This is a genomic window from Arcobacter arenosus, from assembly GCF_005771535.1.
GTDB lineage: Bacteria > Campylobacterota > Campylobacteria > Campylobacterales > Arcobacteraceae > Halarcobacter > Halarcobacter arenosus.
Genome location: NZ_VANU01000005.1, coordinates 54213 through 111883 on the forward strand (window position 1 = coordinate 54213; position 57671 = coordinate 111883).

At 28.7% G+C, this 57671-nt stretch carries 61 protein-coding genes (1 of these 61 only partly in view); 13 read left to right on the plus strand and 48 right to left on the minus strand.

Annotated elements, in window-relative coordinates; all coding sequences use genetic code 11:
* Nucleotides 1-2581, minus strand: a 2581-nt coding sequence (locus tag FDK22_RS11370) for a VCBS domain-containing protein (RefSeq protein WP_138153371.1), incomplete at its 3' end; no start/stop codon positions are given.
* Between the two features lie 113 nt (nt 2582-2694).
* Between FDK22_RS11370 and FDK22_RS11375 the strand changes: the two genes are divergently transcribed.
* The gene (locus tag FDK22_RS11375) at nt 2695-3387 is read left to right on the plus strand and encodes a response regulator transcription factor (protein WP_138153098.1); all 693 of its coding nucleotides are present in this window, start codon (nt 2695-2697) and stop codon (nt 3385-3387) included.
* Between the two features lie 5 nt (nt 3388-3392).
* Here the strand turns inward: FDK22_RS11375 and FDK22_RS11380 are convergent, their stop codons facing one another.
* The 27 genes from FDK22_RS11380 to dnaG all read right to left on the minus strand — a co-directional run bounded on the left by FDK22_RS11380 (nt 3393) and on the right by dnaG (nt 25788).
* Complete coding sequence (locus tag FDK22_RS11380) at nt 3393-4088, minus strand: 5'-methylthioadenosine/adenosylhomocysteine nucleosidase (RefSeq protein ID WP_138153099.1); 696 nt, start codon at nt 4086-4088, stop codon at nt 3393-3395.
* Nucleotides 4081-5013, minus strand: coding sequence for an ACP S-malonyltransferase (gene fabD, locus FDK22_RS11385; RefSeq protein ID WP_138153100.1), 933 nt, complete (start codon nt 5011-5013; stop codon nt 4081-4083). Before fabD ends, FDK22_RS11380 begins: the two co-directional genes overlap by 8 nt.
* A 148-nt stretch (nt 5014-5161) precedes the next feature.
* The gene (locus FDK22_RS11390; RefSeq protein WP_138153101.1) at nt 5162-5740 is read right to left on the minus strand and encodes an FKBP-type peptidyl-prolyl cis-trans isomerase; all 579 of its coding nucleotides are present in this window, start codon (nt 5738-5740) and stop codon (nt 5162-5164) included.
* Nucleotides 5741-5755: 15 nt separating this feature from the next.
* Nucleotides 5756-6703 carry a tetratricopeptide repeat protein gene (locus FDK22_RS11395; RefSeq protein WP_138153102.1) on the minus strand — a complete coding sequence of 316 codons (948 nt, stop codon included), beginning with the start codon at nt 6701-6703 and terminating at the stop codon, nt 5756-5758.
* Between the two features lie 3 nt (nt 6704-6706).
* A complete protein-coding gene (locus FDK22_RS11400) occupies nt 6707-7255 on the minus strand; it encodes an OmpA family protein (protein ID WP_138153103.1) in 549 nt (182 codons plus the stop codon).
* 131 nt (nt 7256-7386) lie between these two features.
* A complete protein-coding gene (gene tolB / locus FDK22_RS11405) occupies nt 7387-8661 on the minus strand; it encodes a Tol-Pal system protein TolB (protein WP_138153104.1) in 1275 nt (424 codons plus the stop codon).
* Nucleotides 8662-8665: 4 nt separating this feature from the next.
* On the minus strand, nt 8666-9400 hold the full coding sequence (locus tag FDK22_RS11410; protein ID WP_138153105.1) for a TonB C-terminal domain-containing protein: 735 nt from the start codon (nt 9398-9400) through the stop codon (nt 8666-8668).
* Between the two features lie 2 nt (nt 9401-9402).
* Nucleotides 9403-9792: a biopolymer transporter ExbD gene (locus tag FDK22_RS11415; RefSeq protein WP_138153106.1), complete on the minus strand. Its 390-nt coding sequence runs from the start codon at nt 9790-9792 to the stop codon at nt 9403-9405.
* Nucleotides 9793-9795: 3 nt separating this feature from the next.
* Nucleotides 9796-10356 (minus strand): MotA/TolQ/ExbB proton channel family protein, encoded by a 561-nt coding sequence (locus FDK22_RS11420; RefSeq protein ID WP_138153107.1) that lies wholly within the window; start codon nt 10354-10356, stop codon nt 9796-9798.
* A 7-nt stretch (nt 10357-10363) separates the two neighbouring features.
* Nucleotides 10364-10741, minus strand: coding sequence for an ATP synthase F1 subunit epsilon (gene atpC / locus FDK22_RS11425; protein WP_138153108.1), 378 nt, complete (start codon nt 10739-10741; stop codon nt 10364-10366).
* Nucleotides 10742-10755: 14 nt separating this feature from the next.
* Complete coding sequence (atpD, locus tag FDK22_RS11430; RefSeq protein ID WP_138153109.1) at nt 10756-12150, minus strand: F0F1 ATP synthase subunit beta; 1395 nt, start codon at nt 12148-12150, stop codon at nt 10756-10758.
* Between the two features lie 18 nt (nt 12151-12168).
* Nucleotides 12169-13056: an ATP synthase F1 subunit gamma gene (gene atpG / locus FDK22_RS11435; RefSeq protein ID WP_138153110.1), complete on the minus strand. Its 888-nt coding sequence runs from the start codon at nt 13054-13056 to the stop codon at nt 12169-12171.
* Nucleotides 13057-13065: 9 nt separating this feature from the next.
* Complete coding sequence (gene atpA, locus FDK22_RS11440) at nt 13066-14583, minus strand: F0F1 ATP synthase subunit alpha (protein ID WP_138153111.1); 1518 nt, start codon at nt 14581-14583, stop codon at nt 13066-13068.
* A gap of 21 nt (nt 14584-14604) precedes the next feature.
* Entirely contained in the window at nt 14605-15135 is a 531-nt protein-coding gene (locus FDK22_RS11445; protein WP_138153112.1) for a F0F1 ATP synthase subunit delta, read from the minus strand.
* Nucleotides 15135-15653 carry a F0F1 ATP synthase subunit B gene (locus FDK22_RS11450; protein WP_138153113.1) on the minus strand — a complete coding sequence of 173 codons (519 nt, stop codon included), beginning with the start codon at nt 15651-15653 and terminating at the stop codon, nt 15135-15137. Before FDK22_RS11450 ends, FDK22_RS11445 begins: the two co-directional genes overlap by 1 nt.
* Nucleotides 15654-15667: 14 nt before the next feature.
* Nucleotides 15668-16090, minus strand: coding sequence for a F0F1 ATP synthase subunit B family protein (locus FDK22_RS11455; RefSeq protein WP_138153114.1), 423 nt, complete (start codon nt 16088-16090; stop codon nt 15668-15670).
* 104 nt (nt 16091-16194) lie between these two features.
* The gene (locus FDK22_RS11460) at nt 16195-17070 is read right to left on the minus strand and encodes a ParB/RepB/Spo0J family partition protein (RefSeq protein ID WP_138153115.1); all 876 of its coding nucleotides are present in this window, start codon (nt 17068-17070) and stop codon (nt 16195-16197) included.
* A 20-nt stretch (nt 17071-17090) separates the two neighbouring features.
* Nucleotides 17091-17867, minus strand: a complete 777-nt coding sequence (locus FDK22_RS11465) for a ParA family protein (RefSeq protein WP_138153116.1) — start codon at nt 17865-17867, stop codon at nt 17091-17093.
* A complete protein-coding gene (locus FDK22_RS11470; RefSeq protein WP_138153117.1) occupies nt 17864-18499 on the minus strand; it encodes a biotin--[acetyl-CoA-carboxylase] ligase in 636 nt (211 codons plus the stop codon). Before FDK22_RS11470 ends, FDK22_RS11465 begins: the two co-directional genes overlap by 4 nt.
* Nucleotides 18500-18556: 57 nt before the next feature.
* A complete protein-coding gene (locus FDK22_RS11475) occupies nt 18557-19921 on the minus strand; it encodes a GAF domain-containing sensor histidine kinase (protein ID WP_138153118.1) in 1365 nt (454 codons plus the stop codon).
* Between the two features lie 38 nt (nt 19922-19959).
* Nucleotides 19960-20880: a methionyl-tRNA formyltransferase gene (gene fmt / locus FDK22_RS11480; protein WP_138153119.1), complete on the minus strand. Its 921-nt coding sequence runs from the start codon at nt 20878-20880 to the stop codon at nt 19960-19962.
* Nucleotides 20881-20882: 2 nt separating this feature from the next.
* Nucleotides 20883-21656, minus strand: a complete 774-nt coding sequence (gene proB, locus FDK22_RS11485; RefSeq protein WP_138153372.1) for a glutamate 5-kinase — start codon at nt 21654-21656, stop codon at nt 20883-20885.
* Nucleotides 21656-22747 (minus strand): GTPase ObgE, encoded by a 1092-nt coding sequence (gene obgE / locus FDK22_RS11490; RefSeq protein WP_138153120.1) that lies wholly within the window; start codon nt 22745-22747, stop codon nt 21656-21658. Before obgE ends, proB begins: the two co-directional genes overlap by 1 nt.
* Before the next feature lie 228 nt (nt 22748-22975).
* On the minus strand, nt 22976-23230 hold the full coding sequence (gene rpmA, locus FDK22_RS11495) for a 50S ribosomal protein L27 (protein ID WP_138153121.1): 255 nt from the start codon (nt 23228-23230) through the stop codon (nt 22976-22978).
* Between the two features lie 17 nt (nt 23231-23247).
* Nucleotides 23248-23565, minus strand: a complete 318-nt coding sequence (rplU, locus tag FDK22_RS11500) for a 50S ribosomal protein L21 (RefSeq protein WP_138153122.1) — start codon at nt 23563-23565, stop codon at nt 23248-23250.
* A 117-nt stretch (nt 23566-23682) separates the two neighbouring features.
* Nucleotides 23683-24066, minus strand: coding sequence for a Rid family detoxifying hydrolase (locus tag FDK22_RS11505; RefSeq protein WP_138153123.1), 384 nt, complete (start codon nt 24064-24066; stop codon nt 23683-23685).
* A gap of 84 nt (nt 24067-24150) precedes the next feature.
* Nucleotides 24151-25788, minus strand: coding sequence for a DNA primase (gene dnaG / locus FDK22_RS11510; RefSeq protein ID WP_138153124.1), 1638 nt, complete (start codon nt 25786-25788; stop codon nt 24151-24153).
* A 76-nt stretch (nt 25789-25864) separates the two neighbouring features.
* On the opposite strand from dnaG, the gene FDK22_RS11515 reads away from it, so the two are divergent.
* From FDK22_RS11515 to aroC, 4 genes are read left to right on the plus strand one after another with little or no spacing between them, the layout of a single operon-like run.
* Nucleotides 25865-26914: a tetratricopeptide repeat protein gene (locus FDK22_RS11515; protein ID WP_138153125.1), complete on the plus strand. Its 1050-nt coding sequence runs from the start codon at nt 25865-25867 to the stop codon at nt 26912-26914.
* Nucleotides 26889-27329 carry a ribonuclease HI gene (gene rnhA, locus FDK22_RS11520; protein WP_138153126.1) on the plus strand — a complete coding sequence of 147 codons (441 nt, stop codon included), beginning with the start codon at nt 26889-26891 and terminating at the stop codon, nt 27327-27329. Before FDK22_RS11515 ends, rnhA begins: the two co-directional genes overlap by 26 nt.
* A 4-nt stretch (nt 27330-27333) precedes the next feature.
* Nucleotides 27334-28005, plus strand: a complete 672-nt coding sequence (gene rnc / locus FDK22_RS11525) for a ribonuclease III (RefSeq protein WP_138153127.1) — start codon at nt 27334-27336, stop codon at nt 28003-28005.
* Between the two features lie 15 nt (nt 28006-28020).
* Nucleotides 28021-29094 (plus strand): chorismate synthase, encoded by a 1074-nt coding sequence (gene aroC / locus FDK22_RS11530; RefSeq protein ID WP_138153128.1) that lies wholly within the window; start codon nt 28021-28023, stop codon nt 29092-29094.
* Between the two features lie 85 nt (nt 29095-29179).
* On the opposite strand, the gene FDK22_RS11535 is transcribed toward aroC, so the two are convergent.
* Nucleotides 29180-29518 carry a hypothetical protein gene (locus FDK22_RS11535; protein ID WP_138153129.1) on the minus strand — a complete coding sequence of 113 codons (339 nt, stop codon included), beginning with the start codon at nt 29516-29518 and terminating at the stop codon, nt 29180-29182.
* A gap of 382 nt (nt 29519-29900) precedes the next feature.
* On the opposite strand from FDK22_RS11535, the gene FDK22_RS11540 reads away from it, so the two are divergent.
* The gene (locus tag FDK22_RS11540; protein ID WP_138153130.1) at nt 29901-30491 is read left to right on the plus strand and encodes a DUF134 domain-containing protein; all 591 of its coding nucleotides are present in this window, start codon (nt 29901-29903) and stop codon (nt 30489-30491) included.
* A gap of 24 nt (nt 30492-30515) precedes the next feature.
* Here the strand turns inward: FDK22_RS11540 and htpX are convergent, their stop codons facing one another.
* Nucleotides 30516-31367 carry a zinc metalloprotease HtpX gene (gene htpX, locus FDK22_RS11545; RefSeq protein WP_138153131.1) on the minus strand — a complete coding sequence of 284 codons (852 nt, stop codon included), beginning with the start codon at nt 31365-31367 and terminating at the stop codon, nt 30516-30518.
* Between the two features lie 102 nt (nt 31368-31469).
* Here htpX and FDK22_RS11550 point away from each other — a divergent pair, with 102 nt between their 5' ends.
* Both FDK22_RS11550 and FDK22_RS11555 read left to right on the plus strand, forming a co-directional pair.
* Nucleotides 31470-31970, plus strand: a complete 501-nt coding sequence (locus FDK22_RS11550; protein ID WP_138153132.1) for a SixA phosphatase family protein — start codon at nt 31470-31472, stop codon at nt 31968-31970.
* Between the two features lie 74 nt (nt 31971-32044).
* On the plus strand, nt 32045-32521 hold the full coding sequence (locus FDK22_RS11555; RefSeq protein WP_138153133.1) for a SixA phosphatase family protein: 477 nt from the start codon (nt 32045-32047) through the stop codon (nt 32519-32521).
* Nucleotides 32522-32523: 2 nt separating this feature from the next.
* Here the strand turns inward: FDK22_RS11555 and FDK22_RS11560 are convergent, their stop codons facing one another.
* A complete protein-coding gene (locus FDK22_RS11560; protein WP_138153134.1) occupies nt 32524-33753 on the minus strand; it encodes a BaiN/RdsA family NAD(P)/FAD-dependent oxidoreductase in 1230 nt (409 codons plus the stop codon).
* Between the two features lie 106 nt (nt 33754-33859).
* On the opposite strand from FDK22_RS11560, the gene FDK22_RS11565 reads away from it, so the two are divergent.
* Both FDK22_RS11565 and FDK22_RS11570 read left to right on the plus strand, forming a co-directional pair.
* Nucleotides 33860-34732, plus strand: a complete 873-nt coding sequence (locus FDK22_RS11565; protein WP_138153135.1) for a hypothetical protein — start codon at nt 33860-33862, stop codon at nt 34730-34732.
* An 88-nt stretch (nt 34733-34820) separates the two neighbouring features.
* Nucleotides 34821-35831 (plus strand): hypothetical protein, encoded by a 1011-nt coding sequence (locus FDK22_RS11570; protein ID WP_138153136.1) that lies wholly within the window; start codon nt 34821-34823, stop codon nt 35829-35831.
* Nucleotides 35832-35893: 62 nt separating this feature from the next.
* On the opposite strand, the gene mnmE is transcribed toward FDK22_RS11570, so the two are convergent.
* The 8 genes from mnmE to FDK22_RS11610 form a co-directional block, all read right to left on the minus strand.
* Complete coding sequence (mnmE, locus tag FDK22_RS11575) at nt 35894-37237, minus strand: tRNA uridine-5-carboxymethylaminomethyl(34) synthesis GTPase MnmE (RefSeq protein WP_138153137.1); 1344 nt, start codon at nt 37235-37237, stop codon at nt 35894-35896.
* Nucleotides 37238-37239: 2 nt separating this feature from the next.
* Nucleotides 37240-38142: a Jag N-terminal domain-containing protein gene (locus tag FDK22_RS11580; RefSeq protein WP_138153138.1), complete on the minus strand. Its 903-nt coding sequence runs from the start codon at nt 38140-38142 to the stop codon at nt 37240-37242.
* Between the two features lie 12 nt (nt 38143-38154).
* Nucleotides 38155-39759, minus strand: coding sequence for a membrane protein insertase YidC (yidC, locus tag FDK22_RS11585; RefSeq protein WP_138153373.1), 1605 nt, complete (start codon nt 39757-39759; stop codon nt 38155-38157).
* Entirely contained in the window at nt 39743-40087 is a 345-nt protein-coding gene (gene yidD / locus FDK22_RS11590) for a membrane protein insertion efficiency factor YidD (protein WP_138153139.1), read from the minus strand. Before yidD ends, yidC begins: the two co-directional genes overlap by 17 nt.
* The gene (gene rnpA / locus FDK22_RS15975) at nt 40084-40422 is read right to left on the minus strand and encodes a ribonuclease P protein component (RefSeq protein ID WP_138153374.1); all 339 of its coding nucleotides are present in this window, start codon (nt 40420-40422) and stop codon (nt 40084-40086) included. The genes yidD and rnpA overlap by 4 nt, the downstream gene beginning before the upstream one ends.
* Nucleotides 40410-40544, minus strand: a complete 135-nt coding sequence (gene rpmH, locus FDK22_RS11600; protein ID WP_044417745.1) for a 50S ribosomal protein L34 — start codon at nt 40542-40544, stop codon at nt 40410-40412. The genes rnpA and rpmH overlap by 13 nt, the downstream gene beginning before the upstream one ends.
* Before the next feature lie 75 nt (nt 40545-40619).
* Nucleotides 40620-41522: a uroporphyrinogen-III synthase gene (locus FDK22_RS11605; RefSeq protein ID WP_138153140.1), complete on the minus strand. Its 903-nt coding sequence runs from the start codon at nt 41520-41522 to the stop codon at nt 40620-40622.
* Between the two features lie 46 nt (nt 41523-41568).
* A complete protein-coding gene (locus tag FDK22_RS11610) occupies nt 41569-44148 on the minus strand; it encodes an ATP-dependent Clp protease ATP-binding subunit (protein ID WP_138153141.1) in 2580 nt (859 codons plus the stop codon).
* Between the two features lie 146 nt (nt 44149-44294).
* On the opposite strand from FDK22_RS11610, the gene FDK22_RS11615 reads away from it, so the two are divergent.
* The gene (locus FDK22_RS11615; RefSeq protein WP_138153142.1) at nt 44295-44876 is read left to right on the plus strand and encodes a ribonuclease HII; all 582 of its coding nucleotides are present in this window, start codon (nt 44295-44297) and stop codon (nt 44874-44876) included.
* On the opposite strand, the gene FDK22_RS11620 is transcribed toward FDK22_RS11615, so the two are convergent.
* Complete coding sequence (locus FDK22_RS11620) at nt 44868-45182, minus strand: thiamine-binding protein (protein WP_138153143.1); 315 nt, start codon at nt 45180-45182, stop codon at nt 44868-44870. The genes FDK22_RS11615 and FDK22_RS11620 overlap by 9 nt on opposite strands.
* Nucleotides 45183-45196: 14 nt before the next feature.
* Nucleotides 45197-46831: a GGDEF domain-containing protein gene (locus FDK22_RS11625; RefSeq protein ID WP_138153144.1), complete on the minus strand. Its 1635-nt coding sequence runs from the start codon at nt 46829-46831 to the stop codon at nt 45197-45199.
* Nucleotides 46832-47046: 215 nt separating this feature from the next.
* Between FDK22_RS11625 and FDK22_RS11630 the strand changes: the two genes are divergently transcribed.
* Nucleotides 47047-47385 carry a hypothetical protein gene (locus tag FDK22_RS11630; RefSeq protein WP_138153145.1) on the plus strand — a complete coding sequence of 113 codons (339 nt, stop codon included), beginning with the start codon at nt 47047-47049 and terminating at the stop codon, nt 47383-47385.
* Between the two features lie 39 nt (nt 47386-47424).
* On the opposite strand, the gene FDK22_RS11635 is transcribed toward FDK22_RS11630, so the two are convergent.
* The 4 genes from FDK22_RS11635 to FDK22_RS11650 all read right to left on the minus strand — a co-directional run bounded on the left by FDK22_RS11635 (nt 47425) and on the right by FDK22_RS11650 (nt 50517).
* Nucleotides 47425-48282, minus strand: coding sequence for a bifunctional methionine sulfoxide reductase B/A protein (locus FDK22_RS11635; protein ID WP_138153146.1), 858 nt, complete (start codon nt 48280-48282; stop codon nt 47425-47427).
* Nucleotides 48283-48397: 115 nt separating this feature from the next.
* Nucleotides 48398-49015 carry a fumarylacetoacetate hydrolase family protein gene (locus tag FDK22_RS11640; protein WP_138153147.1) on the minus strand — a complete coding sequence of 206 codons (618 nt, stop codon included), beginning with the start codon at nt 49013-49015 and terminating at the stop codon, nt 48398-48400.
* On the minus strand, nt 49012-49851 hold the full coding sequence (locus FDK22_RS11645) for a tetratricopeptide repeat protein (protein ID WP_138153148.1): 840 nt from the start codon (nt 49849-49851) through the stop codon (nt 49012-49014). The genes FDK22_RS11640 and FDK22_RS11645 overlap by 4 nt, the downstream gene beginning before the upstream one ends.
* Before the next feature lie 9 nt (nt 49852-49860).
* Nucleotides 49861-50517 (minus strand): NUDIX hydrolase, encoded by a 657-nt coding sequence (locus FDK22_RS11650; protein ID WP_138153149.1) that lies wholly within the window; start codon nt 50515-50517, stop codon nt 49861-49863.
* 277 nt (nt 50518-50794) lie between these two features.
* On the opposite strand from FDK22_RS11650, the gene FDK22_RS11655 reads away from it, so the two are divergent.
* The gene (locus FDK22_RS11655; protein WP_138153150.1) at nt 50795-54277 is read left to right on the plus strand and encodes a transporter substrate-binding domain-containing protein; all 3483 of its coding nucleotides are present in this window, start codon (nt 50795-50797) and stop codon (nt 54275-54277) included.
* 4 nt (nt 54278-54281) lie between these two features.
* Here FDK22_RS11655 and FDK22_RS11660 read toward each other — a convergent pair whose 3' ends face one another.
* The 3 genes from FDK22_RS11660 to purH all read right to left on the minus strand — a co-directional run.
* Nucleotides 54282-54698, minus strand: coding sequence for a methylglyoxal synthase (locus tag FDK22_RS11660; RefSeq protein WP_138153151.1), 417 nt, complete (start codon nt 54696-54698; stop codon nt 54282-54284).
* 111 nt (nt 54699-54809) lie between these two features.
* Nucleotides 54810-55895, minus strand: coding sequence for an AAA family ATPase (locus tag FDK22_RS11665; RefSeq protein ID WP_138153152.1), 1086 nt, complete (start codon nt 55893-55895; stop codon nt 54810-54812).
* Between the two features lie 253 nt (nt 55896-56148).
* A protein-coding gene (gene purH, locus FDK22_RS11670) for a bifunctional phosphoribosylaminoimidazolecarboxamide formyltransferase/IMP cyclohydrolase (RefSeq protein WP_138153153.1) crosses the window boundary here: on the minus strand, nt 56149-57671 show its 3' portion. It continues 10 nt past the right edge of the window; 1523 of the gene's 1533 nt are visible here — the last part of the coding sequence; the start codon falls outside the window, past its right edge; it ends in the stop codon at nt 56149-56151.

Sequence of the window (57671 nt, forward strand, 5' to 3'; positions counted from 1 at the left end):
CTCTTAGTTGGAATACTCCATTTGTATCTCCTGTTACATCTGTCCCATTTATTGTAAATGTTGATTTCCCATCATCTAATGACACTGTTAAGCTTACATCATCTACATCTTCTACACCTAATAAGTTATATACTTCTTCTAAAGATATTATTTTATAGTAGTTAGGAATTCCTGATGAATTATCTGCAAAATCACTCTCACTTAAGGCACTCATTATTGGCTCTTCTACTGTGATTACTGGGATATCATTCTCTCCACTTACTGCTACACTTACTGTCTTAGCTTCACTAAAGTCTGTCCCATCATATGCTTTTACATCGAATGTGATATTCATTGTTTGATTCTCATCTAAGCTATCTATCTCTTCACTATAGATTACTAAATCATTCTCATTAGCTCCTTGGTTTGCCCAATTACTATTATATACTCCATCTCTTAGTTGGAATACTCCATTTGTATCTCCTGTTACATCTGTCCCATTTATTGTAAATGTTGATTTCCCATCATCTAATGACACTGTTAAGCTTACATCATCTACATCTTCTACACCTAATAAGTTATATACTTCTTCTAAAGATATTATTTTATAGTAGTTAGGAATTCCTGATGAATTATCTGCAAAATCACTCTCACTTAAGGCACTCATTATTGGCTCTTCTACTGTGATTACTGGTGCTTCATTACCACCATTTACAATTAAAGATACAGTTGATACATCTACTAACATACCATCTGACGATTGATAATCAAAACTTATCTCTAGTTTTTCATTTGGTGTTAATAGATTAAAATATGGGCTATTTAAAGTATATGTACCATCACTTTGCATATCTATTATTAAAGCATTATTTGTTTGTAAAAGATTCACATATTTTTCACTTACAATACCTTCAATTGTAAACTCTCCTGTTGTCAAATCGATATTAACTTGAGTCAAATTATTTAAATATGTTATTGCATCAGTTATTGATGTTGTAGGTTCTAAAAGAAATGCTTCAATTTCTTGTAACTTTTGACTATCATCAATTACTGCTGATACTAATGGATTACTTACAAATTCAAAGAAATAAGTTTTTAAAACCTGTGTAAACTCTGGGCTAGGATTATTTAGAGCAGATACAATTACAGTATTTGTTGTACTTAGTGAAATATTCAAATTTCCAGCATATGAGTATTCTATATCATCACCATTTATATCAGTTGCATTTCCTGCTACACTTCCTGTATAGTTGTAATCTACAATTTCTGTTCCACCAATTGTTACATCATTTAAATCATTTTCTTCTATTATATTAACTTCTTCTGTTGTATTTGGTGCATCATTTGAAGTAAATTTATTTTCTAAATCTTCTGCTTGTATTCTTTGAATTTCAGCCATTGTTGCAAATGGGTCTTGTGCATCAACAGCTTGTTCAACTTGTAAATTAATATTTGCAATATTTGATGAAATATCTTCAAAGTCTAAACTTGGATTATTATTTGTAATTTCTCTTAAAAATTTTTCAATATCAGCAGGATTAGATAAATCAAAATTAGGATTATCTTGGAGAATTTGTGCAAATGAATCAAAGGCTATTAATGAAGCATCTAATTCATCCTGCCCTTCTACATTACTCAATAAAGCTGCACTTAAATTTACTAAGTTTGCAATTTGTACAGCAATAGCTTGAACTTGTGGATTTTGTTCTTGAATTGGGTCATAGTTTAATAAATCAATATTTGTAACTAAACCAAAAGTATTAGCAATTAAACTCTCTGCTTCATTTTCAGTTAATCCATCTTTTACAAGCTCATGCATTAACGTACTTAAAGGAGAAACAGTTGTAGAACCATTAGGAGCAGTATAAAATCCTTCAAATGGTAATCCAGTAGAGATATCTGTTCCACCAAAAGCTACAATTGGTCCTGCTTCCAATTCTGTTTGTGTTAATCCACTAAAACTAAAGTCTCCATTTGCATCTGTTGTAGTAGATTTTTCACCAGCATCTAAAATACCATTATTGTTTGCATCAATAAAAACTGTTGAACCAGAAATATATCCATCAATTAGTTTTCCTGAATAAAATACATTTGTTTCATTATTATTTTGATTTAAATTTTCAATTAAAGGAAAAAATCCATTTTGTGTAAACTCATTGTTAGTATCTAATCTTCCTGCAAGAGCAGGAGTATTCTCAAATGTTAATTCATTATTTTGAGCTGGATTTTGAGTACCATCACCTTGAGTAAGAACTTCACCTCCAGCAGCAGAAGCTTCCATAGCGCTTGCTAAATCTGATATACTATAAGTTTTTTCTGTATCAGTTTCGATTAATTTAATTAAATCTGTGCCATCATTTGAATTAAGAATTTCTACCATCCCTTTTAAAACTATTTTAAAAGTTTGGGCATTATCATTAAATGTTAAAGTTAAGTCTTTACCATCATTAGTAAGTTCTGACATATAAGAAATATTAGAAGACAACTCTATAGTTATTGTCTTGCCTTTTTGGAAATCTCTTAAAATCAATTCTTTTATCTCATTACTTGACATAAGATTGTCTAAATTTATATTTTGTTCATATTTTTCTATTGATAACATTGAGTATCCTTCATAATTTTATAAATAATATAATAACAAAAAAGTAGTCACTTTATAGTTACATAAAGAAAATTCTAAAGATTATTTGTAACTAATTATGTTATGATAAGATTATGAATGTATCATTAAACAAAATCCTTAAACAAAGCAATGTCTTATATCTTTCTAGTAATGACAAACTATGTAAACAGACAGTAAATATTTTAAAACTTTTTTTTAAAAAAATAATTTTTAGAGATAATATTGAAAAGGCTATTTTAGCTTTTGATAGTATATTTATACATTTAATAATAACAGAGATAGATTTATATGAATCAAATGGAATTGAATTTATCAAAAAAATCAGAACTATAAATAACAAAATTCCTATTATTGTAATTACAGAAAACAAAAATATAGATGTTTTATTAGAAGTTGTAAAATTAAACTTAACTGATTATATTATCAAGCCAACAGATGTAAATAAATTAATCACAAGTTTAAATATTAGTGCAAAAAAAATATACAACAATGGAGACATTATAAATATAATAAATGACAATCTTACATATAATTATTTAGAAAAATCTCTTTCTTTGAATGAATCTATAATAAACTTGACAAAAAAAGAATCAAAACTATTTGAACTTTTACTGTTAAATAAAAATAAAATTGTAAAAATAGAAGATATAAAAAAACATATATGGATAGATAAAGAAGTTTCTGATTCTGCATTAAAAACTATGTTTAGTAGATTAACAAATAAAATAGGAAAAGATGTTATAACCAACTCTTTTGGAGTTGGTTATGGGATTTATGAAAAGTGATTAACTTAATTTTGTAGTTTTTTTACAATCTTTATCATATAATCAGCTGAATTTTTAGCAGATGATTTTAAGAATTCGTCAAAATCAAATCCTGCATCCATATCAGCAGTATCAGAAATAGCTCTTAAAATTAAGAATGGAACATTTAAAGCATCACAAATAACTGCAACACTAGCACCTTCCATCTCAAGAGCATCTGCATTAAAAGTAGATTCAATAAATTCTTTTCTCTCAACAGAATGTACAAATTGATCTCCTGTTGCAATAGTTCCTTCTAATACAGATATATTATTTTCTTCTGCAACTTCAAAAGCCACATCTCTTAATTCTTTTGAAGTTTCAACAAATACCTTTCCCCCAGGAACAAAACCATTTGGATGACCAAAAGCAGTAATATCTAAATCATGTTGGCAAAGCTTATCAGCAATAATTAAATCTCCAATTTTAAGTTTTGGATTTATTCCCCCTGCAACACCTGAAAAAAGTAAAGTATCACAACCAAACTTTTCAATCATAGTAGTTGCTGTTAAACTTGCAAAAACTTTTCCAATTTTTGAATATGCAATTACAATATCAAGACCATTTAAATTTACTTCATAATATTTGTTGTCTGCAAATTCTGTTACTTTTACATTTTCAAAATACTCTAAAAGAGGTTCTATTTCCTCTTCCATAGCCCCCATTATCGCTAATTTAGTCATTTAATTCACCTAATACTTTTTCTAAGCTTTCCATATCTGAAACATTTACTGTTGGCGTTGCTTTACAAATTTTTCTATTTAGACCTTTTAAAACAATTCCATTTCCAAATTCAATCATCATATCTACACTTGATGCATTTGCACTAACTGATTGTTTATATTTAACAGGAGATACTAATTGTTCTGAAAGTAATTCAATAGCTTCATCTTTTGTAGAATAAGCTTCTGCAGTTACATTTGAAATAACTGGTGAAAATTCATCTTTTAAATACTCTTCTAAATATGGTTTTAAATTTTCAACTGCTGATGTTAAAAGTTCACAATGCGATGCAACACTCATATCAAGTACAATTGCTCTTTTTGCTCCTGCTTCTTTAAATGTATCAACTAAGCTTTCTAGGTCAGCTTTAATACCTGCTAAAACTAATTGTCCATCCATATTATAATTTGCTGGCCAAACTTGTTTTCCAAGTTCTTGTTGCTCTTTACAAATATCTTCAACAATTTTATCTCCAAGTCCAACTAGTGCCATCATACCTGCACCTCCACCTGAACAAGCTTCATTCATAAAAAGTCCTCTTCTATGAACTAATTCAACTGCATCTAAATAATCTAATGCTCCAACAGCAACTAATGCTGAAAATTCTCCAAGAGAATGTCCTAATACAAATTCTGGAACAACATCACATTTTTCTTTAAAAATCGCATTTGCAATTGAACTTACAAGCAAAATTGCAGGTTGTGTATATTCTGTTTGTCCTAATTTATCATTTTCTTCAAAAAGAAGTTCTTCAAAGTTTATATTTAATCTTTTGCTAGCTTTACTAATCATCTCTTTAGCGATATCGCTATTTTCAAAAAAATCTTTTCCCATTCCTACAGATTGACTTCCCTGACCTGGGAAAATAAAAGCTACTTTTTTCATCTCTTTTACCTTTTAAATTTAAAATTGAGCAGTATTATACTGAAAGTTTTTATTCATATAAATAAAAAAGCCCAAGAGTGACGAACTCTTGGGCTTTATCTTTAGTTTTAACTTACTTTTAAAACTATATATTTTCGCAAACTGCGAACTAATGGCTACAACCACATCCACCGTGTGATTGTTGTGGTTGAGGCTCAGATGAACAACATCCTCCACCTTCACCATGATCATGTCCGCCACCACCGCAGCATCCACCACCCATAGCAGCCATTCCACCAACTACACCAGTTTGGATCTCTTCTTCAGTTGCATCTCTTAAAGATAATACAGTAACTGAGAACATTAAAGTTTTACCAGCCATTGGGTGATTATAATCAATTGTTACATCAGAATCAGTAAAAGATTTAACAGTTACTTGAACTGTTTCACCTTGCTCACCAGTTCCATATAAAGTCATACCTTCAGTTAATTCAATTCCTGCAAATTGCTCTTTTGGAAGAGTTTGCATTGCTTCTTCATTGTACTCACCATAAGCTTCAGCTGGTTGAACCATAACATCAGCTTGCTCATTTTCAGCCATTTCAACTAGTTTAGACTCTAAACCAGGAATAATTTGACCTCTACCAGAAATAAACTCTAAAGGAGCTCCACCAACATTTGAGTCTAGTTGCTCACCAGAGTTTGCATCTTTTAAACTATATTCAATACCAATTACTTTTGACATCATTTTCCTTTATAAATTTTATTTTAATTTTCTTAATTTTTTTTCAGCTTCTTTTGCCTCTTTTGAATTTGGATAAATATCAATTACAGAGGTATAAAAATTAACTGCATTTCCTAAATCATTTGTTTCTTCAAAGGCAATTGCACTGTGAAGAAGTAATTCAGGCATATAATCAGCTTTGTCATACAACATTGCTGAAGTTTTAAAATACCTAATGGCATCATCATATTTTTCACGGTAATACCACATATTACCAAGATAAAAATTACTTGCCGCAGGCTTATAGTCTCTCTCAATTAATTCCTCAAACATAGGAATTGCTTTTGTAAACCAATCCTTTTTAAATAGTCTATATGCTTCATTGAACATATCTTCACTACTTAAATCGGATGATACCTTTTTTGTTTTAGGTTTTGCTGTAGATTTATTACTAGTTTTTACACCTAAAGATTTTTTTAAAGCTTCAAATTCTTCCCTAGTAATAAACTGACTCATATTTGATTTAAACTCTTTCTCTGAAATATAGCTTTTATTAATTTTGTTTATTGTGTCACTTAATTTTTTTACAGCAAGTTTCAAATTTGCAATATTTTTTGCAAACTCCTCTTGCATTAATAAAATTTGTTCAATATCTGCACGGTGTTTTTCAGTAAGTGTTGAATTCTCTTCAACTTTTTTGATAATCTCATTTATCTTTAAAACTGAAGTATTTAATTTTTGAGAATCACCTTCATAAATAGATTCTAATCCATCTATTCTTTCATTAATTGATTCTAAAGACAATTTAACATCTTTAACTTTTGAATCAACATTTTCTAAAGTTTTTCTTGTTTTAAGTAAATTTTTTTCAGTAGAGTTTAATCCATAAGGATTTTTTGAATTTAAATCTCCCGCACCAAAAGCTGAGACCTCTTCAGCCCCAGCGATGGCACCAAATAAAAAGAAAGTTAGTGCAAGTTTTTTCATAAATTACTTAACTAATTTGTGCTCAGATCTTCTGTTTTTTGACCAACACTCTTTATTTTTGTCAGTACATACAGGATTACTTTCACCAAAACTAACTACAGAAACAGCATTTGAAGCAATACCGTCCATAACTAAAGCATCTTTTACAACTTTTGCTCTTTTTAAACCTAATGCATAGTTATACTCGTCTGTTCCCCACTCATCGCAGTTACCTTCAACTTTAATTGTAGTTCCAGCTTGAACACCTGCTAATTTTGAAGCATTAGATTTTGCTACATCTTTCATTTCAGTTGTTAAGTTATATTTATCAAATCCAAAATAGATGTTTTCAATAAATACTTTTTCTCCATTAATCATATAATAATAACCGTTATCTGCTCTTTCTAACATTGCATCATTAATAACTTCATCTTGAATATTAGAGTTATCAATATTATTTAATGCTGATTCAGAGTTTTTTGGAGCTTCAGTTCCAACTTCAACCTCTTTTTGACTACATCCAGTAAATAATACTGCTGCAACTAAGAAAGTGTAAATGCTTAATTTCTTCATGGCGTTGTTTCCTTATATAAAATTTCAATTGATTTTACTAAATCTAAACTTAAGCGCGGTTTACAAGGGTTTTTGAGATTTTGTATATCTTGTAAAATTATTATACATTATCTTAAATACCCCTTTGTTTATTACCAATCTATAGACTGAATTTTTCCATTTTCAAGGGGGAATAAATATGATTTATCATGATTAAGTCTAATAATTCCAATAGAACTTCTATCCTTAACTGTTTTTAGGAAAATTATAGATTCACCATCTGGAGAAAATTTAGGAAATTGATTACTTCCACTTGCAGTTAACCTTTTTAGATAATCTGATTTTGTAGACATCAAATATAGATTAAAAGCGAAATCACCAAATTCATTCCCTTTATCTCTACTTGTATAAACTATATAATCTTTAAATGTTGTTGCAGACGAATTATTTTTTCCATGATAAACTAATCTTTCAACTCCCCTACTTCCCAGTTTTTTTGCAAAAATATTTGGGTAACTTAATCTATCAGAAACAAAAACTATTTTTGAATCGTTTTCAACAAATCTTGCTCCAACATCAATCCCTTTATAAGTAGTAAGTCTAATTTTAGATTTATTTCTTGTATCATAAAGATAAATATCTGGTTGATATTCTGGGCTTGCAGTAATTAATACCTTTTTCCCATCTTCACTTATATCAGAAGCTACTATCATCCCCTCACTTTTCATAATTACTTCTCTTTTTCTAGTATAAAGATTTGTTTTTACAAGTGTTGGGATACCTTTGTCATAAGTTGTGTAATAAAATTCTTCTTGTTTATTTTTATCTGCCCATTTAGGGAAAATATTCAGCCCACCTCGAATAACTGCTTTTTGAAAAGTTAAAGTATAATCTGCAATTATAATATCAGCTTTTCTTGCCTCTTTATATTGTGAAAATAAAACAAATTTATCCATCCACTCAATTGATGGAGCTTTAAGATGTTTATTAATAGCAATTGAGATTCGATGAGCTAAAAATGGATATCTATCTTCTAGTGATGTTGTAAAACTTCTATTAAATACTAGCTGTCTTGTATTTATATCAAATAGTTTAACCATAATAGATATACCACCAAAACCACTAACTTGAGTATTTATATTTAAAAATAAATCTGTACCTCTGTTTGAAAGAGTAAGAATATTCGGCATAGAGTTATAATCAACACTTTCATTTGATTTTAAAACATCAAAATGACCGCTTACTTCTAAATCTTTTTCAATCATTTTTTTAATCTTAGTTGTTAATGATTTCTTCATTGTATTAGGTGAAACACCAATCTCTACTTTTGGAAGATTTGTAGAGTTTTTTACAATATCAAGTTCTGCATCAGCTGCAAAAACAGAAATAGAAAATATTAAAACTGAAACAATTAATTTTTTTATCATTTATTTATCCTTCTGATTTAAAGTTTATAATAATATCAACTTTAGAGTTAATTTTGTGTGTAGGAAAGCTTTCATTTTTTTGACTTTCTAAAAACTCTTTTAATGATTGGTCAAATCTGTCATTACTAGAATATTTCATTACTCTATAATCAAATACTCCATCATTTGTAATCATTACAAGAACTTTTACTGTAAGTCCAGCTTCTAAAAGTGATGGATTCCATCTTTGCCATAAAATCTCTTTAATTTTTGAAAAATACTCATGCTCTTCACCATTTGATGTAGCAGATGTTTTTGGCATATTAGTTGTAGTTTTTGTATCATTTAAAAGTTTATTAACATTTAAATTATCAGTTTTCTTTTGTTTTTGAAACTTTGATTTAAATCTACTTGGGTCTAATGATTCTTTTACTGTACTAGTATTTTCTTTAACAACTTTTTTTGCAGTTGTTTTTACTTTTGCAAAAAGTGATTTTGCATCAACCCCTTTTTGTTCATTTGATCTTGATGTTGATTTTTTCACTACTTCTTTAGGTTCAGGTTTTTGAACACTTTTCTTTGCAACTTTTTTTTCAGTTGCCTTTGTTGAAATCAATTCTAATTCTAAAACAGTTGTTTTTGAAGAATCATATTTTTTTGGTTTTGGTGCATAAATATAAAGTAAAAAAGAAAAACAAATTGCTAAATAAACTGTAATTGATAAGAATCCAGATAGATAAAAAATACCTTTTTTTTCCATAATTACCCATCAGTTATTAATGCTACTTTGTAAAAACCAGCTTCTTTTACCGATTTTAATACAAACATAATATCATTATAAATTAAAGTTTTTTCTGCTCTTATATGAATTGGAATATTTCTATCTTGTTCCTTTGCAAATAAAACAAAGTTGTCAGGGAAACTATCAAGTTCATATTTCTTTTTATTTACAATTACCATTCTATCTTTTGTTATTAATATATTGATTTTTTTTACTGCTTGAATAGATTGTGTGGCACTTCCTTGAGGAAGATTAATAGGTTCTTCAAACTCAATAACTGGTGCTGTTACCATAAGTATAGCAAGCAATACCAACATAATATCAACTAAAGGAGTAATATTTAAATCAGGTTTTTGGTTGTAATCAAACACGATTTACCCTTTAGCTATTAAAATTTCTGATTGTGCCTTTATATAAGTATTTAACTCATAAACTTTTCTTGTAAGTATTTGATGAAAAGTATAAGCAAATATAGCTACAAAAATACCAGCTGCAGTTGCTACTAAAGCTTCACTAATTGCTGGAGCGATAACAGAAAAACCAACCTTACTTTCATTTGAAAATTTTGCAAATGACTCAAGAATACCAACTACTGTACCAAATAAACCAACAAAAGGTGCAGTTGAAGCAATAATTGACAACCATGTTATACCAACACTTGCATCTTTTATAATATTAATTTCACAAGCATTTAATATCTCTTTTGTATGAACACTATTTGAACATTTGTGTAATGCAGACATGGGAGATAAAGTAGAACTTCTAGAAGTTAAGTCATCAAGAGATTTTTTTTCATTGAAAATAGAAGATTTAATAGATAAAAATCTATAAATAAAAATCCAAAAACATAAAACGAAGTAGAATGAGAGTGTCAATAACACTAAAAGTGTTATTGCACTACCATTACCTAAATAATCTAAAGCTGTATCAATCATTCTTTTCTTACGCGAAAGAGTTGATTTTAGCTTCAACTGCTGCTAATGATACGTTTGCATCTTTAACAGAGTTAACTAAGTCTTTTGCAGCCTCAATATTTTTAGCGATTTCTGAATCTTTTCCAGCTGTTAGAGCAACTGCTCCATCAACTAAACAATCAACAGATGATTCACTAACTTTTACATGTCCCCAATTAATAGCGACAGCTTCAGTTGAGTCTGCTTTTTCTATAATAATTACGCCAACTGTTAGAGAAGAAACTAAAGAAGCGTGTCCTGGTAGAACACCGAACTCTCCCTCTTTTCCAGGAAGAGTTACACTCTTTACTTCATCACTAAAAATTTGACCATTTGGTGCAACTATCGATAATTTTAATGTATCCATAAAGCCGCCTTTAATTATTTCATTCCTTCAGCTTTTGCTAAAACCTCGTCAATTCCACCTACCATATAGAATGCCATTTCTGGAATATCATCGTATTTACCATCTAAGATACCTTTGAATCCTGCAATTGTATCTTTAAGCTCAACATATTTACCAGGAGATCCTGTAAATACTTCAGCAACGAAGAATGGTTGAGAAAGGAATCTTTCAATTTTTCTAGCTCTTGCAACAACAAGTTTATCTTCTTCAGATAACTCATCCATACCAAGAATTGCAATAATATCTTGTAAATCTTTGTATTTTTGAAGAACTGATTGAACACCTCTTGCTACATCATAGTGCTCTTGACCTAAGATATCTGCTGCAAGAATTCTTGAAGTAGAATCTAGTGGATCAACTGCAGGGTAAATACCTTTTTCTGCAATTTTTCTGTTAAGTACTGTTGTTGCATCTAAGTGTGCGAATACTGAAGCAGGAGCTGGGTCAGTTAAGTCATCCGCAGGTACATATACTGCTTGAACAGAAGTAATAGAACCTTTGTTTGTAGATGTAATTCTTTCTTGTAATTTACCCATTTCTGAAGCAAGTGTTGGTTGGTAACCAACTGCTGAAGGGATTCTTCCAAGAAGTGCAGACATCTCAGAACCAGATTGTGCAAATCTAAAGATGTTATCAACGAACATAAGTACATCAAGACCTTTTTCATCTCTAAAGTACTCAGCCATTGTAAGACCAGTTAATGCAATTCTGTTTCTTGCACCTGGAGGCTCAGACATTTGACCATAACATAATGCAACTTTGTCAAGTACGTTAGAGTCTTTCATTTCATGATAAAGGTCATTACCTTCTCTTGTTCTTTCACCAACACCAGCAAATACTGAGTAACCAGAGTGTTTAAATGCAACGTTATGGATTAACTCCATAATAATAACCGTTTTACCAACTCCAGCACCACCGAATAGTCCAACTTTACCACCTTTTGAATATGGAGCAAGTAAGTCAACTACTTTAATACCAGTTTCAAACATTTCTGTTTTTGTAGATTGCTCTTCGAAAGTAGGAGCAGCTCTGTGGATTGACCATTTTGTTGTATCTTCAGGAATTGCTTCACCTTCATCAACTGGTTCACCAATTACGTTAAAGATTCTTCCAAGTACAGCTTCACCAACTGGAACTTGAATAGGTCCACCTAGAGAAATACACTCTTGACCTCTTTGTAAACCTTCAGTCATATCCATAGCAATAGTTCTAACTCTGCTATCACCAATGTGTGCAGCAACTTCAAGTACTAATCTGTCTGCGTTTGCATCAGTTAATGTAACTTCGATTGCTTCATTAATTTCTGGTAAGTATCCGTCGAACTCTACGTCAACAACAGGACCCATTACCTGAATAATTTTACCTTTCATACGGGCAGCTCCTTTAAATTATTTTAATGCTTCAACACCACTGATAATTTCAATCAGCTCTGTTGTAATTGCAGCTTGTCTAGCTTTATTATATTCAACTGTTAATGAATCAACTCTCTCTTTTGCATTTGTTGTTGCAGCGTCCATTGCTTGCATTCTAGCACTATGCTCTGCAGCTAATGAATCAATTAAAGAGTAATACATATTAAAATCAATGTATTTAGCAGTTAATTCTTCTAACACTTCTTCATCATCATCTGGTTCAATTTCTAACATTGAAGATTCATTTTCAGAAACTTCAACATCTTCTAAACTGATTGGTAATAAATCTCTTACTCTAATCTCTTGAGTAAGCATATTTAAGAATCCATTATAAACCAGTACAACTTTATCTGTCTCACCGTTTTGGAAGTCTTTAACAACCTCACCAATAAACTCTGCAGCTCTATCATAATCTGGAGCAGAAGATAAGTCAGATACTTTTTGTGTTAATTGAACACCTTGGAATGAAAAGTAGTCAACACCTTTTCTTCCTGCTACTCTATATCTAACTTTTGTACCTTTTGCTTCATACTCAGCTGCTAATTTACTAACTGTTTTGATTGTTGCCATGTTAAAACCACCACAAAGACCTTTGTCAGCAGTTACAAAAACTAAATCAACAGTTTTTGGGTTTTCAACTGGTACAAATGCTTTACTATCATTTCCACCATCTTGAACTTTGCTAACTCTGTTTGCAATCTCAGAAAGAACTTCATTAATCTTCTTTGCATAACTTCTAGCTTGTTCAGACAATTGTCTAGTTCTAGTAAGTTTTGCAGAAGATACAAGCTTCATAGCTTTTGTAGTCTTCTGAGTGTTTTTAACACTTCCAATTTTTAATTTAATCTCTTTTAAGTTAGCCATAGACTATCCTTATTTTGCGCTGAAAACAGTTTTGAACTCTTCTAATGCAGCTTTTAATGCTGTTTCAGTATCTTCTTCAAGTTTTTTTGCTGTTTTAATTGAATCTAAAATATTTGCATATTTTTGCTCAATAAATGCATGTAATTCTTCTTCAAATCTTACAACATCTTCAACAGCTACATCTTCTAAGTAACCTTTTGTACCAGCATAGATGATAACGATTTGTTTTTCAATTACTAATGGCTTATTAACACCTTGTTTTAATACTTCAACCATTCTTTGACCAAGTTCTAACTCTTTTCTTGTACTTTCGTCAAGGTCAGATGCAAACTGTGCGAATGCTTCAAGCTCTCTAAATTGTGCAAGAGATAATTTTAATGTACCAGCAACTTGTTTAGTAGCTTTGATTTGTGCAGCACCACCAACTCTTGATACTGATAAACCTACGTTAATAGCTGGTCTAATACCAGAGTTAAATAGGTTAGTTTCAAGGAAAATTTGTCCATCTGTAATAGAAATTACGTTTGTTGGAATATATGCAGCAACGTCACCAGCTTGTGTTTCAATGATTGGTAATGCAGTCATAGAACCAGCACCTCTTTCATCTGAAAGTTTAGCAGCTCTTTCTAATAATCTTGAGTGTAGATAGAATACATCCCCTGGGAACGCCTCTCTACCTGGAGGTCTTCTTAATAATAAAGACATTTCTCTATATGCAACTGCGTGTTTTGATAAATCATCATAAACGATAAGTGCGTGTTTACCATTATCTCTAAAGTACTCACCAATTGTAACACCAGTATATGGAGCTAAGAATTGTAAAGCTGAAGATTCAGAAGCACCTGCATTAACAACAATTGTATAATCCATAGCACCTGATTCTTCTAATGTTCTAACAACAGAAGCAACAGAAGAAGCTTTTTGTCCAATTGCAACATAAATACAAATTACATCTTCACCTTTTTGGTTAAGAATTGTATCAATAGCAACTGTAGTTTTACCAGTTTGTCTATCTCCAATAATAAGCTCTCTTTGTCCTCTTCCAATTGGAACAAGTGCATCAATTGCTTTAATACCAGTTTGTAATGGCTCATGTACAGATTTTCTTGCCATGATTCCAGGAGCTTTTTCTTCAACAAATCTTGATTCTGATGATTCAATTGCACCTTTACCATCAATAGGATCACCAAGAGCATTTACAACTCTTCCAACCATACCTTCACCAACTGGAGTCTCTAATAATTTACCTAATCTCTTACAAGAAGAACCTTCTCTTAACCCTTCTCCTGATCCAAGTACAACAACACCAACTGAAGACTCTTCTAAGTTTGAAGCAAGACCTCTCTCACCATTTTCAAACTCTACAATTTCTCCAGCCATAACGTTCTTAAGACCGTATACTTGTGCAATACCATCTGCAAAAGAGATGATTTTTCCCGTTTCGTTAACATCTACATTTAATTCAAAGTTATCAATTCTTTCTTTGATGATTGAACTGATTTCATCTGCTTGAATTTTTGCACCCATTCAATTTCTCCTTTATAAGTTCTAAACTGCTTTTAAAATATGATCAATCATTTGTGACTTAAGTCTCTCTTTTGAGAATGAAATCTCAACACCAAGAGAATCTATATCTACCTTGATACCATCATAATCACAAACGTTTTGTGATAGTGATAAATTAACATTAAATTTTTTACTAAATTGTTCTTCTATTGAAGACATATATTTTGCATCTAATTCATTGTTAGTGTACACTACACCTGTATATGAGTTATTCATTATTGCTATTTTAGATTCTAAATCTTTAACAATTTCTGGGATAAGTTCAAGTCTTTTGTTAGCCCCTAGTAACTTAACAAAATTCTTTAAGTCATCTCCGCTATTTTCAATAAATGAAATAACTAATTCAACTTTTTCACTATTTCTAACTTCTGATGAAGCTATAATAGATACAAACTTCTCATCAGCAAAAGCTGAAGAAATAGCTTTTAAATCATTACAAATAGCAGTTGCAGACTCAACATCTCTACCATCTAATAATGCCTTAACATATCTTTTTGCTATTAAATCATTCATTACGCTACCTTCTTAAGAACAATATTTGCTAACTCATCTTGTGATAAAGAAACATTGTCTGAACTTAATAGCTCTTCAAGAATTTCAGAAACAATTTGTTTCTTAGCTTTAGAAGTTTCAACTTTAACTCTTTCGTCAAAGCTTTTGTTTAAGTTTGCGATTTCAGCATCAACTGCTTCAGCAACTTTTTTCTTAACAGAATCAATATCTGCTTTTGCAGTTTCTACAATTTCTGCTGCTAAAGCTTTTGATTCTTCAAGTTTTTTATTTGCATCTTCTACTTTATCTTTTGAAGCTTTTAAAGTATCTTGTACTTTATCAAGCTCTGCTTGAATTGAAGCAGTTCTATCTGCAAAGAATGCTTTGATTTTATCAGCAAGCAAGTACCATAAAATTCCAGCAAAAATTATAAAGTTAACGGTTCTTTGAACTATATCATAGTTTGTTTCCGCACCTTCACTACTAGCGAACATTGCTACAGGAGCTAGCGCTAATCCAAGTAATAATAATTTTTTCAACCCTAACCTCCTAATTAAATTGAGCTAATCTTAGCTTTTAAGCTCTCATTAAATTGAGGCATTGCAGCTACTAATGATTCTTTTAAAGCTTTTTTCTCTGCTTCTAAATCTTTTATAAAGTTTGCAGATTTAGCTTCTAGATCCTCTTTAGCACTTGCAAGCTTTGCATCAGCAACCTCTTTCGCTTCGTTGTATGCTTGTTCTCTAATTGCAGCTGCTTCTTTTTTAGCTTCAGCAATTACATGATTTGCTTCTTCTAACATCCCATCTACATCAGCAGAGTTTGATTGAGCATTTGCCAAGTCTTTTTTAATCGACTCTGCTCTATCATCCATATGCTTTAATAGAGGTGTAAATAGACAGCTGTTTAGTCTAGCAACAACTAAAAGAAAGATTACTGCCGTACCTAGCAATAATACAGGACTTATGTCTAACATTCATTCCTCCATATTTTTTACAGTTTAGTTTGACTAAAACTGCCTAAATTTTATCCAAAAGTACTATAAACTTATATTAAAATGAGTAAATTAAGAAAAGAATTTTAAAAAGTGTTACCAAAGTAATTAGAAATCTTCTCAATATCTTCTTGAGACTTGATTTCTATCTTAAAATAGTTTTTTTCAGCCTTAACTTTTAAGTTAGATTTTTTAAGATTTTCAATGGCTGATTCAAGTGGTTTAAAATCAAAGTTTTTGATTTTTGTTTTAGCCTTTTTATCAGAAGAATCATCTTTTGATGATTTTAATTTTTTAACTAAAGTTTCTGTTTCCCTAACTGACAACTTTTGTCCAATGATTGAGTCAGCAACTATTCTTTGTTGCTCATCATCTAGGCCTAGCATAACTTTTCCATGTCCTGCACTAATTTTGTTATTTGCTAACAATTGTTGTACATATGAACTTAATTGTAAAAGCCTAAGCGTGTTTGTAATTGATGTTCTAGATTTAAAAACTTTTTTAGAAAGTTCTTCATGAGTTATTGAGTGTTCATTAATTAATTGTGCATAAGAATAAGCTAATTCAATAATATTTAAATCATCTCTTTGAATATTTTCAATTAAAGCTAATTCCCTTAATTTAAACTCTTCAATATCAATAATAATTGCTTTGATTGTATCAAGATTAGCTAACTTATGTGCCTTTAATCTTCTTTCACCTGCAATTAAAATGTAACCATCTATTTTGTCTTTAATTACAGTAATAGGCTGTAGTAAACCATGAGATGAGATTGAATCAGAAAGCTCTTTTAACTTTTCTTCATCAAAAATCTTTCTTGGTTGATTAGGGTTTGGTTTGATTTCATTAATATCTAATTCAACAATCTTATTATTGTTATTAGTTTTATCATAATTATTTGAGTTGTTGTAAGCTGTTTCAACTTCACCTAAAAGTTCCCCAAGTCCTCTACCTAATGCCATAGTTTATCCTAATTTTAAAATTAACCTGCAATTGCTCTTGCTAAATTTGTATAAGCTTTTGTACCAACTGCCATTGAATCATATAACATAATTGGTTTTCCAAAACTTGGAGATTCTGCAAGTTTAATATTTCTTGGAATAACAACATATGATGATTCATCAACTTTAAATAATTTACTTTCAAAATGCTGTGCTAAATCAGCAAACACTTGTTTAGATAAATTGTTTTGAGAAGAATACATAGTTGGTAAGAAACCTCTAATTTGTAATCCTCTATTGATAGTTTGTTTTACTAATTTAATTGTATTTAATAGTTGTGCTAAACCCTCTAAAGCAAAAAACTCACATTGAATTGGAATCAATACTGAGTTTGACGCACTTAATGTATTTATAGTAATAGGTCCAAGTGCTGGAGGTGAATCAATTATAATATAATCAAAGTCTTTTCTAACTGGATCAATTTTTCTTTTTAAAACCAATTCTCTGTCTTGGTTTTGTTTATAAAACTCTTTTTCAATACCAACTAAGCCAATATTTGATGGTGCAACTTTTAAGTTTTCTATTTCACTGTCAAGAATGATTTCAGACAACTCTTTTGTCCCTAACATTACATGATAGATATTATACTCATAAGTATCTCTATGGAAACCCAAAGAGGTTGTTGCGTTTGCTTGTGGATCGGCATCAATAAGTAAAACTCTTTTCCCGTCTAAGGCTAATGCTGCACTTAAATTTACGGCAGTCGTAGTTTTTCCTACACCACCTTTTTGATTTGCAATTGCAATTACTTCTGTCATCTTAAACTAAAAACCCTTGTATTATTAATTTCAATAGAGCCATCTTCATTTAAAATAGCTTTTTTTAAAGAAATTTTATTGTTATTTATTGTAGCTGTGAAATTTTCGCTTTTTTTGAATTCTATCTTATATTCGCTAAAAATCTGCTTCCAAGATTGTTCAAATTCTAACTTTTTAAAATAGTTTTCTAAAGTTTCCTTTATATCAATATTTATATCAAGTTTTCCAAAATCAGAACTAACTTCAATTAGATTTAATCCTATTCCACAAAGTACTAAATCTTTTGTTGCAGTTGTGATAGTCCCACCAATTTTTTTATCATCAATATAAAAGTCATTTGGCCACTTCAACCATAAACTAGAGCCTAAAGAGCTTAATACTTTTTTTAGAATAAAAGAAAAATATATTGAAGCACTTTGAAGTTGTAAATCTTTTGGAAGATTTTTTTTCTCTAAAACAAAAGAAAAAAACAAATTTCCTTCTTTACCTTGCCAAGAGTTTCCCCTACTTCCTATACCATTTGTTTGTTTTTTTGCAGTTATACAAATTGGATAAGTAAAACCTTCCTCTTTGATTTTGTTTTTTAAATATGTATGAGTAGAGTCTACTTCTTCTAAAATAATAATTTCCATGAGTAATTTTAACTTACATATCTAAAAGAATAGATAAACTATTTATGAATATTTAACTTAAATAGTAATAGTAAAAAGTGCACCTTTATACTTTTTATTTTTGTAAATATATTCACTATTTGATACTTTAATCGTACCATGCATATTCTCTTCGATAATCTTTCTTGTCATATAAAGACCTATACCTGTTCCACCATCACTCTCTTTTGTTGTAAAGTTTTGTTCAAAAATTTTTGGTAATATATTTTCATCTATTCCCCAGGCATTATCTTTTATCTCAATAACAACTTTTTCATCAACTTTTTTAGAAGATATAAATATATATCTTTTTTTATCTTTTGAAATATTTCTTACTAAAGCATCGTTAGAATTTTGAATAATATTTAAAAAAGCTTGTTTCATCTCATTTTCATATCCATAAATTTTTAAAGAATCATCAAAATCTTTTACAACTTCAATATATTCACTTAATAATGAAGCCTCAACAATGGAAAGGCTTTGTTCAATATTTTTTCTTAAATTAAAAAAGTTTTTAGATTTATCTTTTTTATAAAAATCTCTAAAATCATCAATTGTTTGAGATAGATGTTTTGTAGTTTTAACAATATTGTCTAAACTATTTTTTGCATTTTTTTTATTGTAAATACCCATTTCAATATGAAGACTTAACCCACTTGCAATTGTACTAATAGCACTTAAAGGTTGCCTCCATTGATGGGCAATATTTCCAATCATTTCTCCTACAAATGCTAATTTACTTTGGTGATAAATAATTGCAGATTTTTTTTCACTTTCAATTACTTCTTTTTGAATTCTTTTTTCTAATAATTTATTAGCTACTTCAAGTTCTTCATTTAACATTTTTAATTTTTCAATATCATCTTGTGCTTTTGAAATTGATAATGCAATAAAAGAGCTAACCATTGAAATAACCTCTTTATCTTTATCAGTAAAAGGTACAAGCTTATCATTTTCAGATTTATTTAGAAGTTGTAAAACTCCTAACTTTTTATTTTCTATAGGATGAACAATAGGAGTGGTAATAATTGATTTTGTTCTATAATTAAATCGTTTATCAAACTCTTTAACACCCAAGAAATCGAACTCTTCAACTTCATACACATCATCAATGGCTATAGTTTTATCTAAAATAAATGATTTTACCGCTAAATATTTTTCTTGTTCACTTAATGAGAGTTTAACATCTTTTAAAGAATAAAATTGTCTATAGATATTTTCATATGACATTGCATCATTTTGAAAAACATTAAAAGATAAGAAATCGCCTTCTGTTATATATATACTTCCAGCTTCAGCATTTAACACAGATCTTGCATGTTTTAATATTTTTTGCAATAAAACATCAAAATCGTTTAGTTTAAAAAGATTGGGATCATATATATCAGAAATTTCTTCTTCCATTTTTTCACTTAAAATAATTTGTTTTCATTATAACAAGATTATTTTAAAATGTCACCAATTTCTAATCTTTTACCTCTTATATAGTCTGTAGCATTAACAGCTTTTTTTGAAGGAGCTTGGATGGTTTTAATTTCTATAGATCCTTTTTTACAAGATACTAAAATAGAATCTTTTTTAATATCTAAAATTTCACCCTCTTTGTTTAAAGAAGAGTTTTCAATTAGTGTAATATCTTTTATTTTTAAACCTGAATTCAAAAAAACACCTGGCCAAAAAGAATAAGCTTTGTACTTTAAATGAAGTTTTTTTGCACTTATAAAATCAACTTCACCATCTTCTTTTTTTATTTTTTTACAAAAACTAACTTCCGATTCATTTTGTTTTAATGGATTTATATTTTCAAAGTTATCTAATGTAGTTATTGTTAATTTTGCAGCTATATCAGATAACTTATTAAAAGCTTCAACAACATCCATAGTTGGTGTGATTTTAAGATATTGTAAACCTAAAATATCTCCTGAATCAAGTCCCTCTTCCATTAACATTGAAGTTACCCCTGTAAATTCATCATCATTTAACAGCGATTCTTGAATAGGACTTGCACCTCTATATTTAGGTAATAAAGATGCATGAAGATTTATACATGGAGCAATATCTAAAATCTCTTTTGGCAAAATTTGTCCATAGGCTGCAACAATTATATAATCTGGATTTAACGCTTCTATTTGTTTTTTTGCCTCTTGATTTCCCCTTAATTTTTCAGGTTGAAAAATAGGGATATCAAGATTTTTATCCAAACAGAACTGTTTAATGTGAGGAGGAGTAATAACTTGTTTTCTTCCTACTGGTTTATCAGGCTGAGTAAAAAGTCCAACAAGCTCATATGAACTATCTAAAATCTCTTCAAAAATTTTTGTTGCATAATCAGGTGTACCCATAAACAAAATTTTTTTAGACATTTTTATCCTTTTATTGCTTTAAAAAGTGTTCCACTTTTATGATTTTCTTCTACTAAAAAATCATATGCATTTGTTAAATCAAATCCTGAAGTTAGGTACATAGGGATACCTCTTTTCATTACATAATCAGCAGCTTTAAGTTTAGTAACTATTCCCCCTGTAGCAAATTCAGAATTTGGAGTGTGTTTCATTTCCAATTCGTACTCTTTTATTTTTTCTACAATTTTTCTCATTTTTGCATTTAGATTTTCATGGGGATTACTATCATATAATCCATCTATGTCAGATAAAATAGCTAACATATCTGCATCAAAGAAATAAGCTGCTCGAGCTGCAAGTTGATCATTATCACCAATTAATAATTCTTGATTTGCAATTACATCATTTTCATTTAAAATAGGAATAATATTGTTTTTTAAAAGTATTTCCATTACACCTTTTGCATTTGCAGATCTTTTTCTTGAATCAAAATCCTCTTCTACAAGTAACATCTGTGCACATTTTAAATTGTGTTCTCTAAATCTTCTTTTATAATGTTTCATTAGTAAAGGTTGACCAATTGCAGCTAATACTTGTCTATTTAATACTTCAATTCTATCAAGATTTAATACAGTATTACCAGCAGCAACAGCACCAGAACTAACTAAAATTATCTCATAACCTTTTTCGTTTTTAAGCTTTGCAATTAAATCAACTAAATTATTAAGTCTATCTACTGCTAAAACGCTGTCTTCTCGTAAAACTGCGCTTCCTACTTTTATAACTAATCTTTTTATCACTTGTTTTGTCCTATTAGCTCATATAAAGCAAATCTAATTGAATTTGTGTTTAAGTGTGTTACTGATGAAATTGGTAATACAAAAAATGGTTTTTGTTCATCAAATTTATTAAAAGTTAAATCTTGAACATAATATGGTAATGATTTATCAAATCCATATTCATTTGAAGAACTTACTTCTAGTCCAATATCTTCAATAAAAGCTTTAATATCCCCTTCTAAATCTTCTCCGTAATATGCATCAACTTTTGTTAAGGCAATAGCAAAATTTCTTCCACTAAGTTCAGTTGAGAATTTTTTCACCTCTTCTTTTAATACTTGGTATTGTTCAATTGTTGTTCTATAGTTTGCGATATCTATCATAAAAAGTAAAGTTTTTGTTCTTTCAATATGTTTTAAAAACTCTAAACCTAATCCTCTTCCTTCTGATGCTCCATCAATAATTCCAGGAATATCAGCCATAACAAAAGAGTTAAAATCACCAACTTCAACAACACCTAATTTTGGAGTAATAGTTGTAAACTCATAGTTTGCAATCTCGGGACTTGCATTTGACGAAGTCGAAATTAACGTAGATTTTCCTACATTTGGATATCCCACTAAACCAACATCAGCAATAAGTTTTAATTCAAGTCTAATCTCAAGACTTTGCCCAGGAAGTCCAGGCTGGCAGTATGTTGGTCTTTGATTACTTGCGTTTTTAAAATGAGTGTTACCTAAACCACCCTTTCCACCTTCAAGAAACAACTCTTTTTGTCCCTCTTCTAAAAGGTCTAATAAAACTTCACCAGTTTGATTATCTATAACTTGAGTTCCAGGAGGTACAACTAAAATTAATGGATCAGCTGATTTACCAGTTTTATTTCTACCCTCACCAGGTCTTCCATTATTTGCCTTTAAAACTGCTCTACCTTTATACCAAGATAATGTATCAGTGTTGTTGTCTACTTGAAAGTAAACATCTCCACCTTTTCCACCATCTCCTCCATCAGGACCACCTTTAATAACAAATTTTTCTCTTCTAAATGATGCACAACCTTGTCCACCTTTTCCTGAAAAAACAGTAAATTTAACGCTATCTATAAACACAATTATTCCTTTAAAATGGTACCCATTTTCAAGGGACCCAAAATCATATAACTTCTTTTTTAGTGAAATTTTATTTCATTTTAAGAAGCCAAAATGTTTCTCTTTATGAGAAAACCTAAATTATCAATAATCAAACATCTAGTTAATATTTCATTATTAATAATCACTAAAAAAGGGTGTAGGCAAAAAGCACTACACCCTTTTAAAAATTATAACCTATATGAAAAATTAAGAAGCGTATACAGATACTTTTTTTCTATCTTTGTCTTTTACTTCAAATTTAACAACACCATCAATTAGTGCGTAAATAGTGTGGTCTTTTCCAATTCCTACGTTTTCTCCGCAGTGTACTTTTGTACCTCTTTGTCTAATGATGATATTTCCAGCTCTTACTGTTTCACCACCAAACTTTTTAACACCAAGTCTTTTTCCAGCTGAATCTCTATTATTCTGAGTAGATCCTTGACCTTTCTTGTGAGCCATACTTTATCTCCTTAAACTTATGCAGCGATTTTAGTAATTCTAACTTTTGTGAAGCTTCTTCTGAAACCTCTTTTTAACTTAGAATCTTTTCTTCTTCTTTTTTTGTAAATAATAACTTTTTTATCTCTATTTACACCAGTTCCATCTAAAACAACCTCAGCTTCTACTTTTGCAGTAGATACAGCATCACCAGTTTTTAACTCACCATCGTTTATTGCTAAAACATCAGTGATTTCTAAAGTTTCTTTAGCAGCTTTACCAGTATAATCTATATCTAAAATATCACCCTCAGATACTTTGTACTGCTTACCACCACACTTAATAATTGCGTACATATTTCAATCCTCTAATTTATCAATCTTTTTTACTATAACTTTTAACGGGACGAAATATTATCTAATATTAGTTTAAAGTTTCTTTAAGCCAATAATTCAATTAAGATTTTTTTTAGTCTATCTAAATTCTATTGGTAATGCAATTGCATCCATAACTACCATAGAACCCATTGGCAATCTTCTTGCTTCAACAGTTGTTCTCGCTGGTTTATGATCTCCAAAAGCTTCTGCAAATAGTACATTCACAATACCAAAATCATCCATATTTTCTAAATGTACATTAACTTTTATAACTTTATCCATAGAACTTCCAGAATCTTCAAGTAGGTTTTTTAAGTTTTCTAATACTTGTCTAGTTTGTTTTTTAATATCTCTAACAACTATATCACCATCATGTGTTAAAGGTATTTGCGCTGATGTATAAATAAATCCATTTGCTCTAACTGCTTGTGAGTATGGTCCAATTGCCTCTGGTAGTTTACTACTCTCTAAAAATTCCATTTATTTCTCCCTAAAAAATGTCCCATTTTTCAGGGACCCCTAATTTAATGATTTCTTTTTTATGCTTGAATTCTACAAAAATAATTATAAATTATAACTTACTAATTTACCTAATTTTAATTGATATATATTATCTTTAATTTTTCTCAACATTGTTGCTTTTTCCCTAAAAGCTAAAGTCTGATCATATTGAACACTTCTTAATTTATTTGTATAAAATTTCAGTAATAATACTAATAATTCACTATTTAATCTTTCATCATCATAAACTTCTAATTTATCATTTAATAAAATCCCATTAAAACTTTGATTTTTAATATCTGTAATTAATAATTCAAATTCATTTCTATGATACTCAAACATAGAAGCGTCAACTAAATCTAAAACCTTATCTAATCTACTTGGTTTTTCTAAAATTGTTTTTATTATACATAATTCGGCAATATCTATTTTTGTTAAGTTAACTTCTGTAGGTCTTACATTATCAGTTGTAGTTTTTATTAAAGTTTCCCGTACATTTAATCTTTGGGCTAAATATCTTTTATATTCATCTTGATAAATTATCCCCAATGATTTTAAATAATCGTTTGCTTCTAAAAGTGCTTTTTGTTTAGAACTTGGATCATTTATATCATATTTTGAAATTATGTAATCTATTGCAAAAGGAATAAATGGTTTTGGATTATCAAATATTTTATTTAACTCTTCAATTTTTCCATCATTTACCATATCAGCAGGATCTTTACCTTCACCAAAGATAACAACACCACCTTCAAAATCTCCTTGAGAAAGCATAACTGAAGCTTTAAAAGCTGCATTCAAACCAGCTTTATCACCATCATAAGCAAGAATAACTCTTGGCTCTCCCCTTCTAATTAAGGGTAAATGTTCTTTAGTCAATGCTGTACCAAGTGTAGCTACAGCAGTTGTAAAACCTGCTTGATGTAGCATAATTACATCTAAATAACCTTCTGTTACAATAATTCTATTTCTTTTATATATATGCTCTTTTGCAAGGTTATACCCATAAAGTAGTTTTGATTTATTAAATATTTTTGTTTGGGGTGAATTTACATATTTAGCATTATGTCCTGTAATTGTTCTACCACCAAAACCAACTATTTTTCCACTTTGTGAATATATAGGGAAAGTGATTCGTTCAATAAATCTAGAATATAAGCCATTTTGTCCTGTATCAATTACACCCAATTCTTTTGCATCTGCAAGGTTAAAATAATTGTTTTTTAAAAAATTAATTGTATCGCTTGAACTTGGAGCATATCCTATTTCAAATTTTTCTATTGAAAACTCTGAGATTCCTCTTTTTTTAATATATTCTTTTGCAATAGTGTTGTTAACAAAAAGTTTTTGATAAAATTTATTAACCTCTTCTAATACTTTTAAATCTTGTTTTTTCTGATTTGTTTCGTCATAACTTAAATTAAAATTGTACATAGAAGCTAATTTTTCAATTGCTTCAGGAAAAGATAGTTTTTCATATTCCATTACGAAACTAATGGCATTATTCCCACCTGCACCACAACCAAAACAATGGTAAATTTGTTTTGCAGGGCTTACAACAAAAGAGGGAGTATCTTCTCCATGAAAGGGGCAACAAGCTTTAAAGTTTGCACCACTTTTTTTTAATTCTACATATTGTGAAATAACATCTACAATATCAAGGTGGTTTTTTAAATTTTCTATGGAGTCTTTTGTAATCATAGTAAGAATTATACCTTTTTATTATTTTATATGCCCTTTTATGATATATTCTTTTAAATTTAAAATGAGGTTTTTCTTGGACAGTATACTCTTAGAATATAGAGATCCATTATTTGGTGTTGTAGTACTTTTTGCACTTATTTTTGCAATATCTTTCTTAACTCACTCTTTTTCTGTTTATAAAGAGAAAAAGGCTAGAAAAGATTATAAAAAACTTTTAAGAAGATTTGAAATTGGGAAATTAAAAGAAGAGGATTATGTACACCTATATAAAACTTATAACCTTCCCTTTGATTCAATTATTCTTTTAGCTTCAACTTTCTTACAAAAAGGTAATTACAACAAAGCTATATCAGTTTATTTATCACTTTTAGAGATTGTTACAGATAGAGTAAAAAAAGAGGAATTATTAGAACTACTTGGAACAACATATTTTAAAAGTGGTTTTATGCAAAGATCAAGGGATATATTTTTAAGAATTTTAAAATTTTCTCCTAGAAATAAAAAAGCTCTCCACCATCTACTTATTATTAATGAAAAGTTAAAAGAGTATGAGAAAGCAAAAGAGGTAATCGAGTGCTTAGATGAGATTGGTGAAGATACAAAAAAAGATAAAGTTTTTATTGAAACACTTAGCATAATAAATGATCCATTAGAATCTTTTGAAAAAAAAGGTGAAAAACTTTATAAGATTTTTAAAGAAAACAATGAAGTGCAAAGACTTGTTGCAAACTTTTTTCTAAGATACAATAAAGAGTTTTTTTGGAAACACTTAGAGGAATTTGAACCAAAAAAATTCACCGATTTAATGTGGTATTTAAATTTTGATGATATTGATTTTGAAAAAGTTTCAAAAAATGATTTTTTAAATGAACTTTACAATGCAAAAGGATACTTAGATACACTAGACCATAGTAATGACTTTGTATTTGATATTTTAATTGCTTTAAATAAACATGAACATAAAATTCCAGCTACAGTTGATTTTGAATTTATTTGTAGTTCATGTAAACAAATACATCCTATGTTTGATACAAGATGCCCACACTGTCACTCAATTTTAAGTTTTGGAGTAAAACATAATATAGTAAAGGACTTAGTTGAAAGAAATCAATCTCTACAGTGATGGTTCATCTTTAGGAAATCCAGGACCTGGTGGCTGGGGAACTATTTTAGAATACAAAGGGAAAGAGAAGGAACTCTCTGGTGCATGTGAAAATACAACAAATAATCAAATGGAATTAAAAGGTGTAATTGAAGGTTTAAAAGCTTTAAAAGAACCTTGTGTTGTAAATATTATCTCTGATTCAACATATGTTGTAAAAGGGATAAATGAATGGCTTAATTCTTGGATTAAAAATAATTGGAAAACTGCATCAAAAAAACCTGTTAAAAATGTAGAACTTTGGCAGGAATATGTAGAAGTTAGTAGTATGCATAAAATCAATGCTACTTGGGTAAAAGGTCATGCTGGGCATGAACATAATGAAAGATGTGATATACTTGCACGCTCACAAGCAGAAAATTTAAAGGGAGAATAAATTAATGGATGATTATTCAAAATTAGAAAAGTGTTTGGCTTATCAGTTTAAAAATAAAGATCTGATAATCGAAGCACTTACGCATAAAAGTTATAAAAAACCTTATAACAATGAAAGACTTGAGTTTTTAGGGGATGCCGTTTTAAACTTAATTGTTGGGGAATACCTTTTTAAAAAATTTCCAAAATCAAATGAAGGTGATTTATCAAAAATAAGAGCTAGTTTAGTTAATGAAACAGGTTTCACAAAACTTGCAAATGATATTAAACTTGGAGATTATATTTATATTTCAAATGCTGAAGAGAGAAATAAAGGTAGAAGTAAAGCTTCTATTTTATCAGATGCATTTGAAGCAATTATGGGTGCTATATATTTAGAGTCGGGTTTAGAAACACTTAAACCAATTATTTTAAACTTATTAGAAAACTCATATGATAAAATCAATCTTGATGTTTTATTTAGTGATTACAAAACTGCCTTACAGGAGATAACGCAAGCAGAATTTGGGTCAATTCCTGAATATAAAATTGAAGGTTCATATGGACCTGACCATAAAAAAGAGTTTGAAGTATCAATTTGGATAGATGGAAAATCATATGGAAAAGCTATTGGTAAAAGTAAAAAACTTGCACAACAAGCTGTTGCAAAAATAGCAATTGAAAAATTAAAGAAATAAAAAGAGTAATAAAAAATGAATACATTTGGACAAAAGTTTAGATTTACAACATTTGGAGAAAGTCACGGTAAAGCTTTAGGTTGTGTTGTTGATGGAGTTCCTGCTGGAATAAAAATAGATGAATCTTTTATTCAAAATGAGATGGATAGAAGAAAACCTGGACAAAATGCATATGCAACAGCTAGAAAAGAAGGTGATAAAGTTGAGATTTTAAGTGGAGTATTTGAAGGTGTAACAACTGGAACTCCAATCTCAATGGTAATTTTTAATGAAAATCAAAAAAGTAAAGATTACTCAAATGTAAAAGATTTATTTAGACCTGGACATGCTGATTTCACTTATTTTCATAAATATGGAATTAGAGACTATAGAGGTGGTGGAAGATCTAGTGCTAGAGAAACAGCAGCTAGAGTAGCAGCTGGAGCTATTGCAAAACTGATGCTTAATGAAATCAATGTGCAAATACAAAGTGGTATTTGTGAAATTGATGGAATTAAAGGAAGTTCTTTTGATTTTGAATATGCTAAAACTTCAGAAATATTTGCCCTAGATAAATCAAAAGAGGATTTCCAAAAAGAAGCTATTTTAAATGCAAAAAAAGAGCATAACTCAGTTGGTGGAGTTGCCCTAGTAAATGTAAAGAACTGTCCAATTGGTCTTGGTGAGCCCCTTTACTATAAACTTGATTCACAAATTGCAAATGCAATGATGGGAATCAATGCTGTAAAAGGCGTAGAGATAGGTGATGGTATTGAATCTGTTTCTTTGAAAGGTCAAGATAATAATGATGAGATTAGAAGTACAGGTTTTAAATCAAATCATAGTGGGGGTATGTTAGGTGGTATCTCAAATGGTGACGATATCAATGTAAAAATTTATTTTAAACCTACACCTTCAATCTTTATTAAACAAGAAACTATTGATATTAATAATAATGAAGTTGATTGTGAGTTAAAAGGTAGACACGATCCTTGCGTTGCTATTAGAGGAAGTGTTGTAGCAGAATCAATGATGGCTTTAGTTTTAGCGGATATGGCTTTATTAAACTTAAGTAGTAAAATAGATAATATCAAAAAAATTTATAATTAGTTAAAGTAAATTTTTGTAATATTCATTTGTCCTTTACTTTGGTCAAGTTGAAAGGATATAAGCGGAGTTTATCTCCGCTTTTTTTTTAACTTAATTTATGTAATTTATCGTTAATAAAATCACTATAAGTATCAAGTACTGTTTTTTTAGAATCTGTAAGGAATACAGAAACACCACTTTTTTTTAGTTCTGATAAAGGCAACTCTTCATTTTCTGGAAGAATTAAAACTCCAAATCTTTCCTGTTTACATTCGTTTACAATCTCGAAAGCTGAGTTAGGATGTGGGTTTTTGATAATCTGAACATCTGAAATATTCTGTCCATTTAAATCTAAAACTGTTAAATATTCTGATTCTTCAAAATTACTTTCAAGAACAGATAAATAACTCATTTTTTGATTTGTTGGGAAGACTACTCTAAGCATTTAAACTCCTTAGATTAGATTATTAAATTCAATGCATTTAAAAAAGAAATTGAAACATCAGTCGCTAGGACGAGTGAAAAAAGTAATGACTAGGGAAAAGACAATTATGTATTTTAATCCTAACCAAACTGATGTTTGAAATACATTCTATTAAAGCTTATATTTATATACAATTTGTACAATATCGGGAACCATTTTGGTTACCGTAGAGAGAAGATCACATGTTTTATATTGTATAATTATATATTAAGTAATTATTAAGTCAAACTAATAACTGCTTAAATGAACATATGTCAGAATTGTATCAATTTTCTGAACATATGTCAAGTATAATTCAACTAATTTGTGTTAAAATTTTAATATATCAATTTTAAGGTTATAAATGGCAAGAGAAAAACTTGAAAGAAAGTTAGAATTAAAGCCCGTATCAAAGTACTTTGGACCTAAAGATATCCAAGCAAAACAAGATGTAATTTTATTACATGAGGAGCTTGAAGCTATCCATCTTATGGACTCATTTTGTATGTATCAAGAGGATGCAGCAAAAAAAATGAATGTATCTAGAGCTACATTTGCTAGAATTATAAAAAGTGCTAGAAAAAAAATCTCTTTAGCTTTAATTACGGGAAGTAATATAAAAGTTCATGAGATTAAAAATGAATTTCATGTTGCAATTTGTTCAAATAGCAATACGAAACTTGAATATTCAAATGCAGATGCAAAATATATTTGGATCTATTTTATTAAAGATTATAAATTAAAATCTTCAAATTGTATTACTAATCCAGCATATGGAAATAATGAAGAGGCACCATGTAATATTCTTCCAGAAGTATTATATGACTATGCAACTAACTATTTTATGCTAAAAGATATTGATTATGATTTGAAAATTTCTTTGATAGCTAAAGGTATTTATCCAATTTTACAAGAAGATATAACTGAAGATAAAATAGTAGACCTATTCCAATAATAAACAATCAGTATAACTGATTGTTTATCCTAACTCATGCTTTAATTCTTCCAATCTAGCAATTCTATCTTCAGTTGTTGGATGAGTTCTAAAAAGATTTCCAAAAGATGATTTCATTCCTGAAAATGGATTAACTATAAACATATGAGCAGTTTCTTCTGTGGCATTATGTATTTGATGTCCACGCCTTGCATAATTTTCAAGTTTTGATAAAGCACTTTGCAATCCAGCAGGATTTCCTGTTAATCTTGCAGCTCCTTCATCAGCCATAAATTCCCTACTTCTACTAACACTCATTTGAATTACTGATGCAGCTAAAGGTAAAATTATTGCCATAATAATCATAATAATAGGATTTCCACCTTGTCTATTATTTCCTCCAAACATTGCACCAAACTGTAAAATATTTGCAAGCATTGCAATTGCACCTGCAAAAACAGCTGCTATTGTACCAATTAAAATATCATAATGTTTTACATGGGAAAGTTCATGGGCAATAACCCCCTCTAACTCTTTTTCATTTAACATCTCATATAATCCCATCGTAACTGCAACTGCTGCATTTTCATGATTTCTTCCCGTTGCAAAAGCATTTGGAGTATGATCAGGTATTAAATAAACTTTTGGCATAGGAAGTCCTGCCTTTTGAACTAACCTAAATGTTATTTGATAAATTGGATGTCTTGTATCTTCAATTGGTGTTGCATTATATTGTTTTAATACATGTTTATCAGAATAGTAATATGCATAAAAATTAATTCCACCTGCAATTAAAAATGCTATTAACATACCATTTGTTCCACCAACATAAAAACCAACAAAGACAAATAAAACGGTAAGTAATGCTAATAAAAAAACTGTTTTTACTTGTTCCATAAGTCTCCTTTATTTTATAAATTTTAAAAATTTTAACACAATAAAGTTAATAAATTTTTAATAAACTAGTTATAATATTATAGCAAAGAATAAAGAGATATAATGAAAAAATTATTTATAATTAGACATGCAAAATCTGATTGGTCAAACCCATCACTAGATGATTACGATAGACCTTTAAGCAAAAGAGGTAAAAAGAATGCTCCTTTTATGGGAAAGATTATTGCAAAAAAAGATATCGTACCGGATTTAATTATCTCAAGTCCTGCTTATAGAGCAAGGGAAACTGCTAAAATAATTGCTGAAAAGGTTTCATACCAAGAAGAGATATTGTACAATGAATATATCTATGAAGCATCATTAAAAACTTTATTGGAAATTATCAATTTTATTGATGATGAATATGATGATGTATTTATATTTGGTCATAATCCCGGATTAAATATGTTAGCTTTTTATTTAATTGACTTTAATGAAAACCTACCCACTTGTGCTGTATTAGAAATAGAATTTGATTGTGAAAGTTGGAGAGAAGCTACAAAATCAAATGCAAAACTAATTTCATATGAATACCCAAAGAAATTTAAACAATTAGAAAAATAATAGTTTATTTTTATCAATTTTCAAGTTAAAACCCTTTAAAATTTAAATAATAATTTTTTATTTGAATGGGTATTATGAAAACATTATATATTTTAAGACATGCACAAAAAGATGAATCAAATCCAGACCAATATGATTATGATGTAGAACTTACTTTAAAAGGTAAAGAGGACTCTAAAAAAATTGGCAAAAAATTAAAAGAAAAAAATATTTGTCCTGATTTAATTGTATCAAGTCCTGCTATTAGAGCAAGAACCACAGCTGAAATCGTAGCTAATGAGATTGAATATCCAAGAAGTGTAATGTACAATGAAACAATCTACCAAGCTTTTTTAAATGAAATCATTGAATCAATAACATATACATATGATACAGTTGATACTCTAATGGTTGTGGGACATAACCCATCATTAACTGCACTTGCAATAAGTTTTACAGGATATAAAGAAGAGTTAAAAATGGCAAATGCAATTAGAATAGATTTTGATTGTTCCTCATGGACTTCAATTGATAAATCTAATGCACAATTTATAGAGCTAATAGAAATTTAGCTCTATTTTAAAAGTTTCCCTGCAAGGTTTCCACTAGCAAAAGACCATTGAAGATTATAACCTCCACAAGGTCCATCTAAATCCATAACCTCACCACAAAAATAAAGCCCATCAATAATTTTACTTTGCATTGTTTTTGGATTTATCTCTTTAAGTGTTACTCCACCCCTTGTAATCATAGCTTTTTCAAAACCAACATGATCGATAACTGTTAGAGGGGTATTTACTAATATTTTAACAAGCTTTTCTCTTATTTGACCATTTAAGTCTTTAAATTTCTTTGCTAAATCTGCATCAACTAATAAACATAACTCTTTTACAACAGAGTTTGGTAAGAGAAGTGTTAAAACATCCTCAATATTCTTTTCAGGGTGAGTTTTAATATGTTTAAAAACATCATCTTCATTCATCCCTTTAATCATATTAATTAATAAAGGAACTTCACCATATTTTTCTAAAAAAGGTGTAATTTCTCTAGAAAAATCTAGTACCACAGGACCTCTTATTCCCTTTGGAGTGAAGATTAAGTCTCCAACTGCTTTTAGATTTTTTGCTTTTTTCAAATCAATTTTTATTATTGCTTTTGCTATTGTATCTGCTTTACAATTTGCTACCCATTTTTCTTTTGTAATAAGTGGAAGCATTGCTGGATAAAGTTGTGTGATTTTATGCCCCAATGATTTGGCAAAATCAAATCCGTCTCCATTTGCACCAAGCATAGAAAAACCTAGCCCACCTGTTGCAACTATGACATTTGGGGCAAAAAAATTATCAGTAGCAGTTTTTACACCTTTTATTGTTTCATTCTCACAAATTAAATCTTCAACTTTTGTATTATTTTTAACTTCAACATTTTGATTATAAAGTTCATCTTCTAAAGCTTTTATAATAGTTCCAGAATTATGGCTAATTGGAAAAACCCTAAAACCATCAGGTATATGGGTTTCAACTCCAATATTATTTAAAAAAGATATTAAGTCTTGGTAATTAAAGTCATTTAACGCATCTTGCATAAATCTTCCATTTTTACCAAATCTATTCATAAATTCTTCATTTGAAAGTGTATTTGTAAGGTTACATTTACCGCCACCGGTGGCTTTTAATTTAGGACCAAGTTTATTTTGCTGTTCACAAAGAAGTACTTTTTTGCCATCCCTTGCAGCAACAATTGCACTAATCATACCAGCTGCACCTGAACCAATTACTATTAAATCATATTGCTTATTTTTCATCATGACATAATATCAAAAAGCTATTAACATTTAGTTTTATAATTTAAAAATATTTTTATACAATTAGTTATACAATTCTTAAATATAGTTTAATAAAGGATTTACTATGACACTTGCTGCTATTAACACCTATACTCAATACCAAAGAACTGAATTTCAATATGAGGCTAAAATATCTGCTGTTGAAAATGAAGAACTTGAAAATAAAGATTTAGAGAATGAAGATATAAATGACTATAATTTACCAGTAATTTACGCAAATGAAGATGATTTGACTAATGGCGAATATTTCCAAAAAAATATTTTACAAAGTATTATAGCTAAGTTTAATCAAAATCAAGGGGAGTATTCATTATTTCCAAATGGTAATAATTCTTCAAATAGTTCTAACTCTCCATATGAAAACAATATCCCTTCAACATTTTATTATGGTGAACAAAATGAGTATTATGAAAAAATATCTTTTGAATTTGATGCAAGTGCTACAATTAAAACTCCTTCTGGAGAATATAATATTGAATTAAAACTCTCTTTTACTCAAGAATACTATGAAAAAAATGAAACCCAAATAGCAATAATTCAAGATCAATTTAAAAATCCATTTGAGATTGAATTTGAGAGGGATGATGATTCATTAAAAGAACTAAAACAATTAAACTTTATTTTTGCTCCATATAAAGAGGAAAAAAATGAAAAGGTCGATATATTTGAACAATTAAAAAAACTTCTAAGTCAAAAAAATAAAATGTTTTTGGATAAAACCACTTTAGATAATTTTGAAATTTGGCAAAAAAACTCTAAAGATGAAATGAACATAATTGCAGCTCAAAAAGATGGGTTTGGAGTATTTTTAGCAAATTCTTATAGTCAATCTAGTCAAATGAGTTTTAAAGCAAATGAAAATGGATACACTTATCAAGCAAGTTATTCAAGTCAAAGTAGCCAATATATAGAGTTTACAAAAGATTTAAAGGCTTAAATAGAATATAAAAATAATCTTTTTTGTTAAATTTTAATTTATATTAGTTGTTATAGAATATAGTTTAATCTACAAAAAGGGGTTTGTTATGAAAATTGAATCATCAGAAATTATGATGGGCGCAAGAACAAGTTTTAACTTTGAAATGAAATCATCAACAGAGTTTTCAAGCCAATTAATAAATCAAAATATAGATATGAAAGAGTTAAATATTAAGCAAGATTTTGTAAAAGTTCAAACCAATGAACTTGAAAAAATTTTAGTCTCAAATGAAAAACAATTAAGCCACCTAGATAAAATGAAAAAAATGATTTTAGAACTATTTTTAGGTAAAGTCATAAAAAAAGAAGACTTTACTATTAAACCTACAAAAGAGGACTTAAACACTGCCCCAATAACTTTACTACAAACAAAAGAAACAAACTTTAAACTTACAAGAGAGTATTATCAAGAAAGTAATATAGAGTTTAATACAAAAGCTTTAGTAAAAACAAATAGAGGTGAAATTCATATTGATTTAGATCTATCCTTTTCACAAAAATTTGCAGAAGTTCATGAGTCTTCATATACCTCAAGAGAGACTGTTTTTATGGATCCTTTAATTATAAATTATGATGGGAATTTAACATCATATGACAATATAAGTCCAAAAATGAGATTTGAATTTGATTTAAATAGTGATGGAGAAAATGAATTAATACCTGAACTAAAAAAGGGTGCTGGATTTTTAGCACTTGATAAAGATAACAATGGGAAGATTGATAATGGAAATGAATTATTTGGTGCAAATAGTGGTGATGGGTTTGGAGAATTAAGCCAATACGATGAAGATGGAAACTCTTGGATTGATGAAAATGATTCAGTATTTAATGACCTACTAGTTTGGGAAAAAAATGAAGAAGGGGAAGATTCTTTAATTACACTAGGACAAGCAGGAATTGGAGCTATATATTTAGCTGCAGCTGATTCAGCATATACTTATGCAAGTGGAATTAATGAAAACTATGCCCAACTAAAGCAATCTAGTTTTTATCTAAAAGAAAATGGAGAAGCTGGACTTGTTACTAGTGTTGATTTTGCAACAGAACAAGTTGTCTAATAAAATATATAAAAGCTAATTTTAAATAGAGATATTTATTTTTGTTAATATTAAAGAAAAAATCATTTTCCTAGGCAGAATGCACCAAACATAACATCTAACATCTGGTCATTCTCATATGGTCTTGTAATATTAGAGATATGTTCTAAAGCTTCTTTAATATGATAAGCAAAAAACTCTAATTCACCAGTTGTTAAAGGCATTGTTGATTCATTTATATGATACAAGGTTTGTTCAACTGAATCAACTTGTCTTTTTGAGATTAGTGTCATATCATCACTATGGGTATTTGAATCAAGTAATGATTCCAATTTATACACTAAAGGATTAATTGTCTCTTTTGTACTAAGTTCAATAAACTCATCTTCTAATTTAGACTTATCAAACTCATTGTCTAAGTCTGATTTATTAAGTACTTTGATTATCTCTTTGTGTGAGTTTTCCTCAAGTAATGTTAAAATCTTTTCATCTTCATTATCACAAGTTTTACTATTATCAAAAAGTGCTATAACAATATCAGCTTCATTTACTGCTTCAATAGATTTTTCTATACCTATTTTTTCAATAACATCTGAAGCATCTCTAATACCTGCTGTATCAACAATTTTTATTATATGAGTACCAACTTTAACAGACTCTTCAATTGTATCTCTTGTAGTTCCTGCAATATCTGAGATAATTGCTCTATCAAAATTTAACAATTTATTTAAAAGTGAAGATTTTCCAACATTTGGTTTTCCAACAATTGCAACTTTAAAACCTTCTATTAAACCTTCTCTTCTTTTACTAGCTTCTAAAGTATCAGATAATTTAGTTTTTATTTTATTTAATTTGTTTTCAATTTGTTCATAAATATCACTAGGTAAATCCTCTTCTGCATAATCGATATTAACTTCTGTATAGGCTAACATGAAAAGTAAATCTTCTCTAATATCATTAACAAAATTTGTTAATTCACCCTTTAATTGTTTTGCCAATAATTTAACAGCATCTTCACTTCTTGCTTCTATTATCTTTGCAATTGCTTCTGCTTTTGTTAAATCTATTTTGCCATTTAGAAAAGCTCTTTTTGAAAACTCACCAGGCTGTGCAACCCTTGCTCCAAGTTTAATAACTTCACTCATAATAATATTTGAAATAGCGATACCACCATGACATTGGAACTCAACAATATCTTCGCCAGTAAATGAAAATGGATTTTTAAAATATATTAAAAGTGCTTCGTCAATAACTTCATCATTTGAATTATAAATTGAAGAAAGTGTAGCAAGACGTGGTTTTAAGTCAGTTTTTTTTGAAAGTTTTAGAGCTATAGGTAAAGCATCTTTACCACTAACTCTAATAATTGAGATTGAACCAATACCATTTGCTGTAGCAATGGCAACTATTGTTTCATCATTAAGCAATTTTATTGCTCTTTTGACTTGTATTCATTTACAAGTACGTATTTGTCTCCCCTAATATTTGTCTTAACTGCAACATATTTTTCAGGGAATTCATCTCTTAATTTTTTTAAAGCAATATGAACTAAAATACCATCAAGGGGTTTAGTTTTAAAAGAACCTTTTTCTTTTATTGTTTCAATTACTGGCTCTAAATAAGCGTAAATTGCAGTTTCTTGATTTTTCAAGAACTCTGCAACTTCAAGTCTTAACATAAGACCATATTTTTCATTAATCCAATTAAATAAAATATATGAAAGTGCTTTGTATCTATAACCCTCTTTACCTATTAATAAAGCAGAATCGTCTCCAGTAAATTCGATATATAAAGTATCTTCATCATAAAACTCTACTTTAATATTCTCAATACCATAACAAGTATCTTCAAATAAAGATTTTAAACCTGCATCAACTTCATTAAGAATATCTTGTTTATCTTTTTTTACAACAATTTTTGCAATTTCATTTTTAGAAGCATCTTCACCATAAAAATTGTCAAAGATTTTTTCTTTTGATTCAACGTTTGGAACATCTCTTAGTTTTGGCTGCTCTTTTCTCTTTTCATCTCTTCTTCTTTTTTGTGCAGCTCTTCTTTGTTCCTCTTTATTAGAATCTTCAATTTTCTTAGAGACCTCTTCAATTTTTATATCTTTTTTCTTGAATTTATGTTCTCTAGGTTTTTTATCTCTTCTTCTATTATTATTGTATTTAGGGGTTGCTGTAATTATGGCATCTTTTTTACCAAAACCTAAAAACCCCTTACTTGGTTGTTGAACAATATCAATATTTAACTGAGTAATTGAACAACCAAATTCATTTGATGCTAATTCATAAACCTCTTCTAAAGTTTTTGCTTCAAATTGTTTCATAGTAAACTCCTATTACTTTTTAGCAGCTCTTTGCTTTTCAAACATTCTATTGATATAGTATTGTTGAGAAATAGTAAATACGTTGTTTACAAACCAATATAATGTAAGTCCAGCAGGGAACCATAAGAAGAAGAAAGTAAATACAACTGGTAACATTTGGAAAATCTTTCTTTGCATCTCATCTTGCATAGTATTTGGAGTGATTTTTTGTTGTAAATACATAGAAGCACCCATTAAAATTGGTAATACAAAATATGGATCCATCTCAGCTAAGTCATTAATCCATAAAATCCATTCTGCACCTTTAAGTTCAATTGAGTTTAATAAAACTCTATAGATAGCGAAGAATACAGGAATTTGTAAAATTAAAGGTAAACAACCACCCATTGGGTTTGCACCATGTTTTTTATAAAGTTCCATCATATGCATAGATTGTTTTTGTTTATCATCTTTATATTTTGTTTGAATCTCTTTCATTTTAGGAGCTAAATCTTTTAGCTTCTGCATAGAAACCATACCTTTATATGATAATGGATATAAAATAAGTTTGATAAGAATAGTTAAGATAACAATTGTCCATCCCCAGTTTCCAACATAAGATTGGATGAACTGTAAAAATGTAAACATAGGTTTTGCAATAAATGTAAACCAACCATATTCAATAACATCTGTTAATTCAGGGTTTAAAGCTTTTAAATCATTGAAATTTTTAGGTCCCATAAATCCTGAAAATGAAATATCACCATTTGCATGGATAAAACTTTGTGGGTTATTTGAAGAATCAGGCATTAATGAAACTTGTAAAGAGTTTTCAAAGTTATAAGCTACAGTTGCATAATATCTATCAAAGTTTGAAACAAATTTAATTCCTGTATGAGACTCAACTTTTTCTAGATTTTCATCAGAAGTTAAACTCATAGTTCCATCATTTAATTTTAAATATACACCATGGTCTGCATACATGTCAACTAAAACATTTGGTCTAAAACCATTTGTAATAAAAAATTGTTGTTTTTCAGAAGTTTTTACATTTATATCATAATGACCATCTGGATAAAATGTTAAGTCTTTTGTTACAATAAAGCCATCTATATTTTGAGTTAATGTAAGTTTTTGTTCAGTAGCTGTAGCATCAACTTTTGAACTTGAAGATGCATAAGCAGTTTTAAATGCTTTTTCATTTGTATCAGCATTTGCAAATCTAACCTCTAAAGGTCTTAATTGATTTGCTTCAAAAAGTTTGATTTGGTTACCCTCTTCATCTTTATATTTTTTTTCTAAAAGTGTAACTTGTGCAACTCTACCTAATTTATCAATTTGAATAATATTTTTTGCAGTTGTAATTGTTGAAATTATTTCAGAATCTCCAATTGCTTTTGAAGAAAGTGCTGAAATTGACTTTTTCATATCTTCACTTGAAGGTTGTGCCGCTGGACTTACATTTGAAGTAATCTGAGGTGCTGCGTTTTGTGACTGTTCTTTTGCTATTTGTGCTTGTTTAGCCTTCTCTTCTTGTTGAGGCTTTAATACTAAAAATTCATAAGCAATAAAAAATACAAACACTACTAGTGTCATTATTAACATTCTTTTTTGCATACCGTTATCTTGTTGATTCATCATTATATGTTTTCCACTCCCGATTTTTTACTATGAGATATTTTTTGCCATCTATTGGCACTAGCCAATATTTGACTTTTATTTTTTTAAAATTGATATTATTATGCCTTACAATCTTTACAATTGGATAATCAAATCCTCCAGCAAAAAGTTGATTGCATTTTAATACGCGTGATATTGTAAAATAAATTGCCTTAAAGAAAGAATTATTCTCTAACTGCCATAGGGCATAATTTGAGCAAGTTGGGTAATATCTACAACTTCCAAATGAAATTACAGACAAGTATCGTTGATAAAATTTGATTAAGTATCTAAAAAGTGTTTTCATTTTGAATAAAGTTGCATTTTTTTCATTGCATAAATAAAGTCTTTTTCTAACTCTTTATGAGTTTTTTCAAAAAGTCTTTCTTTTGCAACAAAGATATATTTACCTGTTGCAATATTATTTTCAAAAGTTAGGCATAAGGCTCTAAGTTTTCTTTTAGCTTTTGCCCTTTTTACTGCATTTCCTACTTTTTTTGAAGCAACAAATGCAATTTCTAGCTCTTGGCTAGAAGAAAAAAAAGCGACAAATGAGTGGGTATGCCACTTCTTGCCGCTTTTATATAATCGATTAAAATCTTTAGAATTGTTAAGACGGTGGTCTTTGCTTAAACAGCTAATCTCTTTCTACCTTTAGCTCTTCTAGCTTTAATTACTTTTCTACCGTTTTTAGTTTTCATTCTGATTCTAAAACCATGCGTTCTTTTTCTTGGCGTGTTATGTGGTTGATATGTTCTTTTCATATTCTTTAGTTCCTCTATTCACAAATTAAGTCGCGTATTATATTTAAACAAAACTTAAGTTAAGGTTAACTTTAGTTACTTTTCTAGATTTAATGCTTTTTGTACGCAACTTTCTAATGTAGTATTATCTGCAACACTTACATTTACATTTTCTGGAAAATACTTCATTGTTGTTTTTCCAATACTAATGGCTCTAAAAGAATTTTTCCAATTTACATTTTTAAAAAAAGCATCAATAGTCGATGGGGATGAAAATATTATTATTGAATCATTGGGTAAATCTATTTTTTTCTCATACTCAATACAAATTGTTTCATATAAAGCTATATGTTCACAAGATACATTATTTTCATTTAAAATATCAATTAAATTTGAAACTATCTTTTTTGCTCCAATATAGGCAACTTTTTTATTGGCTAATAACTCAATAAGCTCATAGGCAAATTCATCACCATGCTTTTCTTTTCCAACAAATGTTGCCTTTACTCCAAATTTATTTATCTGTTTTGCAGTTTGAGTTGAGATAGCATATGAGGGTATCTTTTTCCATTGATTTGTAATTGAGTTTAGATGTATTACTGCATTTTTAGAAGTAAAGATTAGAGCATCGTAGTTTTCTAAATCCACTTTATCTAAAATTGGCTTTGTATTTATAAGTGGTAAGTTTTTTGCATATTTAATATTTTTATCACTTAAAATATAAATATTCTTATTTCTATTTTTAATATCATAATTTATATTCTTCACCCTTTGTTTTAAATGCTCAAAAAAGTTGTCTTTAGGGGAAATTACTAAATCACCATTCTCATCAATAAAAAATTGAATTTGATTTTTTGAAAGTTCATAGGTAAGTTTAATAAACTCTTTGTAAGAGATATTTTTATCACAATCTTTATCTTTTACAAATTTATTTTGATATTTATCATATTCATAATAAAGTAGTTTTAGATTATCAAAAAGCTTCGTAAGGTTTTTCATTTATCCCATCTTTATATAAAATAAAGCTTCACTAAGAAGCTTTATTTTAATCTAAATTAACCACAACTTTATCATTTATTACATCAAATTCTACTTTAGAACCCTCTCCTATTTTATCTTCTAAAATTAAGTCAGCCAATTTATCCTCTACAATCTCATAAATAGCTCTTTTTAATGGCCTAGCACCATAAACTGGGTCAAAACCAATTTTTGCAATAAACTCTTTTGCATTTGTTGTTAAACTAATCTCAATATCTTTTGAGGCTACTTTTTTCTTAATAGCTTCAAATAATATGTCAACTATATTTGTAATAGCATCAAGTCCTAATTGCTCAAATATTACAATATCATCAAGTCTATTTAAAAACTCTGGTCTAAAATAAGCTTTTAAATCATCAAGAACTGCTTTTCTTCTATCTTCTTTATCACTTATTTCTATAATCTTAGAACTACCAATATTTGAAGTTAAGATTATGATTGTGTTTTTAAAATCAACTGTAACACCTTTATTATCAGTTAATCTTCCATCATCTAATACTTGTAAAAGTATATTAAATACGTCAGGATGTGCTTTTTCAATCTCATCAAATAAAATTACACTATAAGGTTTTCTTCTAACTGCCTCTGTTAATTGACCACCCTCTTCATATCCTACATATCCTGGAGCTGCACCAATTAATCTACTTACTGCATGTTTCTCCATATATTCACTCATATCAAATCTAATTAGAGCTTTCTCATCATCAAATAAAAATCTTGCCAATGTTTTTGCACTTTCTGTTTTACCAACTCCTGTTGGCCCTAAGAACATAAATGAACCTACAGGTCTACTATCATCACTTAAGCCAGCTTTGTTCCTTTTAATAGCTCTTGAGATTGCTTTTAAAGCTTCATCTTGTCCTACAACATCCTCTTTTAAAACCTCTTCAACTTTTAAAACTTTTTGTTTTTCAGAATCCATCATTTTAGTTACAGGAATACCTGTCCATCTACTTACAATACTTGCAATTGATTCTTCATCAACTGAGTTTCTAAGTAAAGTACCCTCTTCTTGCATTTGCTCCCATTTAGCTTGATTTTCAGCAATCTTTTTTTGTAACTCTGGAATTTCACCATATTCAATTGATGCTGCTTCTTCAAATTTTGATTCTCTTTTTGCTCTTTCTGCTTTTACTTTTAACTCATCAATTTTTGCTTTTAATGAACTTTCTGCATTAAAAGTCTCTTTTTCATTTTCAAATCTAGCTTCTAAGTTTTGTTTTTCTTCATTTTTATTAGCTAACTCTTTTTCTATATCTTCTAATCTTGCACTATTCTTTTTAGATTTTTCCATTTTTAATGCTTCTTTTTCTACATTAAGGGTTTGAATCTCTCTTTTTATAGTAGAAAGTGCAATTGGTTCAGACTCAATTTGCATTTTTAGTTCAGCTGCTGCTTCATCAATTAAGTCGATTGCTTTATCTGGTAAAAATCTATCAGAGATATATCTATCACTTAATTTTGTAGCTGCAACTAATGCTGAATCATTTATTGTTACATTATGGTGTGTTTCAAGTCTCTCTTTTATACCCCTTAATATTTGTAAAGCTTCATTTACACTTGGTTCATTCACATTAACAGGTTGGAATCTTCTTTGCATCGCTGCGTCTTTTTCAAAGTACTTTCTATACTCTTTAAGTGTTGTTGCCCCAATAGTATGTAACTCACCTCTTGCTAATGATGGCTTTAAGATATTTGCTGCATCCATACTTCCTTCACTAGCCCCTGCTCCAATTATTGTATGAATCTCATCAATAAAAAGAATAATATTTCCAGCTTTTTTTACTTCATCAATAACTGCTTTTAATCTATCTTCAAATTCACCTCTATATTTAGCACCTGCGATTAAGGCACTCATATCTAGAGTTACAACTTTCTTATTTTGTAAACTTAAAGGTACTTGTTTTTCCACAATTCTTTGGGCAAGACCTTCGGCAATTGCTGTTTTACCAGTTCCAGGTTCACCCAATAAAATTGGATTATTTTTAGTTTTTCTAATAAGAATCTGCATCATTCTTTGAATTTGCTCATCCCTTCCAATAACTGGGTCAAGCTCACCATCAATCGCTTTTTTATTTAAATCAATACCATATTTACTTAAAGCTTCTAAATTATCATCTCCACTAGCAGAATCAATAGTTTGCCCTGCTCTCATTGCCTCAAGATTTTTCTTAGCCTCACTTAAATCTAAATACTTCCCAAGTACGTCTTTAATAACTTGATTTGATAAATTTGCCATCAACCATGTATCAATAGCAATAAACTTATCCCCTTTACTTGTCATTAAGCCCTCGGCTCCTTGAATTGTACTCAAGAAATTTCTTGATAATTTTATATTCTCTTTTGTTACACTTGATACCTGTGGAAGTTTGTTTGCATATGATTTTGCTTCTAATTCTATTGCAGCTTTGTCAACATTCATTTTATTTAATAATTGGTTTAATACTGAATTTGTATTTGTTAATAAAGCCCACAAGAAGTGGATTACATCTACCTCTTGATTTTTATTATGTAATGCAAGGGAAACTGATGAATCAATCACCTCTGCCATTTGATTTGTTAGTTTTTCAAATATATTATTACTCATTTAGCACTCCTTTTCTTTAACTGCTAATATAATTTTAGCACTTTGAGTGTACCTTTGTCAAGTCTTTTTATAAATCTTTTATAAATTATAATTCTTTTTTTATATTTTTGTCCCTTTTAAAAGGGGACACTTTTTAAAGGTTTTTTATGTTGTGTGGAATTGATGAAGCGGGCCGTGGTCCAATTGCAGGTCCTTTAAGTGTAGCTGGTGTTATATTTATAAATGAAGTAAAAGAATTAAATGACTCTAAGAAATTAAGTGAAAAAAAAAGGGAAGAATTATTTCCTAAAATTAAAGAAAACTGCCATTATCATATAGTATTTAAAAGTGCTAAAGAAATAGATCAAAAAGGGATTAGTACTTGTTTAAAAGAGTCAATTATTGAAATCATGAACACATTAAAAAATAAATGTGATGGAAATATAGATTTTTTAATGGATGGGAATACCTCTTTTGGAATAAATACACTTCAACACAAAATAAAAGCTGATGCAACAATAAAAGAGGTAAGTGCGGCTTCAATACTAGCAAAAGTAAGTCGTGATAGATATATGAATGAAATAGCCCCAAACTACAAAGAATACGATTTTGATAAACATAAAGGGTATGGAACAAAATCTCACGTTGAAGCGATTAAAAAATATGGAAGAAGTGATGAACACAGAGTTAGTTTTAGGCTAAAAGCATTAGGTGAAGAGAAAATTGGGGTACAAAAAAATCTATTTTGAAACTTCCCCAATGTGATTTTCAACAGATTTCACTTTCCCTTCAAGTCTATTTTCATAACCAGGCCTTATATCAAAAGTAATTGTTGAATATATCCTTTTTGAACCTAGTTCTTCTAATTTGTCATAACATTTTTGAATTATTAATAAAGCTTCACTCATTTTTTCTGTTTCAATTATTGTAGACATTGCAGTTAATTTATAAGGATATCCACAATCCCTTATAACTTTTAAAACTTCAGAAACTTCCTTACTTTTGCTTTCACTTTTATCAGTTGGAAACATTGCCATTTGTAGTAACACAGACACAATAACCCCTTACATTAATTAAAGATATTTAATTGATTTTTTCCATTTTTTTTAGCAATATACATACCCTCATCTGCCCTATCTAAGGCAGAATAAATATCATCGCTAGGTTTACAAATAGTTAAACCCATACTTGCAGTTACTCTAATACTAAGATTATCAATTTTAAGTTTTTCATTTGCTATAACTTCTCTTAGATTTTCTGAGTACTTCTTTGCACCAGATAAAGATGTATTTGGTAATAAAATAGCAAACTCTTCACCACCATATCTACAAATTACATCACTTTTTCTTTTATGTTCCATCATTAAATCAGCTACAGCACACAATACATAATCACCTACTTGATGCCCATAAGTGTCATTTATTTTTTTAAAATTATCAAGGTCTATAAGTAAAATAGACACATTTTTACCTTCCCTTTTTGCAAGACTTATAGACTCTTTTGCAATTGTCTCGAAATATCTTCTATTATAAATTTTTGTTAAAAAATCTTTTTCTGAAAGATCTTTTAATTCTTTATTCATTTGAAGCAGTTTTTCTTCATTATTTTTTAGTTTATGAGTTACTTTATAAAGTACGATGTTTTTATAAATAATCACAATGATTAAAAGGGTAAAAAGTCCAATAAAAAAATATAAATAAGGTAATTCTTTGTATTCAGATAATCTTTTGAATTCATTTTTTAAATGATTAAGTAAACTGTTATTGATATATACAAAATCTTTTACGTTAATATTGTTTTTTACTAATCCCATAACATTATATAAATCATAAATTCTTTGTAGTTTGCTTAAATCAATGTTACCTAAAATTTCAGTATTATAAAAAGATAATTTTCTTAACTCTTTCCCTTCAAATATCAACTCTTCTCTTGTTAGGTTTTGGGTATTATATTTTTCTAAAATTAAATCAACTGCTTCTTCAATATTTGCGTAAGCATATTCCCACCCTTTCAATGAAGCATTTCTGAATCTTTCAACTAATTCTTTTTGTTTTTCCAATTTAGTTTTACTTGTATACAAAAAATCACTATACATATCAAAGCCATAATTACTAGGAGAAAAAGTATTATAATCAACTCCTTTTTTTTGTAAAAAATATGGAGCTTTTGAGGTATAAGCTGATATAACATCTGTTTTTTTATCAATTAAATCATTTATATTGTGGGTATGATTAATAAATTTTAAATTTTTTAATTGCACTTTTTGGGAAATAATCATAGATTTTAATGATACTTCACTTGCATCATCAATTGTGGTCATTATTCTTTTGCCATTGAAATCTTTGATACTATTTATATTTGATTCTTTTGTAGATATTAAAATTAATGGACTATTTTGAAATAAAGCATATAAAGTAACGATATTTTTATTATTTGTTTTCTCTAAAATTAAAGTTTCTCTACCAACTGCAAAATCATATTTACCATCACTCACCCCTTGAGGGATATCAAGACCAAATTCAAAAGGTTTAATATTTACATCTAAACCTTCATCTTTGTAAAAACCTTTTTCTTTGGCAATATAATAACCTGCAAACTGAAATTGATTAAACCATGATAATTGTAAGGTAACATTATCATTTGCTTTAAGTAAAAAAGGATTCAATATCAAAATAAGAAACAATGTAAAGAAAAAATGATTCATATGTTTTTAATTTCCTATTATTGAATTGCTAATAAATTATTTATTTAATTGTATTCTACAACAGTTTTGTTAAAAAGGATTTAATTAAATTATATTTTACCATATTTAACTAACTTTTACTGCATGAAAACGATATATTATATAGATTTATTAATATTTTATTTACATTATTTTTGATATTATGTCAAACTTTACAATAAAAAAAGGGGAAAAGAATGCAGATAGAAATATCTCCAGAAGTTTTATTATCTCAACTTGGTTATGCTAAAAATGATTCTTCATTAAAGCAAGCAGAAGATGTTATCAATGGAACTAAAAATTTTAACAAATTTTCAAAACATATTATTAGTTTAAATGACCATTTAAAAAAGATGAATGCATATGTTGCTTTATCAAATTCATCTAATTATTTAAAAATTAAATGTGATGAAAATGATGCAGAAGAGATTTTAACTGAATTTCATGATGAAGTTTCTCATTGGGCTGGGAAATACAATGTTGATGTTGAAAAATTAGATAAAAAACATGTATATTATATTTTAGGATCTAACTAAAAAAAACAATAAAGATATCTTTTTCGATATCTTTATTTATTATTTAAAAATCTTTTTATAAGAGTGACAGTAAGGAACTTTTCCTGTTCTTTCATAATAATTTTGATGATAATCTTCAGCTTCGTAAAATACACTTGATTCATATAATGATGTAGCAACCTTATAATCCATATCTTCAAGTTCATCTACTAATTCTAAAGCTGTTCTTTTTTGCCCTTCATTTTGATAAAAAATTGCAGATAGATATTGACTTCCTATATCTGGTCCTTGTCCATCAATTTGAGTAAAGTCATGAATTTCAAAAAAATGTTTTGCTAATTCCCGAAAAGAAACCTCACACTCATCATATTCTACCCTTACAACCTCAAGATGTCCAGTTCTTCCTGTACAAACAGCTTCATAATCTGGGTTTTCCATATGCCCACCCATATAACCAGAAACAACAGAATGTACACCTTTGAATTTTTCAAAAAAGTGTTCAACACCCCAAAAACATCCCCCGGCAAAATATGCAAAGGCATGCTGTTCACAACAATTTTCTATACTTTTGAAAGATAAAGACAATGAGTTTACACAGTGTCTTGTATTTTTTGAAGTGAAACCTTCACCCTCAAAAACATGACCTAAATGAGCACCACAATTGGCACAAATAATTTCAACTCTTCTTCCATCTGCATCGGGAACTCTTTTTACAGCTCCAACAATATCATCATCAAAGCTTGGCCAGCCACAACCTGATGAGAATTTATCTTCTGATCTATAAAGTGCAGTATCACATTTCCTACATTTATAAACTCCTGCTTCATAAAAATCATTGTATTTCCCAGAAAAAGGTCTTTCTGTACCTTTATTCTCTATTACATATTCTTCTTCGGGAGTTAATTTATTATAGCTCATAGGCCTCTCTTTACAAAAATTTAATTGCAGTAGTTTATCAAAACAACAACAAAGAGTGTATTAATTTTTAATATAATCAATATACTTTAGTTTTTTTTAATACTCAAAACAGATATTAATTAACTAAAAATCTTTGCTCAACTAAAAGTTTTCCCTTTTCAAAAATTTTACCTTCAAAGATATCACCTTCAACAAAATTTCCTACACCCTTTGGTGTTCCTGTCATTAAGATATCTCCATCTTCAAAAGATGAAAAAGTTAAAACTTCATCAATAATTTCTTTAGGTTTATTTATCATTAAAGAAACATCACCTTTTTGTTTAATCTCACCATTAATATAAAGTTCTAACTCTAAATCTTCAATATTTCCATTAAAACTTACAAATTGAGAAAATACAGCTGAACCATTAAAACATTTTGCTCTTTCCCAAGGTAAACCCTTTTCCTTTAGAGAACTTTGAACCTCTCTTAATGTTAGATCTAATCCAAATCCTACAGCTGTGATTTTATTCTCTTCCATTAAAAAAGAGATTTCAGCTTCATAATGACATGAACTATTTCCTTGTGGAAAAGTTAATACTCTTGAAACAGAAGAATTAGGTTTAAAAAAGAAAACCATCTCTTCAGGGGTTTCGTTATTTAACTCTTTTATATGCTCTGTATAATTTCTTCCAATACATACCACTTTTGATGGATATATCCTTTCATTATTTTTTAAAATAATATAATTCATTTATCTAATACCTTTAATCTGTTTTTAGCAAAATTATCTCCTGATTTTTTATACCACATTATCGCCTCTTTCTCATTTTTTTCTACACCATAACCTTTTTCATATAAATATCCTAACCAAGACATTGAATGCTTATCATTTTGTTGTGCAGCTTTACTAAATAATTCAAATGCTTTCTCATAGTTTTTTTCTACACCATAACCTTTTGCATAAAGGTATCCTAATTGAGACATTCCATATGCATTATTTTTATCAGCTGTTTTTTGATACCAGTATTTAGCTTTTTCATAATCTTTTTTTACAGACCATCCTTTTTCATAATAATATCCAAGTTCATTTTGTGCATAAGTATCACCTTGATATGCTGCTTTTTTAAAATATGAAAATGCTTTATTTAAATCTTTTTCAACACCATTACCTTTGTCATATAAATATGCAAGTTCTCTTTGGGCAACAGGATCATCGTTAGTTGCAGCTTTTTTCAACCAGATATATCCTTTTTTATAATCTTTATAATCAAGGACATAGTTTAAGCCCAATTCCCTTTGTGAATATGTATCTCCTGCTTCAGCCGCTTTTAAATACCAATTGGTAGCTTTTGTTTTGTCTTTTTCTACTATTTTTCCAACATTATAATAATATGCAACCCAACTTTGTGCAATTATATCACCATCTTTTGCCTTTTCTAAATAACAAAGAAACCTATCCATATTAACAGGAAAAGTTTTACAATCATTTATATTGGTATACTTTTTGTTGGATAAATTTGCTTGTCCATTGGCACAACCTGTTAATAAAAAACCTAAAAAAACTAAAATAATTAATTTAATTTGCATATCTTTCTCCTAAACTATTTTTTTTATTAAATCATTTAATATTACTGCTGTTAAACCCCAAATAATATCTCCCTTATAGTCATAAACCCAAACTTTATGTCGTCTATGCCCCCAAGGTTTATGATAAGCTTCAGGTAAACCTAACTCTTCTACGGGGAAAAGAATCTCTTTATTTCCATCATCATCTATGGTATAAGGATGAACTTGATATTTTAAATTATATTCAATTGGAGGATTTTTTTTAAAAAAATCTAAGGGGATAATTAATATATCTTCAACTTCATTTTTATCAATTACCATATTTTTGATTGCTCTTTTTTTCACTCTAGCTACAAAAGATTCAACTAATGCTCCTATCGGAGCAACATAGGTATCTAACTGTCCCAATATTTTGATATCTTTTTTTCTGATACCTAATTCTTCGTAGGTCTCTCTTAATGCAGTATCTTTAAAACTTTTATCATTTTCTTCTTTTCTTCCACCAGGGAAACAAATATCACCACCTTGTCTTATATGGGCAGCTCTTTTTTGAAAAATTAAATAATATTCATCTTTTATTTTGACAATAGGAATTAAAACTGCTGAATTAAAATATCTATCCCTTGCCATAACTCCTGGTTTATCAGGTAAATTTTTGACAAGTTTTTTAAGCTCTTTCTTTTTCATATTACCTTATTCAAATTTTTCAAAAAGTATATCAAAAAAATTTAAAATATCATATTTTTGTCATATGTTCATTATATAATTTCAACATCCCCATTCATGAAGACTCATAGAATGACGATTAGTTTAAACACTAGTCGACCTTTTTTAAATAATTTAAAGTCGTATTCGCTCCACGACTTTAAATTTAATAATAAATTTCAATTCACACCTATTACAAATTTATCAGGCTTTAACATTTTTCAAGCATCATTTTTATAAAATAATAAAAAGGCTATGGATGAAAATTGTATTACTATTTTTCTTTCTATTTGTATCTATTTTTGCTAAAGAACTATCTTTTACAAATGAAGAAATTGAATTCATTAAAAACCATAAACCTATAAAAATCGCCTCAATAAAATCATATATCCCCTTTAGTTATGAAAAAAATAATAATAAAATTGGACTTACTCACGATTTACTTGATTTAATATCTAAAAAAAGTGGTCTAAAATTTGAAAAAACAAATGGTTCTTGGTCAACAATTTTCAAAAAATTTAAAAACAAAGAAGTTGATATAATAAGTGAAATCTCTTATAAAAAAGATAGAGAAGAGTATGCTGTTTTTACAGAGCCTTATTATGAAGTACCAATTGGAGTTTTTACAAATGGTTTAATAAAATACGAAGGAAAAAAATCCTTAGAGGGTAAAAGAATTGGAATCTTAAAGGGTTCATTTTTTATTCAAATATTAAAAGAGATTAAAGATGTTGAAATTGTAGAATTAGAATCGGAAAAAGAAAAACTTTTTTATCTACTAAATAATCAAGTTGATTTAATAATCAGTAATGCTATGACAGAAAATTATACTTATAACCTGATGTACAAAGATGTAAAACTAAGTGGTTTTTTTGAAAATGAGCAAATAAGTAAAGAAGATTTACGATTTGGTATACAAAAAGAGAATAAAATATTAAGTTCGATTTTTTTAAAAACCTTTAATTCTATCTCATTAACAGAAATGATTCAACTAAAGAAAGACTGGATTTACTCAAATAAAAATCTTCATACTAAAGCATATTTAACAATTGAAGAAAAGAATTTTATAGAAGACAATGTAATAAAAATTGGAATAGAAAGTTCTAAACCATATATCTTTTTTAATGAAAAACAAAATGATATTGATGGATTTTATTCTGATATTTTAAAACTGGTTTTAGAAAAAACTGGTTTAAAAGTTGAATACGTAAAAGACTCATGGCATAATTTATTAACTGATTTCAAAAAAGGAAAAATAGATTTACTCCCTGCAACTTTTTACGATAAAAAAAGAGAAGATTTTGGGTTATATACAAAAGAATATTACAAAGTTAAAGAGTATATTTATACCAAATTACTAAATTATAAAGATTTAACAAATTTAAACAATAAAAAAGTTGCTATTGTAAAAGGTTATGCCACAATTAATAAACTCAAGAAAAAATTTCCAAATATACAAATAGTAGAAACAGATAGTTTAGCACAATCAGTTTCTTTAGCTTTAAATGAAAAAGTTGATGCCCTGATAGATTACCATTTAGTTGTAGAAAACTTTTTATTTGAAAATGCTATTTTAGACTTAAAAGGCACACCTCAAGATTATCTAAATGCAACATCAGTCCACTATTTTTCTAAAAAAGAGCAACCTATTTTAAACTCTATTTTACAAAAAGGTTTAGATTCCATTTTAAAAGAAGAAAGAACAAAGCTATACAACAATTGGTTTAGTGCAAATAGTATTTTAAGTTCACAAAATTTAAAAACAATTAAAGAAAAAAAATTTATACAAAACCACCCTTTAATAAAATTTAGAGTTAGACCAAATAGAGCCCCTTATGAGTTTGAAAAAGATGGAAAAGCTGCAGGTTTAGCTGTTGACTATGTAAGGGAAAGTGCAAAAAAAATGGGCTTTGAAGTTGAATTTGTAGTAAATAATGATCCTGTTAAAGATGCTTTTTATCATATAAATAATGTTAGGGAAAAATATGATACTTTAGTTTTTACAGTTAAAAATCCAGATAGAGAAAAAGAGTTTTCTTTTGGTATTGACTTTTTATCTTATCCTCTTATGATTATTACCCATAAAGATGCAAACTATGTAGGATCTATGAGTAGTTTAAATAATAAAACAGTAGTTTTAGAAGAAGGATTTTTGACAAATAAATGGATAAAAAGAGATTATCCAAAAATAAATATTATAAATGCTAAAGATACAAAAAGTGCTTTAGAGATGGTAAATAGTAACAAAGATCTTACGTATATAGGAAATTTAGGAGTTGCAAATTATCTTAGAGTTCATGATAAATTAGAAAATATAAAAATATCTGCCCCAAGTGGATATGGAGATGTAAATTTTAGCTTTATTGCTCCAAAAGAATGGCCAGAATTAGCTTCTTTACTAAGTAAAGGATTTAAACAAATAGCTCCAACGGAACATATAAAAATTCAACAAAAATGGTTCTCAATTCAAGAAGTTAGAAATACAGATTATTCTTTGATATTTAAAACCTCTATTATTTTATTTTTAATAATCATTTGGATTTTATGGTGGAATAGAAAATTATCAAAAGAAAAAGATAAAACAAAAACAGCATTAAAAGAGCTTCAAAAAGCTAAGGGTTTATTAGAAGAGAAGAATAAAGAGGTCTTAATCTCTCAACAGTTTTTAGAATCAGTTTTAGATGAAAGTCCAAATCCAATAATTATTAAAGACCATAATAACAAATTTGTTTTAGTAAATGAAGCTTTAGCTAAACTATATAACACTACAAAAGAAAACTTAATAGGTAAAGATGACAGTTCATTTATAGATGATAAAGAGATGACAAACTTTTACAAAGAAAATGTTAAAAACATTTTTGATAGTGGTAAAAGTCAAATTGTATATGAAGATTCAAAAGATTTAAAAACTGGAGAGATTAGAAACTTTATGTCCATAAAAAAACCATTTAAAGATACAAATGGAAATCAACTAATATTAGTTATTGCAAATGATATTACTGAAATCAAAAAACTTGAAGCTGAAAAATTAAAAAATCAAGAATTAATTTTCCAACAATCAAAAACTGCCTCAATGGGTGAGATGATAGGAAACATTGCCCACCAATGGAGACAACCCTTATCTATCATCTCAACTGCATCTACTGGACTTGTAATTGAAAAAGAACTAGGTGTATTAGATGATAATAAATTAATCGATACACTAAAAACTATTAATGAATATACCCAACATTTATCAAATACAATTGAGACATTTAGGGATTATATAAAAGATACAAAAGAGTTTAAAGAGGTTATATTACAAGATAGAATCAAAGTTGCAATAAATATTGTAAATGCTTCTTTTAGTAGTAACTTTATAGTTATAAAAACAAATATTGAAACAATAGAACCAATTAAAATAAAACTTGTTTTAGGTGAACTATCTGAAGCTTTAATTAATATTTTAAATAATTCAAAAGATGTTTTAAAAGAAAGAAAAATAAAATCCCCTTGGGTTGATGTTCAATTAAAAAAACAGAGCAACAAAGCTATGATAACTATTGAAGACAATGGTGGAGGGGTTGATGAAGAAATAATTGAAAGAATTTTTGAACCATACTTTACAACAAAACATCAATCTCAAGGTACTGGGTTAGGTCTTCATATGAGTTATAAAATTATAACTGAAAGTTTAAAAGGTTCAATATATGTTAAAAACACTTCAAATGGAGCAAAATTTTTTATAGAATTACCCCTTTAATATCTTATACTTTTCTATTTTGATATTTAGACCAATCTGGCATTTCATGAATGTATCCATCAAATAATGGTGATGAAATAATAAAATCAGCTGTTTGTCTATTTGTTGCAATTGGGATTCTATAGGTATCGCATATTCTTCTAAGAGCTGTAATATCTGGTTCATGGGGTTGAGCTGCCATTGGGTCAACAAAGAAAAATAAAATATCAATCTTTCCTTCAGCTATCATAGCTCCTATTTGTTGATCTCCACCTAAAGGACCCGATTTTAATCTATGAATTCCAAAACCTTTTTCTTGTAAAAGTTTTCCCGTAGTACCTGTTGCATAAATCACATGTTTTTGCAAAGTTCCTTTATTGAACATTGCCCAATCTATTAAATCAAGTTTTAAATTATCGTGGGCAACTAAAGCAATATTCATTTTTATCCTTTTAGCAAATAATTTTTTATAGTTGATGTTAACAATTGTATCTAAAATGGGTATAATTTCAATAAAAGCTTTATGTGTTCCACAAACATCAAGATGATTTTTTTATAATGATTCTATCCAAAGTTCTAAAGTTCTATCGGGAATAAAATATTTATCACTCTCTTTATCAATTAATTCTTTGTCAAATAATGTTTTTACAGAAGATTGAAGTGTTTGTTTTTTGATATTATATTTATTTAAAATATCATTTACAAAGAAACCATTTTTATACTTCCCAACAATTTTTAATGCAATTTTTTGATTGTTGTTTAAAGTATCAAAAATAATTCTAAAACTAGCTTCTTTAGAAGCAATAATTTCACTTAAAATCTCTTCTATTTTCTCTTTATCTATATTTTCTACTCTATAAACATACAATAGGTGTAATATATTTTGAATCAACTTTGTTTCTCCATTTGCTTTTTCAAATATATAACCTACAAGTTCTTCAGAAATATCCAGATAATCCTTTGAGTAATCAAAAATATTTTTAGTATCTAAAGCTTGTAATTCAAAATGATTTGCCAATTCATAAAGTGGTGCTTTATATTCAAATAATGATGTTAAAAGATGTCTTTTTGAACCTAAAAAGACATATGATATATTTTCTCTATTTTGTATATAACTTCTTAAATAAGCATCTAATTTTACATCTTTAATTGTAGCTATTTGTTGAAATTCATCTATTGCTAAAATTATCTGTTTTGTTTTAGATAATTCATTTAAGGAATTGAAAAAATCCTCCATCATTTGCTCAAAACTAAGAGTTGCAATAACTGGTTTTATACTATATTTTAATGTTGTTGGGTCAATTGTAGGTTCAACTCTAACCCTTTTAAATAAAGATGTTAAAGTTTTAATGGCAGACTTTAAATCACTTTCTTGACTATTTGATAAAGCTTTTAAAAGTAAGTAGGCAAAATCCTCTTTTGAAGTCATTTCAAAAATATCCACATAAATACATATATACTGTTTTTTATGATTTTCTATAAAATTACTAATAAGTGAACTTTTACCCATTCTTCTTTTTGAATGAATTAAAATGTTATTTGAATACTTTACAACTTTTTCTAACTCTTTAAGCTCTTTTTCTCTACCAAAGAAACACTTACTATCTGAAATCTTGTCATAAGGAAATGGAGAAAACATATTTAAACCTTAGTATCTATTTTTAAATACTATTAGTATAGTTAAAATATTTAATAAAGTCAATACTATAAGTATTAGTTTTTAAATACTTGCAATTTCTTAACTTGTAAAAAAGTGATTTAAATGATTAGATTTTGAAAGAAATTAAGGCGGAGGAAAATAGTGTTGGAGGAGTTTACTAAAGTAAATGACTTTAACACTATTTTTCTCCAACGCTTATTTATAAAAAAAGATGATTATTTAAATCATCTTTTTAGTGTAAAAAGTGTCTAACACCTGTAAAGTATAACGCCATTCCATGCTCATTTGCTGCGTCAATAACCTCATCATCTCTAACAGACCCACCTGGTTCAATTACACATTTTACACCAGCCTCTGCTGCTGCGTCAATTGAATCTCTAAATGGAAAGAATGCTTCAGAAGCAAGTACTGAACCACTTACATCAATTCCCATGTCTTCTGCTTTTCTAAGTGCTGCTTTAGCTGCATCAACTCTTGAAGTCATACCCATACCAATAGCAACAACTGCAGAATCTTTTACATAAACAACACAGTTAGATTTTGTTCCAGCTGCTACTTTAACAGCAATTTCCATATCTTTTTTCTCTTGTTCTCTTGCTTCTCTTGTAGTTTTAAGTTCTGCATTTTTAACTTCATCCTCACCTACTACATCAGAATCTTGGTATACAAATCCACCATCAACAATTTTAAAATTAAATGGGTCATTTGCAAGATCTAATTTTTGTGTACCTTGTTTGAATAGTTTTAATCTCTTTTTCTTATTAAACTCTTCAATTGCATCTTCTGTAAAATCAGCCGCGAATACAACTTCTAAGAAGATTTCATTCATTTTTTTAGCTAATTCACCGTCAACTACACCATTTACTGCAACAACACCACCAAAGGCAGAAACAGGGTCACATTTCAATGCTTCAGTATAAGATTCAAATAATGTATCTTTAATAGCAAATCCACAAGGATTTCCATGTTTTACAATACATACAGCGTTATCATCACCAAAATTTGCAGCAATTTTAGCAGCTCCACTAATATCACCCATATTGTTAAATGATGCTTCACCTTTTACAGTGATGAATTTGTCTGATAAATGTTTATCAAATTCGTATAATGCACCTTTTTGGTGTGGGTTTTCACCATATCTAGTATCAAATACTTTCTCACCAACGATAAATTGTTTTGCACCCATTCCACCATTGAATCTTTTGTTCATATAGTTTGCAATCATAGAGTCATATGCAGCTGTATGCTCATATGCTTTAATCATCATATCTCTTCTAAATTCTACTGTATTAGTATCATTTTTAAGATTATTTAAAACTACATCATAATCAGCAACATCCGTTACTATAATTACTGAATCAAAGTTTTTAGCTGCAGATCTAACCATTGCTGGTCCACCAATATCAATGTTTTCAATAATCTCTTCAAAATCATCTGTTTTTTCAATTGTTGCTTTAAATGGATAAAGGTTTACACATACTAAATCAATCCCTTCTACACCTAACTCTTTTGCTTGGTCAAGGTGAGATTCTTTGTCTCTTCTATGAAGAATACCACCATGGATATATGGGTTTAAAGTTTTAACTCTACCTTCAAAACACTCTGGAAATTTTGTTACTTCATTTGCTTCAATAACTGCAATTCCAGCTTCTTTTAGTTTATTGTAAGTACCACCAGTTGAAATAATTTCATATCCTAAAGATACTAACTCTTTAGCAAAGTTTTCAACTCCACTTTTGTCGCTAACGCTAATTA

Excerpts from the sequence above, each read along its gene's own strand:
- FDK22_RS11375 (WP_138153098.1), top strand. The coding sequence starts at position 2,695 with ATGAATGTATCATTAAACAAAATCCTTAAACAAAGCAATGTCTTATAT.
- FDK22_RS11380 (WP_138153099.1), bottom strand. The coding sequence starts at position 4,088 with ATGACTAAATTAGCGATAATGGGGGCTATGGAAGAGGAAATAGAACCT.
- fabD (WP_138153100.1), bottom strand. The coding sequence starts at position 5,013 with ATGAAAAAAGTAGCTTTTATTTTCCCAGGTCAGGGAAGTCAATCTGTA.
- FDK22_RS11390 (WP_138153101.1), bottom strand. The coding sequence starts at position 5,740 with ATGATGTCAAAAGTAATTGGTATTGAATATAGTTTAAAAGATGCAAAC.
- FDK22_RS11395 (WP_138153102.1), bottom strand. The coding sequence starts at position 6,703 with ATGAAAAAACTTGCACTAACTTTCTTTTTATTTGGTGCCATCGCTGGG.
- FDK22_RS11400 (WP_138153103.1), bottom strand. The coding sequence starts at position 7,255 with ATGAAGAAATTAAGCATTTACACTTTCTTAGTTGCAGCAGTATTATTT.
- tolB (WP_138153104.1), bottom strand. The coding sequence starts at position 8,661 with ATGATAAAAAAATTAATTGTTTCAGTTTTAATATTTTCTATTTCTGTT.
- FDK22_RS11410 (WP_138153105.1), bottom strand. The coding sequence starts at position 9,400 with ATGGAAAAAAAAGGTATTTTTTATCTATCTGGATTCTTATCAATTACA.
- FDK22_RS11420 (WP_138153107.1), bottom strand. The coding sequence starts at position 10,356 with ATGATTGATACAGCTTTAGATTATTTAGGTAATGGTAGTGCAATAACA.
- atpC (WP_138153108.1), bottom strand. The coding sequence starts at position 10,741 with ATGGATACATTAAAATTATCGATAGTTGCACCAAATGGTCAAATTTTT.
- atpD (WP_138153109.1), bottom strand. The coding sequence starts at position 12,150 with ATGAAAGGTAAAATTATTCAGGTAATGGGTCCTGTTGTTGACGTAGAG.
- atpG (WP_138153110.1), bottom strand. The coding sequence starts at position 13,056 with ATGGCTAACTTAAAAGAGATTAAATTAAAAATTGGAAGTGTTAAAAAC.
- atpA (WP_138153111.1), bottom strand. The coding sequence starts at position 14,583 with ATGGGTGCAAAAATTCAAGCAGATGAAATCAGTTCAATCATCAAAGAA.
- FDK22_RS11445 (WP_138153112.1), bottom strand. The coding sequence starts at position 15,135 with ATGAATGATTTAATAGCAAAAAGATATGTTAAGGCATTATTAGATGGT.
- FDK22_RS11455 (WP_138153114.1), bottom strand. The coding sequence starts at position 16,090 with ATGTTAGACATAAGTCCTGTATTATTGCTAGGTACGGCAGTAATCTTT.
- FDK22_RS11460 (WP_138153115.1), bottom strand. The coding sequence starts at position 17,070 with ATGGCATTAGGTAGAGGACTTGGGGAACTTTTAGGTGAAGTTGAAACA.
- FDK22_RS11465 (WP_138153116.1), bottom strand. The coding sequence starts at position 17,867 with ATGACAGAAGTAATTGCAATTGCAAATCAAAAAGGTGGTGTAGGAAAA.
- FDK22_RS11470 (WP_138153117.1), bottom strand. The coding sequence starts at position 18,499 with ATGGAAATTATTATTTTAGAAGAAGTAGACTCTACTCATACATATTTA.
- FDK22_RS11475 (WP_138153118.1), bottom strand. The coding sequence starts at position 19,921 with ATGGAAGAAGAAATTTCTGATATATATGATCCCAATCTTTTTAAACTA.
- fmt (WP_138153119.1), bottom strand. The coding sequence starts at position 20,880 with ATGTCTAAAAAAATTTTGTTTATGGGTACACCTGATTATGCAACAAAA.
- rpmA (WP_138153121.1), bottom strand. The coding sequence starts at position 23,230 with ATGGCTCACAAGAAAGGTCAAGGATCTACTCAGAATAATAGAGATTCA.
- rplU (WP_138153122.1), bottom strand. The coding sequence starts at position 23,565 with ATGTACGCAATTATTAAGTGTGGTGGTAAGCAGTACAAAGTATCTGAG.
- FDK22_RS11505 (WP_138153123.1), bottom strand. The coding sequence starts at position 24,066 with ATGGAATTTTTAGAGAGTAGTAAACTACCAGAGGCAATTGGACCATAC.
- dnaG (WP_138153124.1), bottom strand. The coding sequence starts at position 25,788 with ATGATTACAAAAGACTCCATAGAAAATTTAAAAAACCACCTTGATATT.
- rnc (WP_138153127.1), top strand. The coding sequence starts at position 27,334 with ATGGATGATTATTCAAAATTAGAAAAGTGTTTGGCTTATCAGTTTAAA.
- aroC (WP_138153128.1), top strand. The coding sequence starts at position 28,021 with ATGAATACATTTGGACAAAAGTTTAGATTTACAACATTTGGAGAAAGT.
- FDK22_RS11535 (WP_138153129.1), bottom strand. The coding sequence starts at position 29,518 with ATGCTTAGAGTAGTCTTCCCAACAAATCAAAAAATGAGTTATTTATCT.
- FDK22_RS11540 (WP_138153130.1), top strand. The coding sequence starts at position 29,901 with ATGGCAAGAGAAAAACTTGAAAGAAAGTTAGAATTAAAGCCCGTATCA.
- htpX (WP_138153131.1), bottom strand. The coding sequence starts at position 31,367 with ATGGAACAAGTAAAAACAGTTTTTTTATTAGCATTACTTACCGTTTTA.
- FDK22_RS11550 (WP_138153132.1), top strand. The coding sequence starts at position 31,470 with ATGAAAAAATTATTTATAATTAGACATGCAAAATCTGATTGGTCAAAC.
- FDK22_RS11555 (WP_138153133.1), top strand. The coding sequence starts at position 32,045 with ATGAAAACATTATATATTTTAAGACATGCACAAAAAGATGAATCAAAT.
- FDK22_RS11560 (WP_138153134.1), bottom strand. The coding sequence starts at position 33,753 with ATGAAAAATAAGCAATATGATTTAATAGTAATTGGTTCAGGTGCAGCT.
- FDK22_RS11565 (WP_138153135.1), top strand. The coding sequence starts at position 33,860 with ATGACACTTGCTGCTATTAACACCTATACTCAATACCAAAGAACTGAA.
- FDK22_RS11570 (WP_138153136.1), top strand. The coding sequence starts at position 34,821 with ATGAAAATTGAATCATCAGAAATTATGATGGGCGCAAGAACAAGTTTT.
- FDK22_RS11580 (WP_138153138.1), bottom strand. The coding sequence starts at position 38,142 with ATGAAACAATTTGAAGCAAAAACTTTAGAAGAGGTTTATGAATTAGCA.
- yidC (WP_138153373.1), bottom strand. The coding sequence starts at position 39,759 with ATGAATCAACAAGATAACGGTATGCAAAAAAGAATGTTAATAATGACA.
- yidD (WP_138153139.1), bottom strand. The coding sequence starts at position 40,087 with ATGAAAACACTTTTTAGATACTTAATCAAATTTTATCAACGATACTTG.
- rpmH (WP_044417745.1), bottom strand. The coding sequence starts at position 40,544 with ATGAAAAGAACATATCAACCACATAACACGCCAAGAAAAAGAACGCAT.
- FDK22_RS11605 (WP_138153140.1), bottom strand. The coding sequence starts at position 41,522 with ATGAAAAACCTTACGAAGCTTTTTGATAATCTAAAACTACTTTATTAT.
- FDK22_RS11610 (WP_138153141.1), bottom strand. The coding sequence starts at position 44,148 with ATGAGTAATAATATATTTGAAAAACTAACAAATCAAATGGCAGAGGTG.
- FDK22_RS11615 (WP_138153142.1), top strand. The coding sequence starts at position 44,295 with ATGTTGTGTGGAATTGATGAAGCGGGCCGTGGTCCAATTGCAGGTCCT.
- FDK22_RS11625 (WP_138153144.1), bottom strand. The coding sequence starts at position 46,831 with ATGAATCATTTTTTCTTTACATTGTTTCTTATTTTGATATTGAATCCT.
- FDK22_RS11630 (WP_138153145.1), top strand. The coding sequence starts at position 47,047 with ATGCAGATAGAAATATCTCCAGAAGTTTTATTATCTCAACTTGGTTAT.
- FDK22_RS11635 (WP_138153146.1), bottom strand. The coding sequence starts at position 48,282 with ATGAGCTATAATAAATTAACTCCCGAAGAAGAATATGTAATAGAGAAT.
- FDK22_RS11640 (WP_138153147.1), bottom strand. The coding sequence starts at position 49,015 with ATGAATTATATTATTTTAAAAAATAATGAAAGGATATATCCATCAAAA.
- FDK22_RS11645 (WP_138153148.1), bottom strand. The coding sequence starts at position 49,851 with ATGCAAATTAAATTAATTATTTTAGTTTTTTTAGGTTTTTTATTAACA.
- FDK22_RS11650 (WP_138153149.1), bottom strand. The coding sequence starts at position 50,517 with ATGAAAAAGAAAGAGCTTAAAAAACTTGTCAAAAATTTACCTGATAAA.
- FDK22_RS11655 (WP_138153150.1), top strand. The coding sequence starts at position 50,795 with ATGAAAATTGTATTACTATTTTTCTTTCTATTTGTATCTATTTTTGCT.
- FDK22_RS11660 (WP_138153151.1), bottom strand. The coding sequence starts at position 54,698 with ATGAATATTGCTTTAGTTGCCCACGATAATTTAAAACTTGATTTAATA.
- FDK22_RS11665 (WP_138153152.1), bottom strand. The coding sequence starts at position 55,895 with ATGTTTTCTCCATTTCCTTATGACAAGATTTCAGATAGTAAGTGTTTC.